Genomic DNA, 56,692 nt, shown 5'->3' on the forward strand with positions numbered 1-56,692 from the left:
TGAGCCATGATCAAACTCTTCAGTTCAGAAAAGCTTTTTAAGTGCCTACGCACTTAGTACATGCTCAGCTCGAAACAAATTCAACTAGGTTGACTTGTTCGAAGCCGATATCTTTTTGAGATACCTGCTCCAAACAGGTCCCACACGTTTGCTTGCCTGATTGTTAAAGAGCTGCGGGGTCGGCGTTGTTGTCGTCGCCCCGTCGAGGAATGCGCATTCTACGGATCGGGCCTTTCCTGTCAAACCTTTTTTGGCGGATTCCTCGAAATTCTTTGCGGTCGGCCAATTTTCATTCAAATCCAGGCCTTAGGGCCCCATTCCTAGCGAATCGTGACCCGCGCGATCTTCTTCTTGCCCGCCTGGATCACCGCGCTTTCGCCACGGGCGAAGGTGCGCTCCTCGGTGAGCTGCTGGCCGTCCACGTAGACCGCGCCCCGCCCGAATACGTCCTTGGCGGCTTTACCATTCTGGGCCAGACCGGCAAGGCGGAGCAACGGCACCACGTGCACCTCGTCGCCCTCCTCCAGGACCACCTCCACTTCCGGGACGTTGTCGGGTATCGCCCCCAGGGAGGTCAGGTTGCCCGCCGAGGAAGGCGCCGCCTGGGCGGCCGCCTCACCGTGGAAGCGGGTGACCATCTCCAGTGCGAACGCTTTTTTGGCCTCCTGCGGGCTGCCCAGCCGGTCCGCTTCCGCCTTGCGCTCTTCCAGAGCCTCATTGGAGAGACCACTGAGCAGTTCGTAGTAGCGCCAGGTCATATCGTCGGGGATCGACAGCAGCTTGCGGTACATCTCCCCGGGGGCGTCGTTAACGCCGACATAGTTCTTCAGCGACTTGGACATCTTCTGGACCCCGTCCAGCCCCTCCAGAATCGGCATGGTCAGGCAGATCTGTGGCGCCTGCCCATAGGCCTTCTGCAGGGTACGCCCCATCAGCAGATTGAACTTCTGATCGGTACCACCCAGCTCCACGTCCGCCTCCATGGCCACCGAATCGTAGCCCTGCACCAGCGGATACAGGAATTCGTGCACCGCGATCGGCTGATTGGCCCGGTAGCGCTTGTCGAAATCGTCGCGCTCGAGCATGCGCGCCACCGTGTACTGGCTGGCCAGCTTGATCATGCCGGCGGCGCCCACCTGATTCATCCAGGTGGAGTTGAACACCACCTCGGTCTTTTCCGGGTCCAGTATCTTGAACACCTGCTCTTTATAGGTTTCCGCGTTGCGCTCGATCTCTTCGGGGGTGAGCGGCGGGCGCGTGGCGCTCTTGCCGGTGGGGTCACCGATCATGCCGGTGAAATCGCCGATCAGGAACATCACATGGTGGCCCAGCTCCTGGAACTGCCGCAGCTTATTGATCAGAACCGTATGGCCCAGGTGCAGATCCGGGGCGGTGGGGTCAAAGCCCGCCTTGACTCTCAAAGGGCGGCCGCTGGCGATGCGCTCGCGCAATTCGTCTTCCTGAATGATCTCATCCGCGCCACGGCGCAGCAGCGCCAGCTGTTCGTCCACCTTGATCATCGTCACCTCATTCACGGCCCGGGAATGGCCGGACCCAGCCTGTTTTAGGAACTTGCCCCGGCGGCACCGGTCTCAAACGCCAACCCGCCGACCACATCTCACCCTGAAAAGCACGCCATTGTAGCACTTGAAGCGGGTTGTAGAAGGCGGGTATCTTTGCTGCAACTAAATGAACGCCCTCGGCGGCGCACCTCAGAGCGTAGTAAAAGCATGAGTATTAAATTATCCGCCCTCGGCCGTGCCGCGCGCCGTTTCCCCCGCACCCATCTGATCCTCTCCGGGGCGCTGGTGATCACGGTGGGGCTGATCGCCCTGACCCCGGAATCCGGAGAGTCCCGCCCGGAACGTCTGCAAACGCTGGACCTGCCCAAGCCGTCGGCCAGCGAGGAACTGGTCCGCCAGGAAAGCGCTCAGCCGGTCGCCGACGTCCGCGCGCCGGCGGAGACGCCCGACGAGGAGCAATGGATCAAGATCACCGTAGCGTCCGGCGACACCCTGTCCGGGCTGCTGCAGTCGCGCGGCGTCAGCGCGGCGCAGGTGCACCGCCTGGTTACCGGTGACGAGCGCCTGGCCGAGCTGGCCACCATCCGCCCCGGCGACTCCCTGAATATTTCCGTGGACGAAGCCGGCGAGCTGACCTCGCTGCGCTACAGCCCGTCCCGGGTGGAAACCGTGGAAGCCACCCTGGAAGACGGCAACTGGCGGGTGGAGAACGTGGTGCGCGAATATCAGCGCCGCACCCGCTTCGCCGAGGCCACCATCGACAACTCCCTGTTCCTGGCCGGCCACGCCGCGGGCATGAGCGACAACCTGACCATGCAGCTGGCCAACATCTTCGGCTGGGACATCGACTTCGTGCTCGACATCCGCAACGGCGACCGCTTCCGGGTGCTCTACGAGGAGCTGTATCTGGACGGCGAGAAGGTCGGCGAAGGCGAAATCATCGCCGCGGAATTCTGGAACCAGGGCCGCCACCTCACCGCCTACCGTTACCAGACCCGCGACGGCGACGTGTCCTACTTCGACAGCGACGGCAACTCCATGCGCAAGGAGTTCATCCGCACCCCGGTGGCCTTCTCGCGCATCAGCTCGCGCTTCAGCACCGGCCGCAAGCATCCGATTCTGAACAAAGTACGCGCCCACAACGGCATCGACTACGCCGCCCCCAGCGGCACCCCGATCAAAGCCGCCGGCAAGGGCAAGGTGATCTTCGCCGGCGTCAAAGGCGGCTATGGCAACGTGCTGATTCTCAAGCACGGCCAGCGCTACTCCACGCTGTACGCCCACATGCGCGGCTTCGCCAAGGGCATTCGCGTCGGCAGCCGGGTGAATCAAAGCCAGACCATCGGCTATGTGGGCGCCTCCGGCCTGGCCACCGGCCCGCACCTGCATTACGAGTTCCGCATCGACGGCGTGCACCGCAATCCGCAGACCGTACCGCTGCCCAAGGCCAGCGGCATCGCCAGCAGCGAGAAGCCCCAGTTCCGTCTTCAGAGCAGCCGTCTGGCGGCGCAAATGACCATGTTCGCCGAGGCCGCCACCCTGGCCAGCAGCAATGTCTTCTGAATCGCTGTTCGTCGGTCTGATGACCGGCACCAGCCTGGACGGCGTGGACGCCGTCCTGGCCAGCGTCACCCACGCCGGCACCCGGGTGCTGGCCCACCACGGCAGCGACCTTCCCAGCGCCCTTCGCGCGGACCTGCAGCGGCTGTGCCGCCCCGGCGACGATGAAATCGACCGGGCCGGCGCCTGCCACCGGGCCCTGGGCGCTCACTATGCGGACGCCGTGGCCGCCCTGCTCAGCAAAGCGAACGTGCCGGCGGGCGCCGTCACCGCCATCGGCTGCCACGGCCAGACCGTGCGCCACCGCCCCGGCGATGCCGGGTTCAGCGTGCAGCTCGGATGCCCGGATACCCTGGCGGTCCGATCCGGCCTGCCGGTGGTCAGCAATTTCCGCAACAAGGACATGGTGCTCGGTGGCCAGGGCGCGCCCCTGGCGCCGCGCTTCCACGAGCACGCCTTCGGTGATCCGCGCGAGCGCCGGGTGGTGCTCAATCTGGGCGGCATCGCCAACGTCTCGCTGCTGGACAAAGGCGCATTGATCGGCGGTTTCGACACCGGCCCCGCCAATACCCTGCTGGACCAGTGGCACCAGCGGCACCAGGGCGGCGACTACGACCCGCGGGGCGACTGGGCCGCCGGCGGCGAGGTGATTCCGGCCCTGCTCGACAGCCTGCTGGGCGACCCCTACTTCCACCTTCCGCCGCCCAAAAGCACCGGCCGGGAGTACTTCCATCAGGACTGGCTCGCCCCCCATCTGGGTGCCGACATGGCACCGCGCGACGTGCAGGCCACCCTCGCGGAGCTGACCGCCCGCACCGTCGCCGAGGCGATCAGCGGGTTCCACGCCGACCGCCTGCTGGTCTGCGGCGGCGGTGTGCATAACCGGGATCTTCTCAACCGGCTCGCCCGGCATTGCGGGCTGCCGGCGGGCAGCACCGAAGACGCCGGTGTCGCACCGGAATGGGTGGAAGCGGCCGCCTTCGCCTGGCTGGCCTGGGCCTTCTGGGAACGGGTGCCGGGCAACGCACCGCAAGTGACCGGCGCCGGCCGGTCGGCGGTGCTCGGCCATCTGAGCCTGCCCTGAATCGCGGGAATTATACGAAGAGCGAGCCGATCATCGCGCAGCTGGTGCCGAGCAAGGCGCCGGCGGCGATATCCGACGGGTAGTGCACGCCGAGCAGCACCCGCGACAACCCCACCAACAGCGCGAACGCCAGCGCCAGCGTCGCCACCACCGGATAGAAGATACCCAGCAGCGTCGCCATCACGAAGGCCGCGGCGGTGTGGCCGGAAGGGAAGCTGAAACGGCCCGCGGGCTTGATGAAGGCGCACAGCGCCATCTCGGAATCGGCGGGTCTGGGGCGTTTGATCAGGTTCTTGAGCACCATGAAGGCCGGCACTTCCAGGCCGTAGGCCACCGCCGCCGCCAGGGCGAAGCGGGTGCCGTCCTCGGGGTCGACCAGCCAGAGCATCGCGACCAGCGCCGCGTAGAAGGGGCCGTCACCGAACCGGGAGATGGCCCTGGCCATGCGGGCGCGGCTGGCGGCGCGGGGTTGGGCCAGCAACCAGCACATGGCGCGGGTATCCGCGGCCGTCATTTTCTGGATGGAAGGTCTCTGTATCGTCATGCCTACAGCCTCCATGCTGCTCAAGACAATATTCTGATACTTTAATGACCGTTAAATGACAGTGCCGGGCCGGCTCACACCGAGAACGACGAACCGCAGCCGCAGGTGGTGGCCGCGTTGGGGTTATTGACGATAAACCGCGAGCCCATCAGGCCCTGCTCGTAGTCCACCTGGGAGCCGTCCAGATATTGGATGCTCATGGCGTCCACCAGCAGCGTCACGTCTTCACGGGCCACCGCCGTATCGTCCTCGTTCACCGCTTCATCAAAGGTGAAGCCGTAGGAAAACCCCGCGCAGCCGCCGCCGGTGATGTACACCCGCAGTTTCAGCTCGGGGTTGCCTTCGTCGTCACGGAGCTCGCGCACCTTGGCGGCGGCCCGTTCGGTCAGGATTATGGGTCCGGATTCGCTCATGTCACTCAATGCCGTTATCACATCGCCATAGTCCAGTACCCGACTATTACAGTCAAGTATTCTCGGGCCGGGCGTCCGCCTCCGCGGGGTCCGCATCCGGCCGGCCACCGGGCTTCTCGGGCGCCGGCAGGTTGCGGCGCTCTTCGTCCAGACGCACCAGCTTGCCGTTCACCCGCGCGCCCATCAGCATCTCGATCATCACGTAGAAGACATTGCCCTCCACCTGGGCCTTGCTGGCCAGTTCCAGATGCTCGGTGGCGTTCACGTCGCCTTCCACCCGGCCGTTGATGGTGATTCTCGGCACGCGGATCTCGCCACGCACCACGCCGCTCTCGCCGATCACCAGCTGGCCACCGTCTTCACCGACGGTGATATTGCCGTCCACTTCGCCCTGAACGTGCAATCCCCCGTTGAACTCAATATCGCCCACGATGCGGGCACTGGGAGCGATCAGGGTGTGATCGCGGAAATTTTGCTGACCACCCGTGCTCTTCTTGTCTCGCCCAATCACCTGTCGTCTCCTGCTTGATTATTCGATACGCCATCACCAAGGAAGGCTCTGAACCACCTCCGCGCGACGCGGCGCGGTGGCTGTCGCGGTCATCTCCAAAGCGTCGATGCGCGTGCCCTCGGGCACCGTCAGCGTACCGGAAAGCTCCTGGAAGTACCGGAAACGGAATCGCAAATCGCTGTTTTCCCCCAACAGCTCACCGCCATCCAGCGTCACCGGCTCGCCGTCACGGGAGCCTTTCAGCGCGAAGCTCACCGTGCCCGACAAGTATCCCCGGTTATCACCGGACTGAACCAGTATCAAACGGTAACGGAAGCGCCGTTCCCCGTTCTCCGGGCTCACCTCGAATTTCTCCACCTGCATGGGCGCGTCGGACGCCCCCGGGGACATCACGTTCTTGTAGAACGCCACCGCCTCTTCCAGTTCCGCGCTCTGATCACGCAGGCCGCGAATCTCCTGGCGCAACTGCTCGCGGGCCTGATCGGCCACCTCCACCTCCGCCCGGTAGCGGGCCAGATCGTGGCGCACGGTGCGTAATTCCTGGCGGGCGTCGCGTAATTCCGCGCGCAGCTCGCTGTTTTTCATGTTGCTGTCCAGGGCACCGCTCTGCCCCAGCCAGGAGCCCGCCAGAAACGCCACGATCACCGCCGCCAGCGCGGTCACTGTCAGCAGCACGCGGGTGCGCCGGCGGTGCGACGGACTCACCGGAACCAGAATGACATCGTCAACGCCCGCTCTGGGCCGGCTTCCCGTCGCCATCAGGGCAGCAACGCGGGGAGATCAATGCCGGCCGTCTCTTCCAGGCCGAACATGAGGTTCATGCATTGGATCGCCTGGCCGGACGCGCCCTTGACCAGGTTATCGATCACCGACAACACCACCAGGACGTCGCCGCCCCCGGGCCGGTGGATCGCCAGCCGGCAATGGTTGGAGCCTTTCACGAAACGGGTCTCCGGATGGCTGCCCTGGGGCATCACGTCGACGAAGGGTTCGTCGGCGTAGCGCGCCTCGAAGGCCGCCTGCACCTGATCCAGCGCCGGGGTGTCGCCGTTGACGGTGGCATACAGGCTGGCATGGATGCCCCGCACCATCGGCACCAGATGCGGCACGAAGGTGACCGACACCGGCCCGCCGGCGATGTCACCCAGGCCCTGCTCGATTTCCGGCAGATGCCGGTGCCCGCCGGCGCCGTAGGCCTTGAAGCTCTCCGACGCCTCCGCCAGCAACATCGGCACCTTGGCGCCGCGTCCGGCGCCGCTGGCGCCGCTGGCGGCACTGGCGATCAGTTGTTCCGGGCGCACCCAGCCGCGCTCCAGCAACGGCAGGTAGCCGAGCTGAATCGAGGTGGGGTAACAGCCGGCGCAGGCCACCAGCCGGGCACCGCGAATGCGTTCGCGGTTCACTTCCGGCAGGCCGTAGACCGCCTGATCCAGCAGTTCCGGGCAGGCATGGGGCTCGCCGTACCACTGGCTCCAGACACCGGCGTCGCGAAGCCGGAAATCCGCCGACAGGTCCACCACCCGGGTGCCGGCGGCCAGCAACTCCGGCACCAGCCGCATGGCGACATTGTGCGGCGTGGCGAAGAACACCACGTCACAAGCCGCCAGCGCGGCCACGTCCGGCTCCTCGAACTTGAGGTCGGTGTAGCCGCGCAGGGTCGGGTACAGATCACTGACCTTCAGGCCCTGCTCGCTGCGCGAGGTAATGGTTTCCAGGCGCACCAGCGGATGCCGCACCAGCAGGCGCAGCAACTCCACACCGGTGTACCCGGTGCCGCCGACAATGCCGACTTTCAAAGGGTTCGCCGCGTCGACCTGGGTCATACCATTACTCCCGTTACTACTTTCCACTAAAGGACCCGCATGATAGGCACCACCGCCATGGGCGGCAACTTCATTGGCCGCCGCCGCGGCCCCGCTCGTCCGCCGGGCCGCTTTCGGTGCTCACCACCCGCGCCCGGTCCAGGGCCATGCCCTCGCCTTCCTGTAGCCGTTCCGCCAGGGAGTCGTAAAGCGGGCGCACCCAGACCAGCTTGGCCACCGCCGCCGCCACGAACGCGCCGGCCATCAGCGGCAACAGAATGTCGTGGCGGTTGCCGGTGAGTTCCATGACGATCACGAAGGAGGTGATCGGCCGCTGGATCACCCCGGCCAGAAAGGCCGCCATCGCCACCAGGGTAACGCCCACCACCGAGGAGTCGGGAAACAGCCCGCCGATCACATTGCCGACGCCAGCGCCGGCGGCCAGGCTGGGGGAAAACAGCCCGCCGGGAATGCCGGTGAAATAGGACACCAGGGTGGCCGCCATCTTGGCGAGCGGGAAACTCCAGTCGCCGTCGGCATCGCCGCTGAGCAGGTGGCGGGCCTGTTCATAGCCGCTGCCGTAGGTCATGCCGCCGGTGACCAGCCCCAGCAGCACCAGCACCAGCGCGCACAGCAACACCACCCGGTAGGGGTGCTTGCGGCCATAGGGCGCCAGAAAACGGCTGCCGGTGATCAGCAGACGGCTGAAAGCCCCGCCCAGCAAGCCGCACACCAGACCGGTGACGCCGATGGCGAGCCAGTCCTGGGTGATGTCCAGCGCCCCCTGGGGATGGCCGAAAAAGCTGTAATGCCCGGCGATCGCCAGCACCACCACGCCGGACAGGATAATCGCCAGAATCAGGGTGCCGCTGGTGCGCTGTTCGAACGAGCCGGACAGCTCCTCGATCGCGAACACGATGCCCGCCAGCGGCGCGTTGAAGGCCGCCGACACCCCGGCGGCGCCGCCGGCCACGATCAGGGCGTTGTCCACGTACTTCTGGTGAAGGCGGCCGACCTGCCCCACCGAGTACATCATCGCCGCGCCCATATGAACGCTGGGCCCCTCGCGGCCGATGCTGGCGCCGCACAGCAGCCCCATGCAGGTGAGCGCGAACTTCATGACGATAACGCGGAACGACAGAAAGGTGGGCCGCAGCCAGTGGTAGCGCTGCTTGAGCACCACCAGTACCTGGGGAATACCGCTGCCCTGGGACTCGGCGCCGGTGCGGCGCATCACGAACACGGTCGCCAGCATCCCCAGCGGGGTGATCAGCACCGGCCACAACGACGAGTGCCGCTCCATCTCGGCGAACGCCTCGGCGCACAGTTCCGCCACCCAGGCGAACCCCACGGTGACCAGACCGACCATCAGCGCGCCGATCCAGAACACCACCCGCATCTTCCAGTCCTGGAGGGTGCCCAGCTGCCGACGGGACAGACGCCGGGTGCGAAACAGATAGTATCGCAGCAGGCGGCTGGCGCGCGGTGGCTTGGTCACGGCATCCTCTTTTGTGTCAGATCGGCGTCAGCGGCTGGCACCGGGAGTGGCGGAACAGGGTCCGGAAGCGGCCCGCGGCCTCGGCGGCGCGGGACGATACAAGCAAGGCGCTGTAGTATACAGCGGCTAGCGGGTGACACTCCAACGCGGTGCACCCCCGACCACCCTGCGTACCGGGAGAACCCTACAATGCTCTGGCTGAAAGCGTTCCATCTTATTGCCGTGATTTGCTGGTTCGCGGCGATCTTTTATCTGCCCCGCCTGTTCGTCTACCACGCCATGGCCGAGGACCAGACCAGCCGCGACCGCTTCAAGATCATGGAGCGCAAGCTCTACCGGGGCATCATGAACCCGTCCATGATCGCCACCCTGGTGCTGGGCATCTGGATGCTGGCGCTGAACTGGGACTACTACAAAACCCAGGGCTGGCTGCACGCCAAGATCACCCTGGTGGTGCTGCTGATCGGCTACCATCACGTCTGTCTGGCCTACCTGAAGAAGTTCGCCGCCGACGCCAACACCAAGAGCGACAAGTTCTACCGTATCTTTAACGAAGTGCCGGTGTTACTGCTGGTGGCGATTGTTATCCTGGCGGTGGTGAAACCGTTTTGAGCGTATTCAATGAGACCTAATATTCTTGTCATCGCGGGCCACGACCCGTCCGGTGGCGCCGGCATCCACGCCGACATCGAGGCGATCCAAAGCACCGGCGGCTTCGCCAGCACGCTGATCACCGCGCTGACGGTACAAAACAGCCGCAAGGTCAGCAGCTTTCAACTGACCCCGCTGGAGCTTCTTGAACAGCAGGCGAACGCCCTGCTCGCCGATTATGAGTTCCAGGCGGTGAAGATCGGCATGACCGGCTCGGTGGCCACGGTGGAATGGATCGCCCGCCTGCTGGCCCGCCTGCCCGGCGTGCCCGTGGTCCTGGACCCGGTGCTCGCCGCCGAGTCCGGCGGCAGCCTGGCGCAGGGCGATCTCAACGAGGCCCTGATGGACCGGGTCGCCCCCCAGGCCACCGTGCTCACGCCCAACCTCCCCGAAGCCGGCCAACTGAGCGGCGAAACAGGGGTAGCCGAGGCGGGCGCCGCGCTCACCCGGCGCTGCGGCCGCGCGGTGCTGGTGACCGGGACCCACGACGACACCGACCAGGTCGCCAACCACCTGTTCCAGGGCGAGCACCACCGCCAATGGGAATGGCCGCGCCTGCCGGAGGTGTACCATGGCTCCGGCTGCTCGCTGGCCTCGGCGATCGCCAGCCTGCTGGCCCGCGGCCTGCCCCTGGAAGACGCCGTCGGCGACGCCCAGGCGTGGCTGCACCGCACCCTGCAGCACGCCTGGCAGCCCGGCGGCGGCCAGTTCGTACCGGACCGGAGCCTGACACCATGAGCCAGCCCCTGCAGGGCCTCTACGCCATCACCGATCCGCAGCTGACGCCCGGCGACCGCGTGCTCAGCGCCGCCGAAGCGGCCCTGCGCGGCGGCGCCACGCTGCTGCAGTACCGCGACAAACCTGCCGACGCCGACACCCGCCGCCACCGGGCCGCGCGGCTGGCGCTGCTGTGCAAGGACTACGGCGCGCGCTTTATCGTCAACGACGACGCCGCCCTGGCGGCGGAAGTGGAAGCCGACGGCGTGCACCTGGGCCAGAGCGACGGCGCGGTCGGCCGCGCGCGCATGCTGCTCGGCGACGACAAGCTGATCGGCGTGTCCTGCCATGGTCGTCTTGATCTGGCGCAAAAAGCCGCCGACGAGGGCGCCGACTATCTCGCCCTGGGCCGCTTTTTCGAATCGCGCACCAAGCCGGGCGCGCCGCCCGCGTCCCTGGACACCCTGCGCGAAGCACGCCGCCGCTTCTCCCTGCCGCTGGTGGCGATCGGCGGAGTGAATCCGCATAATGCCCGGCAACTGATCGAGGCCGGCGCCGACCTGGTGGCCGTTATCCACGCCCTGTTCGGCCACGCCGACGACGCCGACGTGGAAGCCGCCGCCCGGCGGCTGCACGCCGCCTTCCCGGCGCCCCCCTTCAAGGAGTCCCAATGAGTCGCAAGCATTCCGAACAACTGTTCCGCCGTGCCCAGAAACACATCCCCGGTGGCGTTAATTCCCCGGTCCGCGCCTTTAAGGGCGTGGGCGGCACACCGGTGTTCTTCCGCCACGCGGAAGGCCCCTATCTGTTCGACGAGGACGACAACCGCTACGTGGATTACGTCGGCTCCTGGGGGCCGATGATCCTCGGCCACAACAACCAGGAAGTGCGCGAAGCGGTGCTCAAGGCGGTGGCCGACGGCCTCAGCTTCGGCGCCCCCACCGCCGCCGAGGTGGACATGGCCGACCTGGTCTGCGAGATGGTGCCGTCCATGGACATGGTGCGCATGGTCAACTCCGGCACCGAAGCGGTGATGAGCGCGCTGCGCCTGGCGCGCGGCCACACCGGCCGCGACAAGGTGATCAAATTCGAGGGTTGCTACCACGGCCACGTGGACAGCCTGCTGGTGAAAGCCGGCTCCGGCGCGCTGACCCTGGGCACCCCCAGCTCACCGGGCGTGCCCAAGGCAGTCACCGACGACACCCTGACCCTCAACTTCAACGACGCCGGCGGCCTGGCCGAAGTGTTCAAGGCCCAGGGCGACCAGATCGCCGCCGTGATCGTCGAGCCGGTGGCCGGCAACATGAACTGCGTGCCGCCCACCCAGGGCTTTCTGGAAGCCCTGCGCGAGCAGTGCGACCAGTACGGCGCGGTGCTGATTTTCGACGAAGTGATGACCGGCTTCCGGGTCGCCCGGGGCGGCGCCCAGGCCCGCTACGGCGTGACCCCGGACCTCACCACCCTGGGCAAGATCATCGGCGGCGGCATGCCGGTGGGCGCGCTGGGTGGCAAACGGGAAATCATGGAAAAGCTGTCACCGCTGGGCCCGGTCTATCAGGCCGGCACCCTGTCCGGTAACCCGGTGGCCATGGCGGCCGGCCTGGCGACGCTGAAACAGCTGCGCCGCGACGGCTTCTACGAAGAGCTGGAAGCGAAAACCGAACGGCTCACCGCGGGCCTGGCCGAAGCCGCCCGGGGCGCCGGCGTCGGCTTCCACACCACGCAGGCGGGCGGCATGTTCGGCCTGTTCTTCACCGACCAGACCCGCATCAGCCGCTTCGACGAGGTCATGGCCTGCGACCAGCCGCGCTTCAACGGCTTCTTCCACGCCATGCTGGACCGCGGTGTCTATCTGGCGCCCAGCGCCTTCGAAGCCGGCTTCGTGTCGATCACCCACAGCGACGACGACATCGACACCACCATCCAGGCCGCCCGGGACGCCTTCAACACGCTTTAATGGGGCTCAGCGGGCTAGCATGGTGGTAGCTTGTGGGAGCGGGCCCTGCCCGCGAAAGGGAGCGAAGCTCCCGGCAGGATGCCAGAGTCCCCTCTAACGGCAGCTCAAACAAGGTCTCTGGAATCCTGCCGGCCGGCAAAGCCGGCCTTTCGCTTGCAAGGCAAGCTCCCACAAACCGAGCTTCGTAGCAGCCCTGGCGATGAATCTTCCAAGGAGCTCCGGGTCAACGAGCCAGAACAGCACACTGGCCCGCGGTCAGCGCCAGCAGATCCACCGCCGCCATCTCGATTTCCAATCCACGCCGGCCGGCGCTCATGTACAGGGTATCGAAACTCAGAGCGCTCTGATCCAGCCACAGCGGCAGGCGTCGTTTTTGCCCCAGCGGACTGATGCCACCCAGCACATAGCCGGTGACCCGTTGCGCCAGATCGGCGTCGGCCATCTGCGCCTTCTTGCCGCCGGCCGCCTTGGCCAGCGCTTTCAGATCAAGGCTCAGGTGCACCGGCACCATGGCCACCTGGGGCTGATCGTCGACCACCGCCAGCAGCGTCTTGAACACGCGGCGCGGGTCCAGATCCAGAAGCTCCGCGGCCTCCAGGCCGTAGCTTTCGGCACCGGGGTCGTGCTGGTAGCGGTGCAGCCGGAAATCGACGCCGGCGTCCTCCGCCATTTTTACCGCCGGGGTCATGCGCGGTCCGGCTGCCGCAGGGCCTGGGCCCGCGCGCGCGCTTCATCGGCGCCGCTGCGGTCGCCCTGCTCGGCGCGGGCGGCGGCCACCAGCTCCCACAGCTCGGCGCGGTAGTCGTCGTTATCCGGCGCCAGGCGCAGGGCGCGCTGGGCAAAGCCTTCGGCGGCATGGCCATCGCCCTCTTCCAGCCGCAGCAGCGCCAGCTCGCGGTACAGCCACGAGGAGTTGGGCGCCATGGTCAGCGCCCGTTCCAGGTAGCGGCTGGCCGCGCCGGTCTCTCCCTGGGCACGGGCCTGCTCGGCGCGGCTCAGCAGCGCCATCGCCGGAGACCCTTGCAACTCGGTGTCGGCGGTGACCGGCTCCGCTTTCTCCGCCGGCGGCGTCACCGCGCAGCCGGACAGCAACAGCACCGCCAGCAGCGTTAGTCGAACCAGCCCTTGAACCATTCCACCACTCCTTCCTTAACCTGGGTCGCGCTACCGCAACCGTCGCTTTGCTCCGGGATGGAGGCCTCCAGCATCGGGTATTCCCGCGCCCCGGAACAGCCTTTGCCACTGGTTTTCTCCCCGGAGGGATCCATCCACACCTCTTCCACGCCCGGCGGCGGCACCTGGGACAGGCTGGTCTGCGGCAGGCCGGCCATCAGCCGGCTCCACACCGGGAGCGCGCCGGACGAGCCGGTCACACGGGCGTTTTCGTTGTTGTCACGGCCCACCCAGACCACCGACAGGTGGTTGCCGGAGAAGCCGGCGAACCAGGCGTCCCGGTATTCATCACTGGTGCCGGTCTTGCCGGCCACTTTCAGGTCCGCGGGCAGCACCGAGCGGGCGGAACGGGCGGTGCCCTTCTCCACCACCTGCTGCATGCCCCACTGAATCAGATAGGCCGGCCCGGAATCGATCACCTCTTCGGTGTCCACCGGATAGCGGGCCAGCGGCTCGCCGTCCTTATCGAGCACATCGGTGATCGAACGCAACGGCGTGGCGAAGCCGCCGGTGGCGAGCGGCTGGTACAGCATCGCCACCTCGAAGGGCGTCATGCCGATGCTGCCGAGCAGAATACTGGGGTAGGCCGGAACGGTCTTTTTCACGCCCAGCTGGGACAGAGTCCGGACCACCGCGTCCGGCCCCACGTCCATGCCCAGGCGCACGGTGGCCTGGTTGCGTGAATAGGCCAACGCGTCGACCAGCGGGATGGGGCCCTTGGATTCGCCGTCGAAGTTCTGCGGGGTCCACTTCTTGCCGGTGGTCAGCGGCACGGTGATCGGCTCGTCCGCCACCGGGGTGGCCAGGCTGTAGCGCTTGGGCCGCTGCAGCGCGGTGAGCATCACCACCGGCTTGACCAGCGAGCCCATCGGCCGGGTGGCGTCCAGGGCGCGGTTGAAACCCTGGGCGCGGGACTCGCGGCTGCCCACCAGCGCCAGCACGTCGCCCTGGGCCGGCGCCACCACCACCACCGCGCCGTTGAGCGCGTCGCCGGAGGCGTCCAGGCTGTTGAGGTGCTCACTGAGCGCCTTCTCGGAGGCCAGCTGCGCCAGCACGTCCAGGGTGGAGTGAATCCGCAGGCCCTCCTCGCCCAGCACGTCGGCCGGATAATCCCGGGCCAGCTGACGGCGCACCAGATCAATGAACGCCGGGAAGGCGTACAGCGGCGACGCGCCGCGCGGCACCACTTCCAGATCCCGTTCGCGGAAACGCCGGTACTCCTGATCGCTCAGCGCGCCCTCTTCCAGGGCCACTTTGAGCACCGTGTTGCGACGCGCCAGGGAACGCTCCGGATTACGGCGCGGGTCGTAGTAGCTGGGGCCCTTCAACAGGGCCACCAGGGTGGCGAGCTGGTGGGGCTCCAGCTCTTCCAGCGGTCGCCCGAAATAGAACTGGGCGCCCAGCCCCATGCCGTGGATGGCGCGCTTGCCGTCCTGGCCCAGGTACACCTCGTTAAGATAGGCCTCGAGGATCTGCTCTTTGCTGTAGTGCAGCTCCAGCAACACCGCCATCGGCATTTCCACCAGCTTGCGGGCGAGAGTGCGGTCCTGCGTGAGCCAGAAATTCTTCACCAGCTGCTGGGTCAGGGTGCTGCCGCCCTGCACCAGGCCGCCGGCTTTGACGTTGGCCACCATGGCGCGCGCCAGCCCCCGCGGCGAGACCCCGTGGTGCTCATAGAAATCACGGTCCTCGGTGGCCAGCAGCATCTGCACCAGCAGCGGCGGCACCCGGTCCAGGGGCACGAACACCCGGTCCTCGGTGTGGCCGGGGTGGATGCTGCCGATTTGCAGCGGCTCCAGCCGGGCCAGTGAATCGCCGTCGTTGCTGTCCAGCGCGCTGATCTGTCCGCCGCCGAGCGTGACGCGGATGCGCTGGGCCGGCTCGCCGCCGTCGCTGTCGCGGAAACCACGGGTATGGATCACCAGGGTGTTGCCGTCGGTGGTGTAGCTGCCCGGGGTGGGCGCGCCACCGGCGCGACGGTAGCGCATCAACTCCAGCATCTTGAGCATGTCGTTGCGCGCCAGGACCCGGCCGGGATACAACTCCACCGGACGCGCGTAAACGCGCGCCGGCAACTGCCAGACGTGGCTGTCGAACCGGTCGCGCACATAGGCGTCCAGATAGGCCAGCCCGGCGGCCGCCAGCACCAGCAGCACCACCGAGACCTTGGCGATGAACCGCCAGCTGAACCAGCGCCGACCCGCGGACCGGTTGTTTCGTTTGTTTCCCGACTTAGCGGGGCGGCGCGCGGACCCTTTACGGGCGGACGCCGGCTTTTTCGCATTCTTCGCCATGGTCGCGAGTATAGTGAGACGGTGGCCGGGAGCCTACGCAAGAAAACCCGGTTTTACACTGTTATCGGTGTCTTTATGAGTGGCGTCACAGTCACCGGGCGGGCAAACCCGGTTTGGCATGGGAGGTCGGCGCCACCATAATGGCCTCTTTTGTTAACCGGCCCGGAGTCCGCATGGAAAAGAAATACCACGTTTACGCCCTCGGCAATGCCCTGGTGGATACCGAAGTGGAAGTAACCGATGAATTCCTGACCCGTCTGGATTTGAGCAAGGGCCTGATGACGCTCGTCGATGAGGCGCGCCAGCAGGAGCTGGTGGCGGCGCTGGCCGGCGAAGCCGAACCCCACAAGCACACCTGCGGCGGCTCCGCCTGCAATACGGTGGTGGCGGCACGCCACTTCGGCGGCCGAGGCTACTACGCCTGCAAGGTGGCCGCCGACGACACCGGTGACTTTTTCGTGCGCGACCTGCAGGCCGCCGGCGTCGACACCAACATGACCGGCACCCGCGAGGACGGTGTGTCCGGCAAATGCCTGGTGATGATCACACCGGACGCGGAACGCACCATGCACACCTTTCTGGGCATCTCCCAGTCGGTCGGCGAACAGGAACTGGACGAAGACGCCATCGCCGCCTCCGAGTTCGTCTACCTGGAAGGCTATCTGGTGAGCTCCGACAGCGCCCGCGCCGCCGCCGTCCGTCTACGCCAGCTGGCGGAAAAGCACGGCGTGCGCACTTCGCTGACGTTCTCCGATCCGGCGATGGTGCAGTTCTTCCGCGACGGCCTGGCGGAAATGCTGGGCGACGGCGTCGACCTGTTGTTCTGCAATGAGGCGGAAGCCCTCGGCTACACCGACACCGACAGCCCGCAGGCCGCGCTGGAGGCGCTGAAGCCGCTGTGCCGCGCCCTGGTGATGACGCGCGGCGCGGAAGGCGCGCTGATCTGGGACGGCGAGCGGGTCCACCAGGTCGACGCGACGCCGGTTAAAGCCATCGACACCAACGGCGCCGGCGACATGTTCGCCGGCGCGTATCTGTACGCCCTCACCCACGGCCATGACCACGCCACCGCCGGCCGGCTGGCGGCCGCCGCCAGCTCGCGGCTGGTCACCGAATTCGGCCCGCGCCTCCCCGCCGAGGCGCATCTGGAAGTGCGCAAGCAGGTACTGGGCGAATAAAAAAGGGGGAGCCATGCAAGCAGTCTGCAAAACCGAGGACATCGGCGAGGAAAGCGCCCGGGAATTCATGGTCGGCGAGCAGTCGGTGATCGTGGTCAAATTCGACGGCCAGTTCCATGCGTACCTGAACTGGTGTCCGCACCTGGGCATTGAACTGAACTTCATACCCGACCAGTTCATGGACGACGACGGCCGCTTTCTGGTGTGCGCCAACCACGGCGCCCTGTTTGAACCGGAAAACGGCGCCTGTCTGTCCGGCCCCTGCAGCGGCGACAGCCTCACCGCGGTACCGCTGGACGTCCGCGACGGGGAAATCTGGGTGGGCAACGCCGAAGCCACCGCTTAACCGAGCATTCGTCATGACCGACCAGGAAGGCTCCACCCATCCGTTCGACGCCCTCACCCCGGACGTGATTCTCGACGCCGTGGACAGCGCCGGCTTCGTCACCGACGGCCGACTGATGGGGCTCAACAGCTTCGAAAACCGGGTCTATCAGGTCGGTTTGGAAGACACCACGCCGGTGGTGGTGAAGTTCTACCGGCCGCAGCGCTGGAGCGACGCCCAAATTCTCGAGGAGCACGCCTTCAGCCGCTTCCTGCGCGAGCAGGAACTGCCGGTGGTGGCGCCCCTGGCCAACGACCGCGGCGAGACCCTGTTCTACCACGCCGGCTTCCGTTTCACGGTGTTCCCGCGCCAGGGCGGCCATGCCCCGGAACTGGACAACGCCGACCACCTGCTGGTGCTGGGCCGCACCCTGGCCCGCTGGCACGCGGCCGGCAACGACCGCCCCTTCCAGACCCGCCCGGCCATCGACATCATCGCCGACTGCCGGGCCGCCGTGGACTACGTCAATCAGGGCGTGGTCGACCCCAACTTCTCGGGGCGCTACCGGGACCTGGGCGGGGCACTGATCGAGGCCATGGAGCGGCGGCTGGACGGGATCACCTGGCAGGCCATCAACGTGCACGGCGACTGCCACACCGGCAATATTCTGTGGCGCGACGACCTGCCCCACTTCGTGGATCTGGACGACAGCGTGCGCGGCCCCGCCATGCAGGATCTGTGGATGCTGCTCTCCGGCGACGCGGAGGAGAACAGCCAGCAACTGCGCACCCTGTCCGAGGGCTATGAAACCTTCCTGCCGTTTCCCTGGGAGCAGCGCCGCCTGATCGAGCCGCTACGGGCCCGGCGCATGCTGCGCCACAGCGCCTGGCTGGCGCAGCGCTGGGACGACCCGGCGTTCCCGCTGGCGTTTCCCTGGTTCGACTCGCCGCGCTACTGGCAAGACCACATCAATGATCTCGAGCAGGAGCTGGCCACCATGCAGCGCCTGCTCGAACCCTGACACCGTCAGGGCAGCACCACCGGCACCGGCGCATCCAGCACGAATTCGCCGGTGCTCATCCGCGTGCGCCAGGCCAGGATCTCCACCCCGGCGCCCGCCGCCTCCCGCAGCAGCTGCCCGTACACCGGGTCCACATCGTCGGCGGGCCCGGCGGAACGGGCGCCGCCGTGCTGCACACAGAAGAACAGCACCGCCCGGTACCCCTCCCGCGCGGCGGCCGTCAAGGTACGCAAATGCTTCTGGCCGCGCTCGGTCACCGAGTCCGGGAAACGAATCTCGCCACTGTCCACCTCGCCCGGGGCCGGCCCCAGGGTCACGTTCTTGACCTCGATAAAGGTGTGCGGCGCGGCGCGCTCGCCCAGGGCCAGATCGAAGCGGCTCTCCGCGAACGTCACTTCGCGCTCCACGCCGTCCGCCGGGGACAGGCCGTCGATGCGGCCGGCGCTCAGCGCCTCGGCCACCAGAGCGTTGGTGCGGCCAGTGTTCACCCCCGCCCAGTAACCGTGCGCCACCCGCACCGCTTCCAGGGTGTGGCGGTATTTGCGCTTGGGGTTGCCGCTGTCGGAGATCAGCGCCGCCTGTTCCTGGCCGGGCAGCACGCAGTTTTTCATCGAGCCGGTGTTGGGGCAGTGCACCGTGGTCTCGCTGCCGTCGGGCAGACGTACATCGGCGAGAAAGCGCTTGTAGCGGCGCAGCAGCGTCACCTCGCGCAGAGGGGGATCAAAATTCACGGTCTCTCCAGATAGGCGCGCAGCCGCTCAAGGGCTTCGTGCAGGCGGCTTTCCTCGCAGGTATAGGCGAGTCGCAGATAGCGTTCGGGATGATGGTGGGCGCCGAAATCCAGCCCCGGCGTGAGCGCCACCCCGGTGCGTTCCAGCAGGTCCCGGCAGAACGCGAAGCTGTCGTCGGTGTGCGCACTCACATCCAGATACAGGTAGAAGGCGCCCTCGGCGCCGCCCACCACCGGCAGGCCCATGCCGGGCAGGGCCTCCATCAGCAGGGTGCGGCGCCGGTCGAGAAGCTGGCGCCTCTGCTCGGCGATCGCCAGGCTCTCCTCGCCGAAAGCGGCCATGGCGGCGTGCTGGGCCACCGTGGACGGCGCCAGAAACCAGTTCTGCGCCAGCCGCTCGATGGCCGGCACCCAGGCTTGCGGCGCCACCAGCCAGCCCAGCCGCCAGCCGGTCATGCCGAAGTACTTACTGAAGCTGTTGATCACCACCGCCTCGTCGCCGTGGCGCAGGACCGTATCCGCCGGCGCCCCGTAACAGAGCCCCTGATAGATCTCGTCCACCACCAGGGTGCCGCCGCGCGCTCTGCAGTCGCGGGCCAGGCGCGCCAGCCCCGCACCGTCGGTGCGGTTGCCGGTGGGGTTGTCCGGGCTGGCCACCATTGCCACCCGGGTGCGCTCGGTCCAGGCCGCCTCGAGGGTGTCGGCGGTCAGCCGGAAGCCGTCTTCGGGCCTCAACGGCAGGGGGCGGGGCACGCCGCCGAACAGGGTCACGAACTGGCGGTTGCAGGGGTAGCCCGGGTCACACAGCAGCACCTCGTCGCCGGCGTTCAACAGGGCGCCCATAATCAATTGCAGCGCTCCCGAAGCGCCCGGCGTCACCACCACCTGGGCCGGGCTCACCGAGGCGCCGAGCCGATCACGGTAGTCCCGGGCAATGGCTTCGCGCAGCGCGGGCAGGCCGGCGGCGGGCGTGTAACGCGTCTGGCCGCGGTCCAGGGCGCGCCGCGCCGCGTCCATGATCGGGGCGGCGCAGGGAAAATCCGGCTCGCCCACTTCCAGGTGCAGGATGTCGTGGCCGGCGGCTTCCAGGGCCTGGGCCCGCTCCAGCAACGCCATGACATGAAACGGCGGCGCCTGTTCGGCAAGATGAGACAAGATGGGACGGTTCAAGAAAAACCCCTTTCCTGTGGCCTGGGTGTCGTTATAATCCCGTGGTTTCGCCACGCAATGCGTGCGCGGGCAAGGGAACGCCCCCGCTTCGCAAGCCGCGCCAACAGCGAATCTCGCCGGAAAAACCGCGACTGTGCTGAATAGTGACAAGGCTTGCAATAAAGCGGTAAGGTCGAAGGTTACACTATTATCTGTCCTGGATTGGGCGGCCCTGTGCAAGGGCGGCTGTCGCCTGCAGGGATCTGGGCTCTTAGGTAGCGAGTCGTGACTATGTTAAGGGAGTTGATCAAAATGGCCACCGGTAGCAAGAGCAAGAAGAAAACGGCCAGCAAGGCGGGCAGCGCGGCTTCCAAAAAAGCCACCACGAAAACGACGACGGCTAAAAAAGCGGTCGCCAAGAAAGCGGCCGTAAAGAAGGCCCCGGCTAAAAAAGCCGCCGCCAAGACCACCCCGAAACGCGCCACGGCCGCCCCCACCAGGAAAACCACCGCTACCCAAGCGGCCGCCAAAAAGGCGACCGCGAAAAAAGCCGCGGTAAAGAAACCGGCGGCGAAGAAGACCACGGTGAAAAAAGCCGCAACCGCTCCGGCCAAGAAAGCCGCCAGCAAAAAGCCGGCGAGCAAACCGGCGGCCAAAAAGGCCGCAGTGAAGAAGGCCGCAGTGAAGAAGACCGCCGCGAAAAAGCCCACGGCGAAGAAAGCCGCCGTGAAGAAAGCCGCGACCGCTAAATCCGCGACAACGCCGAAAGCACCGGCCAAACAGAGCGCGGCCCAAAAGGCGCCGGCAAAAACCGCCGCCGGCAAAGCCGCCAAACCCGTCGCAAAAAAGGCGGCGGCGAAGAAAAGCACCGCTCGGAAGACTAGCGCCGCGCCGGCCACGAACCCCAATCGTCCGGCCTCCGCCCAACCGAGCCGCACGCGTTCCCCGGGGACCGCCAGGAGGGCTACCGGCAGCATGGACAGGCCGCCGTCCCGTTCTCCATCTTCCAATCAGGTGACATCCAAGGTGAAGAAATCCGCATCCTCCGCCACCAAGGCGGAAACGCTCATTCATGGTTTTACGCCTTACACGCCCAACCAAGGCGAGGAGTACATGAACGAAGCACAGCGCGCCCATTTCCGTCAGATTCTGCTGGCCTGGCGCCAGGAACTGATGGAGGAAGCCGACCGCACCATGCACCACCTCCAGGACGAAGTGGCCAACCTGCCGGACCCGGCCGACCGGGCCACCCAGGAAGAAGAATTCGCTCTGGAGCTGCGCACCCGCGACCGCGAGCGCAAGCTTCTCAAGAAGATCGAAAAAGCGCTCGACCAGATCGACAAGGACGATTACGGCTTCTGTGATGCCTGCGGCATCGAAATCGGCATCCGCCGCCTGGAAGCCCGCCCCACCGCCGAGCTCTGCATCGACTGCAAGGAACTGGCGGAAATCAAGGAAAAACAGCTGGCCGGGTGAACCGGCCGTACCGGGGGCGCTTCGCCCCCACGCCATCGGGGCCGCTGCATTTCGGCTCGCTGGTAACGGCGCTGGCCGGCTGGCTGGACGCCCGTTACCACGGCGGCCAGTGGCTGCTGCGCATCGACGATCTGGATCCACCCCGCCAGCAACCGGGGGCAGTGGACACCATCCTGCGGCAACTGGACGCCTTTCAACTGCACTGGGACGGCGAGCCTGTCTATCAAAGCCGGCGCAGCGATCGCTATCAGCGGGCGGTGGACACCCTGCTGGCGGGGGGCAAGGCGTTTTACTGCACCCTGTCGCGCAAACAACTGAAAGCCCTGGATCACATTCACCCCGGCCCCGCCGTGGCCCAGCCGCCGGGGCCGGACCGCGCGGTGCGTCTGGCGGTGCCCGACACGCCGCGGTGGCTTGACGACCGGCTGCAGGGCCGGGTGCACGCCGATCTGGCCCTGGAGGGCGGCGCCTTCGTGATACGTCGCCGCGACGGGCTGTTCGGCTACCAGCTGGCGTGCGCGCTGGACGACGCGGAAATGGCGATCACCGACGTGGTCCGCGGCAGCGACCTGCTGTCTTCCACCCTGCGCCAGCAGTGGGTGCTGGAGTGCCTGGGCAAGGCCGCGCCATGCTACGCTCATCTGCCGGTGGTGATGGATCCGGCCGGAGGCAAGATGAGCAAGTCCGCCGGCGCCGCCGCCCTCGACAGTGAACGGCCCGGCGGCTTCCTGTTCACCGCTCTCGGCTATGTCGGGCTGACACCGCCGTCGACACTGCGCGACGCCGGCGTGGCGGAGCAACTGGCCTGGGCCCGCGCGAACTGGACGCCGGCCCATCAGCCCGGCGGGCGCCGGCTGCCGCCGCCCTCGATTTAGGAAGCGACCATGTACACCGACCGGCTGCTGATCATTTTCATTCTCGGCACCTATCTGTTGTCACCGTCCCTGATCGACTGGTGGAGCGAAGGCGGCCGCGCCTGGTACCGCCCCTATCTGGTCTGGCTGGGGCTGATCGCATTGAGCTACTGGATCGCCAGGAGTCGGGATGTCGATGGCCTATAGTGTCAGCGATCTGATTCTGATCGCCGGCGCCTACCTGCTGTTTCTGTTCCTGGTGGCGTGGATCACCGAGAAGGGGTGGATCCCGGCGCGTCTGGTACGCCATCCGGCGGTCTATGTGTTTTCCCTGGGCGTCTACGCCAGTGCCTGGGCGATCTACGGCTCGGTGGGCTACGCCCACGACTACGGCTACAACTTTCTCGCCTACTTCCTGGGTATCTCCGGTGTGTTCCTGCTGGCGCCGATACTACTGGCGCCGATACTGCGGCTCACCACCACCTATCAGCTCAGCTCCCTGGCCGATCTGTTCGCGTTCCGCTACCGCAGCCGCCTGGCCGGCGCACTGACCACCGTGATGATGGTGGTCGGCATGCTGCCGCTGCTGTCGATGCAGATTAAAGCGGTGGCCGAGTCGATCCAGATTCTCACCGGCGAGCCGGACCCGGCCTGGGTGGCGTTCTGGTTCTGCCTGCTGATCACACTGTTCGCGATTCTGTTCGGCGCCCGCCATGCCACCGCCCGCGAACGCCACGAAGGCCTGGTGGTGGCTATCGCCACCGAGTCCCTGATCAAGGTGGCGGCGTTCGCGGCGGTGGCGCTGATCGGCCTGTTCGGCGTGTTCGACGGGCCCAGCGGCCTGGGCGTGTGGCTGGATCAGCACCCGGAGATGCTCTCGCGTCTCTACGCGCCGCTGCAGGACAACACCTGGCACAGCCTGATCATGGCGTTTTTCGTGTCCGCCGTGGTGATGCCGCACATGTTCCACATGGCGTTCACGGAAAACCTTAACCCGCGCGCCCTGGTGTCGGCGAGCTGGGGGCTGCCGCTCCTGTTTCTGGTGATGGCGCTGTGCGTGCCGATCATTCTGTGGGCGGCGCTGGCCAGCAACGCCACCACCTCGCCGGACTACTTCACGCTCGGCGTGGGCCTGGCCAATGGTGGCGGCGGCGCCGTGCTGGGGTATCTGGCCGGGCTGGCCGGCGCCAGCGGCATGCTGATCGTCGCCATCCTGTCGTTGTCGGGCATGTGCCTGAACCATCTGATCCTGCCCGCCAGCCCGCTCAATTCCGCCCAGGACCTGTACCGGAATCTGCTCTGGACCCGGCGCGTGCTGATCGCCGCGATTCTCGCCCTGGCCTATGTGTTCTACCGCCTGGCCGGGCCCAATCATTCGGCGGTGGAACTGGGTGTGTTGTCGTTCGTGGCCGCGCTGCAATTCGTGCCCGGCCTGATCGGCACCCTGTTCTGGCCGTCCGGCAACCGCAACGGCCTGTACGCGGGGCTGTGCGCCGGCTTCGCGGTGTGGCTGGCGGCGCTGCTGCTGCCCATGGTGTACCCGGACTGGCACGCCCAGCACCTGGTGGAAATGTTCGGCCTGCGCCGGGCCGAAGGCGCCGACCACTGGAACCAGGTGGCGATCGTGTCGGTGGCCCTCAACGGCGTGGTGTACGCGATCATCTCCATCGTCACGCCCATGTCCCGGTCGGAGCGCACCGCCGCCGAAGCCTGCGCGGTGGACAGCCTGCGCCGCCCCTACCGCTGGGATCTCAGCGCGCAGACCGTGGACGAGTTCGTCACCGCGCTGAGCGGGCCGCTGGGGCCCGGCACCGCCGCCCGGGAAGTGGACATGGCCCTCGGCGACCTGCAACTGAATGCCAACGAAACACGGCCCTACGCGCTGCGGCGTCTGCGTGACCAGCTGGAGACCAACCTCTCCGGCCTGCTGGGGCCGTCCGTGGCCCATCAACTGATGGACGACAACCTGCCCTACAAGCCCCAGGACGGCGAATCCAGCGAGGACATCCAGTTCATCGAATCGCGCCTGGAGCAGTACCGCGACCGCCTCTCCGGACTGGCCGCGGAGCTGGACAGCCTGCGCCGCTTCCACCGCCAGACCCTGCTGGAGCTGCCCATGGGCGTGATTTCCCTGGGCGGCGACGGCGAGATCATCGGCTGGAACCGGGCGGTGGAGGACCTCACCGGCATCGACGCCGAGCACACCATCGGCTCGCGGCTGGCGCATCTGCCGGCGCCCTGGGGCGACCTGCTCTCGGAGTTCGGGCGCGGCGAAGCCATGCACGAGCCGCAGCGCCATCTGGAGGTGGACGGCCAGTCCCGCTGGATCAGCCTGCACAAATCGCTGATCCAGAGCCCGGGCCCCAGCGAGCAGGCCGGCGGCCTGGTGCTGGTGCTGGAGGACATCACCGAACTGCGGCAGATGGAATCCCACCTGGCCCACAACGAGCGCCTGGCGTCCATCGGCCGGCTGGCGGCGGGCGTGGCCCACGAGATCGGCAACCCGGTGACCGCCATCGCCTGTCTGGCACAGAACCTGGACGGCGAATGCGACCGCGAGGAGCAGACTCTCAGCGCCAGCCAGATCATGGAGCAGACCCGCCGCATCACCCGTATCGTCGAATCCCTGGTCACGTTCAGCCACTCCGGCGGCCTGCGCGATACCATCCAGGGTCCGGTGAACGTGGCCGCCACCGCCGCCGAGGCCATTGCGCTGCTACTGCTCGACCCGGACCATCGGGCACAGCGCTTTGAGAACCACTGCGCGCCGGATCTGGAAGTGATCGGCGACCCCCAGCGCCTGCTGCAGGTGTTCGTCAACCTGCTCGGCAACGCGGCGGACGCCAGCGACCCGGACGACGCGATCCGCGTGCTCAGTGAAGAGCACGGCGACAAGGTACGCATCCAGGTGGAGGATCGCGGCCACGGCATTCCCGAGGAATTGCGTGCCGCCCTGTTCGAGCCGTTTGTTACCAGCAAACCGCCCGGCAGAGGCACGGGGCTGGGTCTGGCGCTGGTTTACAGTATTATCGAGGACCACCACGGCACGGTATGGGTGGAAAGCCCCATCGACGGCGACCGTGGAACCCGCTTTATCATCGAGCTGCCGCGCTTCAGCGCCGGCGACTTGAGCACGCATTAAAAAAGGAACGGCACCATGAGCCATATCCTGATCGTTGAAGACGAGCCGGTGATTCGCGGCGCCCTGCGCAAACTACTGGAACGGCACGATCACTCCGTGGCTGAGGCGGAATCCGTGGAACAGGCCCGCGAGAACGGCCTCACCCAGTGCGACCTGATCATCAGCGACCTGCGCCTGCCCGGCGAGCCCGGCACCGCGCTGATCGAGCTGGCGGCCCCGGTGCCGGTGCTGATCATGACCAGCTACGCCAGTCTGCGCTCGGCGGTGGACGCCATGCGCGAAGGCGCCGTGGATTACATCCCCAAGCCGTTCGACCACGATGAAATGCTGATGTCGGTGCAGCGGGTGCTCAAGGAAGGCCGCATCAACCGGGGCAACCAGGCGCTGCGCCAGGACATGGAGCGCACTTACCCGGTTCGCTCCATGATCGGTGACTGCGAGCCGATGCGCGATCTCAAGCACCGCATCAGCCGCGTCGGCCCCACCGACACCCCGGTGCTGATTCTCGGCGAGGCCGGCACCGGCAAGGAGCTCACCGCGCGCGCCCTGCACGAACACAGCGAGCGCGCCGCCGCGCCGCTGGTAACGGTGCACTGCGCCGCTCTGCCCAAGACCCTGCAACTGGAGGAACTGTTCGGCAGCGACAGCCAACCCGGCCGCATCGAGAACGCCGACGGCGGCACCTTCTTTCTTGACGAAGTGGGCGAGCTGTCCAACGAGGCGCAAAGCCGCCTGCTGACCCTGCTGGAACAAGGGGAGATCCACCGCCAGGGCTCGCTGTCGCCGCGCCGGGTGGACGTGCGCGTGATCGCCAGCAGCCAGATGGATTTGCCGGCCCGGGTCACCGACGGTCGCTTCCGCGAGGACCTGTATTACCGCCTCAACGTGATGGAGCTGGAGCTGCCGCCCCTGCGCGAGCGCGAGGACGATATTGAGCAACTGGCCGCCACCCTGCTGACGCGCAGCTGCGAAAAGCTCAGCCGTGGGGTGCTGTACTTCACCGACGCCGCGCTCGCCGCCATGCGCGCCTACAGCTGGCCGGGCAACGTGCGAGAGCTGGAAAACGTGATCGAGCGGGCGGTGATTCTCACCGAAGAGGACGGCATCGGCCCCGCGCAACTGGGCCTCAACCCCAACCGCACCCCGCAGCGGGTCAGCCGGGCCAGCCTGGACCCCTCCGAGGATCTGTCCCTGGAGGACTATTTCACCCGTTTCGTGTTGGAAAACCAGGACAGCATGACCGAGACCGAGCTGGCCCAGAAGCTGGGGATCAGCCGGAAAAGCCTGTGGGAACGCCGGCAACGCCTGGGCATTCCACGCCGCAAGAGCACCCGCCGGTGAATTTCAGTGCTTGCCTTTGCGGTTTCAATCAGTGCGGAACGGGGCCGGGAGGGGTGTTACCCCAGAAGTGTTACCTTACTACACAGGGCGGTAACAGGTGTGCTACCGCGCCGGAGCTTATAACTGTTCACATTTCTTCATTTTTTTATAAGTGCTTGATTTGAAAGGGTTTAACAACTTGTTGCAATGGAAAAACCATCCATGCACTATGAATCCCACGCCACATAAGGAAAACAACAACGGCGTTAAGGCTCATAATAAGAACAAGAAAAGAAGAAGAATAAACTTGGAGCCAAAACAAGATGCCGTAACAAAAATTGGTTATGGCGCAAGGCAGAAAAAAACACAAACAATAACAACAACAGAATCAGCGCATAGGGGATCACAACCGAGGTTGTGGTCCCTTTTTACTTTCCAGGCCCGCCATATCGCTCACGCCCGGCGGACCGCCCGCCCTTTCTCCAGATCGAATAACCAGCCCGTGGCAAAAAGTGCTACCATGCCGCCTTTCATTCCGTCAGGACGTTTTTTGCTCAATGGCACGTAACCTTTCACCGAGGCTTAAAAGCGCCCTTACCTGGCTTGTCATGCCCGTGGTCTGGGCCGACGCAATTCTTACCTGGGCCCTGGCCCGGCTCGCCGGCATCGTTACCTACCCGCTGCGCCTGCTTGGCCGCCCTCTGAGAACATTGACCGCCGTGGCGAGCAAAGGTTCCAGCGGCGGCACTGCCCTGCCCGAGGCGCGGATCATACCCCGGGACCAGCATCCGATCTCCCGCAAGCAGATCTCCAGAGCGGCGCTGAATGTGCTGTATGGGTTGCACGAGCAGGGATTTCAAGCCTTTCTGGTGGGCGGCTGCCTGCGCGACCTGCTGTGCGGCCGCGAGCCCAAGGACTTCGACGTGGTCACCGACGCCACGCCGGAGCAGGTCCAGCGCCTGTTCAAGCGCAGCCGTATCATCGGCCGCCGCTTCCAGATCGTGCATGTGCGTTTCGGCCGCGAAGTGATCGAAGTCTCCACGTTCCGCGCCTTTCAACGGGACGACCAGGAACTCGACCGCGACCAGCACTCCGCCCACGAAGAGACCGGGCTGGTGCTGCGCGACAACACCTGGGGCAGCATCGAGGAAGACGCCCTGCGCCGCGACTTCACCATCAATGCGCTCTACTACAATATCGCCGACTTCGCGCTGTACGACTTCGTCGGCAGCCGGCGCGCCATCGAGCGCGGCGAGATCAGCCTGATCGGCGATCCCGAACAGCGCTACCGGGAAGACCCGGTGCGCATGCTGCGCGCCGCCCGCTTCGCCGCCAAGCTGGGCTTCCGGCTGGACCAGAAGGCAAGCCGCAAGATTCCCGAACTGGCCGAGCTGCTGCTGCAGGTGCCGCCGGCGCGGCTGTTCGACGAGGTGCTGAAACTGTTCCTCAGCGGCCACGCCCGCGCCTCCATGCAGCAACTGCAGGACCTGGGCCTGTTCCATTTCCTGTTCCCGGAAACCGACCGCAGCCTGAAGGGCCCCCAGGGCAAGGTCTGGGAGAAGCTGATCCTGGCCGCCATGGACAACACCGACCGGCGGCTGGCGCAGGATAAACCGGTGACGCCGGCGTTCATCTTCGCCGTACTGTTGTGGCCGGTGACCGTGGCGCGCCTGGAAAAGCTGCGCGCCGACGGCATGCCGCCGGCCCCGGCCCTGCACAAGGCCGCCGGCTGGGCCCTGAACCAGCAAGTTCAGCACACCGCCATTCCGCGCCGCTTCTCCACCGTGATGCGGGAAATGTGGGACCTGCAGGACCGGCTGCCGCGCCGTGGCGGCCGCCGCGCCGAGGCACTGGTGCAGCACCCCCGTTTCCGGGCCGCCTACGATTTCCTGCTGCTGCGCGAGCAGGCCGGTGAACTGCCCGCCGGCCTGGGTGACTGGTGGACACGCTACCAGGACGCCGACGAGGACCAGCGGGAAGCGATGGTGCAGGCGCTCGGCCCCAACCAGGGCGCCAGCGGCGGTGGCAAGCGCCGCCGGCGCCGGCGCAAACCCGCCAACAGCCAGGGCTGAACACGCATGGTGGTGATCGGGCTGGGCGGCAATCTGGCGGATCCCCGCCGGCGACTGTGCCGGACCCTGGAGGCGCTGGCCGCCTTGCCTGACACCCGGCTGGTGGGCCATTCCGACCTCTACGCCAGCGCCCCGGTGGGGCCCCAGGACCAGCCCGACTTCATCAACGCGGTGGCGGCCCTGGAAACCACGCTGACCCCGCTGGCCCTGCTGGACGCCTTGCAGCAGCTGGAAAACGCCGCCGGCCGCGAGCGGCACCGGCATTGGGGCGAGCGCACCCTGGATCTGGACATCGTGCTGTGGGGCGACCGGACCCTCGACCTGCCCCGCCTCACCGTCCCCCACCCCGAGCTCACGCGCCGCGCGTTCGTAATCGGCCCGCTGCTGGATCTGCTGCCCGATTGCCGCTTGCCGGACGGCACCCCGGTGGCCGACTATTGGCCTGCGGTCGCCGCCCAGCCACTGCAGCGCCTGCACTGCCTGGAGGAGAATCACTTTGCTGACCGAACGCATTAACCGTCTGCGCGACAGCGGCGAACTGCCCCGTTTCATCGCCGTGGAAGGCCCCATCGGCGCCGGCAAAACCACCCTGGCGCAGCGTCTGGCGGACACCTTCGGCTTCGACACCCTGTTCGAGCGTGCCGACGACAACCCGTTTCTGACCCGTTTCTATCAGGACCCGGCTCGCTTCGCCCTGCAGACGGAGCTGTTTTTCCTGTTTCAGCGCGCCGACCAGCTGCGCGGGCTGCGCCAGCAGGACCTGTTTTCCGGCCCGCGGGTGGCGGACTTCCTGGTCGACAAGAACCGCCTGTTCGCCGAGGTCAATCTCGACGAGGACGAGTTCGCCCTCTACGACAACGTCTACCAGCACATGCTGATCGACGCGCCGGCGCCGGACCTGGTGATCTACCTGCAGGCACCCACGCCGGTTCTGCGCCAGCGGGTGCTGAAACGGGGCCACGCCTTCGAGCAACGCATCGACCCGGACTACCTGGACCGCCTCAACGACGCCTATACCCGCTTCTTCCACTTCTACGACCGGGCCCCGCTGCTGATCGTCAACGCGGCGGAAATCGATCTGGCCAGCGGTGACGCGGACTACCAGCAACTGGTGGCCGAGTTGCTGGACATCCGCACCGGGCGCCACTATTTTAACCCCCGGCCGCTGGTCTAAACGCAGTTTCCCGGGGGAAGACACCCATGCCCGTTACCATCCGCACTCTCAACAAACGCAAGCAGGACGGCGAGAAGTTCTCCATGCTCACCGCCTACGACGCCACCTTCGCGCGTCTGGTCAGCGAAGCGGGCGTGGACGCCGTCCTGATCGGCGACTCCCTGGGCAACGTGATCCAGGGCCGTGACAGCACCGTGCCGGTGACCCTGGACGACATGGTCTACCACACCCGGTGCGTGGCCCGCGGCAACCAGGGCAGCCTGGTGCTGGCCGATGTGCCCTTCCTGGGCGCCGCCACGCTGGAGCGCATTCTCGAGGCCAGCGGCGCGCTGATGCAGGCCGGCGCCAACATGGTCAAGCTGGAAGGCGGCGCCTGGCTGGCCGAAGCGGTCACCGTGCTCAAGCGCAACGGCGTCCCGGCCTGCGTGCATCTGGGCCTGACCCCGCAGGCGGTCAACGCCTTCGGCGGCTACCGGGTCCAGGGCAAGGACGAGCAGGGCGCCCGCGAGCTGCTGGAGGCCGCCGTCGCCCTGGAAAAGGCCGGCGCCGCCATGCTGCTGCTGGAGTGCGTGCCGCGCGCCCTGAGCGCGGAGATCACCGCCGCCGTGAACATCCCGGTGACCGGCATCGGCGCCGCCCCGGAGTGCGACGGCCAGGTGCTGGTGATGCACGACATGCTCGGTCTCAATGCCAGCCCGGCGCGCTTCGTGAAGGACTTCATGGCGGAGGCCGGCGGCGATGTGGCCGCGGCGTTCCGCGCCTACGACCGGGCCGTCAAGGACGGCCAGTTCCCCGCCGAACAGCACTGCTTCTGACCACCATGGAATTGCTGCATACCGTCGCCGAGGTGCGCGAGCGCGTGCGCCAGTGGCGCCAGGCCGGAAAACGGGTGGGCTTCGTGCCCACCATGGGCAACCTGCACGAGGGCCACCTGAGCCTGGTGCGCGAGGCCCGGCGCCACAGCGATGAGGTGGTGGTGTCGATTTTCGTCAACCCCACTCAGTTCGGCCCCAATGAGGACTTCGACGCCTACCCGCGCACCCTGGACGCGGACTGCGCCCAGCTGCGCGACGCCGGGGTGGCCATGGCGTTCGCCCCGCCGGTGGAGGAAATCTACCCGCTGGGGACCAACCAGACCTGGGTGGACGTGGACGCCCTGGGCGATTATCTGTGCGGCGCCGACCGGCCCGGTCATTTCCGGGGCGTGACCACGGTGGTAAGCAAATTATTCAATATTGTTCAGCCTGATCTGGCGGTGTTCGGAGAGAAGGATTTCCAGCAACTGGCGGTGATCCGCCGCATGGTGGCGGAATTGCTGATGCCGGTGCGCGTGATCGGCGCCGCCACCGACCGGGAGCCGGACGGCCTGGCGCGCAGCTCCCGGAACGGCTTCCTCACCGCCGAGGAGCGCACCAGAGCACCGCTGCTCCAGCAGCACCTGCAGGAGGCGCGACGCGCCATCGAGGCGGGCGAGCGCGACTACCGGGCCCTGGAACAGCGCCTGGCGGCGTCGCTCGCCGGGCACGGCTTTGATGTCGATTACGTGACCGTGGCCAACGCCGACAGCCTGGTCCCCGCCGGCCCCGGCGACCGCTCTTTGGTGGTCGCGGCGGCGGCGCGCCTGGGGCGTCCCAGATTGATCGACAATGTGACCGTGAAATTGGCTGAGACTGCCCTATAATGCCGCTCTCAGCGTCGGCTCAGGGCACGGGGTGCCCCCCACCGGTTTATTGTATGTGACCGGTGATTCATGCATACTGCCGCCCCCCTGTCAGCGGCCGTTATTCAGTGCCCGTGCAAGGGTTGTTTAGAGAGGTACCAACATGCAGTGCACCATGCTGAAAGCCAAGTTGCACCAGGCCCGCGTCACCCATGCGGAACTTGAGTACGAAGGCTCCTGCGCCATCGACGGCCGTCTTATGGACATGGCCGGCATCCTTGAATACGAGCAGATCCAGATTTACAACCTGGACAATGGCGAGCGCTTCGAAACCTACGCGATCCGCGGCGAAGAGGGTTCGAAGATGATTTCCGTGAACGGCGCCGCCGCCCACAAGGCGCAGCCCGGGCACCGCGTGATCATCTGCGCCTACGCCAACTATTCCAGCTCCGAGCTGATCAATTATAAGCCCCGTCTGATTTACATGGACGAAGGCAACGAGGTTAAAGGGACCAGCAACGCTATCCCGGTGCAGGTGGCCTGAGCCGCCTGTACCACCTCGCCCTGAACGCCGGCCTCGAGCCGGCGTTTTTGTATCCAGTCCCCCGATGCTACCGCCTCCCCGCGTGCGCATCTCTTCGCCTTTGGTAGTAGACGTCCCTTTCCCACCGCCGCTAGCGGTACACTGTCCTCAATGGCATTTGATAAGCCGGTCTTTAGACAATAGTTTAATTCCAGGCGTATCGCCGTTGGCACGATAATACGGCGCCGTATTACCCCCGTGGCTTCAGGGCGGGGCGGCCAGACAATAAACATCAGCGGGCAGTACGAAGGAGGCTGACATGTCCGAGCAAAAGACCTACCCGGTTCCGGAGGCGTTTAAACGCCAGACACTGATGGATCGGCAAACCTATGATCGCTGGTATCAGCAATCCATCGACGATCCCGATACGTTCTGGGCCGAGCGCGCGGACCAACTGCTCGACTGGCAGACCCGCTGGGACACGGTCAGCGACTGGGACTTCAAGGAAGGCCGCGCGGCCTGGTTCCAGGGCGGCAAGCTCAACGCCTGCTATAACTGCGTCGACCGCCACCTGCCCGAGCGCGCCCAGCAGACCGCGATCATCTGGGAGGGCGACGAGCCCGACCAGGAAAAGCACATCACCTACCAGGAACTGTTCGAGCAGGTGTCGCGCTTCGCCAACGCCCTGAAGGACCGCGGCGTGAAAAAAGGCGACCGGGTGGTGATCTACATGCCGATGATCCCGGAAGCGGCCTACGCCATGCTCGCCTGCGCCCGCATCGGCGCGATCCACTCGGTGGTGTTCGGCGGCTTCTCGCCGGAGGCCCTCAAGGACCGCATCCAGAACGCCGGCGCCTGCGCGCTGATCACCGCCGACGAAGGCGTGCGCGGCGGCAAGGTGGTGGCACTGAAAGCCAACGCCGACAAGGCCCTGAGCGGCTGCGATTCAGTCCACACCTGCCTGGTGGTGGAACGCACCGGCGGCGATATTGACTGGGACGACCAGCGCGATATCTGGTACCACGACGCGCTCGCCAAGGCGGACGCGAACTGCGAACCGGAATGGGTCGACAGCGAGGACCCGCTGTTCACCCTGTACACCTCCGGCTCCACCGGCAAGCCCAAGGGCGTGGTGCACACCACCGCCGGCTACCTGCTGCAGAGCGCCCTGACCCACAAGTACGTGTTCGACTATCAGGACGGCGACATCTACTGGTGCACCGCCGACGTGGGCTGGATCACCGGCCACAGCTACATCGTCTACGGACCGCTGGCCAACGGCGCCACCACCCTGATGTTCGAGGGCGTGCCCACCTACCCGGACGCCTCCCGTCACTGGCAGGTGGTGGACAAGCACAAGGTCAACATCTACTACACCGCGCCCACCGCCATCCGTGCCCTGATGGGCCAGGGCGACGAGCCGGTGACCAAAACCGACCGCTCCAGCCTGAAACTGCTGGGCACCGTGGGCGAGCCGATCAACCCGGAAGCCTGGCAGTGGTACCACAAGGTGGTGGGCGAGGAACGCTGCCCGATCGTCGACACCTGGTGGCAGACCGAGACCGGCGCCATCATGATCGCGCCGCTGCCCGGCGCGGTGGACCTGAAGCCCGGCTCCGCCACCCTGCCCATGTTCGGCGTGCAGCCCGGCCTGATGGACCCGGACGGCAAGGAACTGGAAGGCGCCACCTCCGGCAACCTGGTGATCAAGGCCAGCTGGCCGAGCCAGATCCGCACCGTGTACGGCGACCACCAGCGCATGATCGACACCTACTTCAGCGCCTACCCCGGCTATTACTTCACCGGCGACGGCGCGCGCCGCGACGAGGACGGCTACTGGTGGATCACCGGCCGGGTGGACGACGTGCTTAACGTCTCCGGCCACCGGCTGGGCACCGCCGAGATCGAGTCGGCGCTGGTGCTGCACAAGAGCATCTCCGAGGCCGCCGTGGTGGGTTACCAGCACGACGTCAAGGGCCAGGGCATCTACGCCTATGTGTCGCTGATGCGCGGCGCCGAGGGCAGCGATGAGCTGATCAAGGAGCTGCGCGATCTGGTCACCCAGGAGATCGGCCCGATCGCCAAGCCGGACCTGATTCACTTCGCCCCCGGCCTGCCCAAGACCCGCTCCGGCAAGATCATGCGGCGCATTCTGCGCAAGATCGCCGCCGACGAGCTGGACAGCCTGGGCGACACCTCCACCCTGGCGGACCCGGGCGTGGTCGACGAGCTGATCAAGACCCGCAAGAACAACGGCGACAGCTAAGCCGCTCAGGGGTCAGGTCTTGTCTTTTGCCCCGACGGGGCAAAAGGCAAGACCTGACCCCGCTATACCCGCCGCTGGTGGCGCAGCAGGAACACCAGCGGGATGGCGGCCATGTTGATCCACATCAGCAGGCGGAAATCGTTCATGTAGCTGATTTCCGCCGCCTGGCTCAACAGCGTCTGGTAGACCGCCGCCGGCACGCTCCCCACCATCTCCTTCATCGGCAGCCCCTGGCTCAGCCAGGGGCCCAGCTGCAGGTGCTCACCGAGCTGCTGCTGGTTGATCCACAGATTGCGCGACAACATGGCGGTCATGATCGAGATGCCGACGCTGGAGCCCAGATTGCGCGACAACGAAAACAGCGAGGCGCCCTCGGTGCGCAGTGACGGGTTGAGCGTGGCGTAGGTGAGCGCGCTGGCCGGCACGAACACCAGCCCCAGCCCCAGACCCTGCAGCACCCCGGTCCAGATCAGCGTATTGCGGCTGACCTCCAGCGTGAAACCGGCCATCTCGTGCAACGAGAAGGTGATGAACAGCAGCCCGGTGATCACCAGCACCCGCGGGTCCAGCCGGGTACGCATCAGGCGCCCCACCAGCATCATCGAGAACATGGAGCCGAGCCCGCGCGGCGCCAGCACCAGGCCAGTGGTCACCGCCGGATAGTCCTTCCACTGCTGCAGGAAGGGCGGCAGCAACGCCATGGTCGCCAGCAGAATGATCCCCACTACGAAGATGAATACCAGCCCGGTGACGAAATTACGGTCCTTGAACAGCGCCGGATCGATAAAGGGGTCCTTGCGGGTCAGCGAATGGACCACGAACAGATACAAGCCGAGCAGAGCCAGAACGGCTTCCAGCTGAATCTCAAAGCTTTCGAACCACTGCACCTGTTCGCCGCGATCCAGCATCAGCTGGAAGGCACCGATGGCCAGGCCCAGGTAGGCGAACCCCATGACGTCGAAGCGCACCTTGCGGGTTTCGGTTTCACTGACGCTCAGCCAGATGCCGGCGAACGCCAGCAAGCCGAACGGCAGGTTGATGTAGAAGACCCAGCGCCAGCTGTACCACTCGGTGAGCCAGCCGCCCAGCGTGGGCCCCAGGATCGGCCCCACCATCACGCCCATGCCCCAGATCGCCATGGCCTGGCCGTGTTTTTCCACCGGGTAAGCGTCCAGCAGCACCGATTGGGACAGCGGCACCAGCGCGGCGCCGAACACCCCCTGCAGGATGCGGAACATGACCATCTGATCCAGCGAGGCGGACAACCCGCACAGCCCGGACGCCACAGTGAACCCGGCCACCGACCAGAGGAACAGCCGGCGCCGCCCCAGGCGGCTGGCCATGAACCCCACCGTCGGCGTCATGATGGCGGCGGCCACGATGTAGGAGGTCAGCACCCAGGTGATCTGGTCGGTACTGGCGGACAGGCTGCCCTGCATGTGCGGCAGGGCCACATTGGCGATGGTGGTGTCGAGCACCTGCATCACCGTGGCCAGCATGATGCTGACGGTGACCAGGCGCTGGTCGTTAAGGCGTGCCATGGTCGCCGCTGGCGGCCACCGGTGTGCCGGCCACCGGCGTGCCGGCCACCGGTTTGTCGGCGAGCGGCGACGCCTGCGTATCAATGGTGATTTCCGCGCTCATGCCCGAGCGCAGCGGCGGCTTGCCGTCGACATCCAGCAACTGCAGCCGCACCGGCACCCGCTGCACCACCTTGACCCAGTTGCCGCTGGCGTTCTGCGGCGGGATCAGCGCGTACTCGGAGCCGGTGGCCGGGCTCAGGCTACGCACCCGGGCCCGCCAGGTGACCCCCGGATAGGTATCCACCACCACCTCCACGGTCTGCCCCTCACGCACGTTGGTGAGCTGGGTTTCCTTCAGGTTGGCTTCCACCCAGGCGGAGCGGTCGCGGGCCAGGGTGAGCACCGGCACGCCCGCGTTGACGCGCTCACCGACCATCGGCGTAGCACCGCCGAGAATACCGTCGGCGGGGGCCACGATGCGGGTGTGGGCCAGGTCGTATTCGGCCTGGTCCAGCTTGGCGGTCGCCGCCTGATAGTCCGGATGCTCCTCCACCGCCACATCGGGCCCGCCGCCGAGTTTGGCACGCAGGCTGGCGAGTTGCTGGTCAATGACCTCCGCGTCCGCCCGGGCCTTGTCGCGCTTCTGCCGCGCCGCCTCCAACTGGGATTGCGATACCGCCACCTTGTCGAGCCCCTGGAAGCGCTGCAATTCCCGCTGGTAGTAGCTCAGGTCACGGCGCGCCTGGGCCCGCTGGGCCTGCAGCCGGGCATAGTCGGCACGCTCGGAAAGAATGCGGTTACGCACCGCGCGCTGATCGGCGCGCGCCTCCGCCAGGGCAATGCGGTAAGGCTGGGGGTCGACCTCGGCGAGCACCTGGCCGCGCCGGACCGGCTGGTTGCGCTCCACGTTGACCGCCACCAGAGGGCCGCTGACGTCGGCGGTCAGCGAGATCATGTCGATCTTGATGTAGGCGTTTTCGGTGGTCACGTAGCGGTGGCCGCCGAATACCAGCCATAGCACCACGGCCAGGGCGATCAACAGGCCCAGCCCCATCCCCAGCCGCCGGTTGCGTTGCGTTGTGGTCACTGTGCGTCCCCCTGGTCCGGTCGATCACAGAGGTTGGCGCGCATCGCCTCCAGCACCTCTCTGAACGTATCGATTTGCTCGCTGGTCAGCCCGTCGAAGGCCCGCTCGCGGGTTAGCGCCGCCAGTTGGCGTAGCCGCTCCAACGCCGGCGTGGCGGCTTCGGTGAGATAAAGCCGACGCCGGCGCCGGTCGGAAGGGTCCCCCCGACGCTCCACCAGGCCTTCCTGCTCCAGCCGTTCCAGTTGCCGCGTCAGCGAAATCGGCGCCACATCGAGGATCTCGGCCAGCGCCGCCTGGTGCACGCCCTCGTGGCGGGCGAGATGCCAGAGCACCTGCCAGCGGGCGCGGGTCAGTCCCTGTTCGCGGGCGCGCCGGTCGAAGTCGCGGCGGATCATACGCGCCACGTCATGGACGTTGAGCCCGACCATGGTGTCTTTGGTCATCGCGAGGTCTCCCGGCTGCCTATCCGCGCTTTAGTAAGCGCACTTATCGTAAGCAAGCTTATGATATTGATCCAACTATGGCAACCTGGTTGTCTTTTTCGACGGAGCATAAAAAAACCCGCCTAAGCGGGTCTTTTTAGTACTGACGGAGCCAGGGAAAATCAGCTTTCCTTGGCTTCCTTCATGGACAGCTTGATGCGGCCACGCTGGTCCACGTCGAGGACTTTCACCTTGATGATGTCGCCCTCGTTGACGTAGTCGGACACCTTCTCCACGCGCTCTTCGGCGATCTGGGAGATGTGCAGCAGGCCTTCGGTGCCGGGCATGATCTGCACGAAGGCACCGAAGTCCACCACGCGCATGACCTTGCCTTCGTAGATCTTGTCGATCTCCGCCTCGGCGGTGAGCTCTTCCACGCGACGCTTGGCTTCCAGGGCCGCCTCACGGGTTTCGCCGTAGATCTTCACGCTGCCGTCGTCTTCCAGGTCGATGGTGCACCCGGTTTCGTCGGTGAGGCCGCGGATGGTGGCGCCGCCCTTGCCGATCACGTCGCGGATTTTCTCCGGGTTGATCTTCAGGGTGAGCAGGGTGGGCGCGTTGTCGGACACCTGGGAGCGGGACTCGGAAATCGCCTTGGCCATCTCGCCGAGAATGTGCAGCCGGCCTTCCTGGGCCTGCTCCAGCGCCTTCTCCATGATCTCCTCGGTGATGCCCTCGATCTTGATGTCCATCTGCAGGGCGGTCACGCCGCGCGCGGTACCGGCCACCTTGAAGTCCATATCGCCGAGGTGATCCTCGTCACCGAGGATGTCGGACAGTACCGCGAAGCGGCCGTCTTCTTCCTTGACCAGACCCATGGCGATGCCGGCCACCGGGGCGGTCAGCGGTACGCCGGCGTCCATCAGCGCCATGGAGGTGCCGCACACCGACGCCATGGAGGAGGAGCCGTTGGATTCGGTGATTTCGGACACCACGCGGATTGAGTACGGGAACTGCTTCTCATCGGGCACCACCGCTTCGACGCCACGGCGGGCGAGACGGCCGTGGCCGATTTCGCGGCGCTTGGGGCTGCCGATCATGCCGGTTTCACCGACGCAGTACGGGGGGAAGTTGTACTGCAGCATGAAGTGGTCCTGGCGGGAGCCTTCCAGGGCGTCGATGAACTGGGCATCGCGCATGCCACCCAGGGTGGCGGTGACGATCGCCTGGGTTTCGCCGCGGGTGAACAGCGCGGAGCCGTGGGTTTTCTTGAGCATGCCCACCTTGCATTCGATCGGGCGCACCGCGTTCAGGGCACGGCCGTCGATACGCGGCTTGCCGGAGACCACCGCCTCGCGCACCACGTTCTTTTCCACCTTGCCGAACAGGTCCTTCACTTCACCGGCTTCCGGCGCGCCTTCCTCTTCGGTGGCGAACTCGGCCACACAGGCGTCGCGCAGCTCGCCGACTTTCTGCTGGCGGGCCATCTTGTCGGTGATGGTGTAGGCGTCCGCCAGAGCGGCTTCGTACTTGCCCTTGATGGCGTTCTTCAGCTCGGTGTTCTCTTCAGCCGGCTGCCACTCCCAGGCGGGGGTGCCCACTTCGGAGGCGAACTCGTTGATCGCCTGGATCAGGCCCTGCATTTCCTGGTGGCCGAACAGCACCGCGCCCAGCATCTGGTCTTCGCTGAGCTCCTGGGCTTCGGATTCCACCATCAGCACGGCGGCTTCGGTACCGGCGACCACCAGGTTGAGGGCGGACTCTTCCAGCTCGGAATAGGTCGGGTTGAGCAGGTACAGGCCGTCCTTGAAGCCCACGCGCGCGGCGCCGATGGGGCCGCTGAACGGAATGCCCGAGATCGCCAGGGCGGCGGAGGTGCCGATCATGGCGGCGATATCCGGATCCTGGTTCTTGTCCGAGGACATGACCGTGGCCACGATCTGGACTTCGTTCATGAAGCCCTTGGGAAACAGCGGGCGAATCGGCCGGTCGATCAGACGGCAGGTCAGAGTTTCTTTCTCGCTGGGACGACCTTCACGCTTGAAGAAGCCGCCGGGAATGCGGCCGGTGGCGTAGGTCTTTTCCTGGTAGTTCACGGTGAGCGGGAAGAACGGCTTGTTGGGATCGGCTTCTTTTTTGCCGACCACGGTGACCAGCACCTGGGTGTCACCGATGGTGACCATCACGGCGGCGGTGGCCTGGCGGGCGATCTGCCCGGTTTCCAGGATAACGGTGTCGCCGCCGTATTGAATCTCTTTACGCACTATATTGAACATATCGCTTCTCGTCTCTCGTCTCGTCTTTCGTCTCTTCGCTTTTTCATCGCGTGCCGGGGCATCATAACCCTGCCCCCAAAACAACAGAAGCCCGGCACCGGGCCGAGCTTCCGTTTCAATCACCGGTCACACCGGGGCCTGCTTAGCGGCGCAGGCCCAGACGTTCGATCAACTTCAGATAGCGGTCGCGGTTCTTGCCGGCCAGGTAGTCCAGCAGCTTACGGCGCTGGTTAACCATGCGGATCAGGCCGCGACGGCTGTGGTGATCCTTGTGGTGATCCTTGAAGTGACCCTGAAGCTGGTTGATGTTCTCGGACAGCAGGGCAACCTGCACTTCCGGGGAACCGGTATCACCTTCCTTCTGGGCAAAATCCTTCAGGATTTGTGCTTTTTGCTCGGTGGTCAAAGCCATTTTTTCGCTCCAATATGCGGTTAAGTCGCGGTCGGCCGCGCATATTTACAGCCGCCGCCCTCGTTGAAGGCCGACCCTCGGTCAGCCGGATACCAGACGACGCGGCGCGATGCGCCCGTCTTCCAGCACTTCACCGACGCCCATGAAGGTGTCGGTGGAAGCTTCATAAATACTTACCCAGCCGTCCAGGGGACGGTCACTGGTCATCACCGGCTGGCCCTGGCGCAGGTAGTGCGCGGCGCTCTCGGCCAGCTGGACGCGCGGCCAGTCTGCCACGCTGGTCGACAAAGGCAAGAGCAATTCGTCCAGGGCCTCGAAACCGCCCTCCGCCTTGATCTCGCCAAGCTGCTCCAGGGTCAGCATGCGCTCCGCCGGGTAGGGCCCCGCGGAAAGCCGGCGCAGCGCGGCCACATGGCCGCCGCAGCCCAGCGCTTCGCCGAGATCCTCGACCAGCGAGCGCACATAGGTGCCTTTCGAGCAGGCTACCTCGAAATCCACCCGGTCGCCCTCTTCCAGGCGCACGTCCTTGATTTCGTGGATGGTCACCGGGCGCGGCTGGCGCTCCACGGTGATGCCCTCACGGGCCAGCTTGTAGAGCGGCGTGCCCTGGTGCTTGATCGCCGAATACATGCTGGGGATCTGCTCGATGTCGCCGAGAAACCGCTCCAAAGCTTCGGCCACCTGCCCTTCGGTCACGTTCACCGAGCGGGTTTCACGCACCTCGCCGTCCGCGTCGCCGGTTTCCGTGGCCACGCCCAGCTGGGCGGTGACCCGGTAGCGCTTGTCCGCGTCCAGCAGAAACTGGCTGAACTTGGTCGCCTCGCCGAAACAGATCGGCAGCATGCCGGTGGCCAGCGGGTCCAGGCTGCCGGTGTGCCCGGCCTTGGCCGCGGCGAACATTTTCTTGGCCATTTGCAGGGCCCCGTTGCTGGTCACGCCCTGGGACTTGTCCAGCAACAGAATGCCATTCAGATCACGACCTCCACGGCGCCGTTTTCCCACTGTCTTCGCTCCGTGATCAATCGTTCTTGGTGTCGTCGTCGTCCTGATCGGGACGCAATTCCCGATCCTCGGCGCGCGCCTCGTCGATCAGCTGCGACAGCTCCGAGGCGCGCTCCGGTGTTTCGTCATAGTGAAAACGCAATTTCGGCGTGGTGCGGGTGTTGAGGGTCTGCGCCAGCGAGCTGCGCAGGAAGCCGGCGGCGCCGGTGAGCACCTTCTCGGCCTCGTAGCCCGCTTCGGCCCCTTCACCCAACAGGGTGAAATAGACGTCGGAGTAGGACAGATCCCGGGATACGGTCACGTCCTGCACCGTCACCAGCCCCACGCGTGGATCCTTCAGCTGAAACTGAAGCAACCGCGACAGCTCACGCTGAATCTGATCCGCGATGCGGTCGGTGCGCTGAAAACCACTGGGGCGGCGATGACGGCTCATAACGAGGGCGCACTCAGAGAGAGCGCGCCACCTCCTTCACTTCGAACACTTCGATCTTGTCGCCGGCCTTGACGTCGTTGTAGCTCTTCACGGCGATACCACACTCGACGCCGTTGCGGACTTCCTGGACGTCGTCCTTGAAGCGGCGCAGGGATTCCAGCTCGCCCTCGAACACCACCACGTCGTCGCGCAGCACGCGGATCGGGCGGTTCCGGTACAGGGTGCCTTCCACCACCATACAGCCGGCCACGGCGCCGAACTTGGAGGAGCGGAACACGTCGCGGACTTCCGCCACGCCGAGGATCTCCTCGCGCTTCTCCGGTGCCAGCAAGCCGCTCATGGCCTGCTTGACGTCATCGATCAGCTCGTAGATGACGCTGTAGTAACGCAGGTCGATGCCTTCCTGCTCGCACAGACGCTTGGCCTTGGAATCGGCACGCACGTTGAAGCCCAGCAGTACCGCCTCGCTGGTGATCGCCAGGTTGACGTCGGATTCGTTGATCGCGCCAACGCCGGAGGACACCAGGCTCACCTTCACTTCGTCGGTGGACAGGTCGTGCAGGGCGCCGACCAGGGCTTCCAGAGAACCGCGCACGTCGGTCTTGAGCACGATGTTGACCTGGCTGGCTTCCTTGCTGCCCATGTTCTCGAACAGGTTTTCCAGCTTGGAGGCCTGCTGACGCTTGAGCTTGAGATCGCGGTCGCGGTCCTGGCGGAATTCCGCCACTTCGCGGGCCTTCTTCTCGTCGGGCACCACCTGGATCTGCTCGCCGGCTTCCGGTGCGCCGTCCAGGCCCAGCACTTCCACCGGAATCGACGGACCGGCCTTCTTGACCTGCTGCCCGGTCTCGTCGACCAGGGCGCGGACGCGGCCGTAGTGGGCGCCGGCCAGCAGCATGTCGCCGACCTGCAGCTCACCGGACTGCACCAGCACCGAGGCCACGGTACCGCGACCCTTCTCGATGCGGGATTCGATCACCACACCGCCGGCCGGGCCGGTGGCGGGGGCACGCAGTTCCAGCAGTTCGGACTGCAGCAGCACCGCGTCCAGCAGCTCGTCGATACCCTGACCGGAGTGCGCGGACACGTTCACGAACTGGTACTCGCCGCCCCACTCTTCCGGGATCACGTCCTTGCCGGCCAGCTCGGTTTTAACCCGATCCAGGTCGGCGTTTTCCTTATCGATCTTGTTGACCGCGATGATCAGCGGGATACCCGCCGCCTTGGCGTGGTTGATCGCTTCCTCGGTCTGCGGCATCACGCCGTCGTCCGCGGCCACCACGATGATCGCGATGTCCGTCGCCTGGGCACCGCGCGCCCGCATGGCGGTGAACGCCGCGTGGCCCGGGGTATCCAGGAAGGTGATCATGCCTTTCTCGTGCTGCACGTGGTAGGCGCCGATGTGCTGGGTAATGCCGCCGGCTTCACCGGCCGCCACCTTGGCCTTGCGGATATAGTCCAGCAGCGAGGTCTTGCCGTGGTCGACGTGGCCCATGATGGTCACGACCGGCGCACGCGGTCCTTCCTCGATGCCGGTGTAATCCACCAGATCCGCCAGATCGTCTTCCAGCGCCTCTTCCTCGCCTTTCACCAGCTTGGGCGTGTGGCCCATTTCCTCGGTGAGCAGTACCGCCGTTTCCTGGTCGATGTACTGATTGACGGTGGCCATTTCACCCATCTTCATCATTGCCTTGATGAGTTCCTTGGCCTTGATGTTCATCCGCTGGGCCAGCTCAGCCACGGTGATGGTCTCGGGAATCTCTACGTCGTATACCATTTTCTCCGTGGGGCTCTTGAACCCGTGCTGTTTGTTCATGGAGCTGCGCATCTGGCCATGGGCCACGCCGACCGAACCCTTCTTGCGACGGCGGCGGCGGGACTGACGCTCCTCGGTGCGATAACCGGCTTCAACGGCATCACGGACGATGGAGGACCCTTTGTCGTCCTCCTCTTCTGTTTTCGCCGGCTCGGGCTCGCCGCCGCGCTTCTCCAGCTCCTCGGCGATGCGCTGAGCTTCCTCGGCGGTGCGGCGGGCGGCCTCTTCCTCGGCTTTCTTGCGGGTTTCGGCCTCCTGCTTGCGGCGCGCCTCTTCGGCTTCACGCTGCTTGCGCTCTTCCTCTTCGCGCTGGGCACGCTGCTCGGGGGTTTCTTCCTTCGCCACCTTCTTGGTGGACGCCTTGGGCACGGAGGTCCGCTTGGTCTTCTCCTGGCTGGCTTTCTCTTCGCCGGCCTGGCGCTCCTGCTCGGCGCGGGCCTTGGCTTCCTGCTCGCGGCGAAGGGCGTCTTCCTCTTCCGCCTTGCGCTTGGCTTCCTCTTCCTCGGCCTTGCGCTTGGCGGCTTCCTCGGCTTCGATGCGTGCCTGCTCTTCGGCGGCCAGGCGCTCCTGCTCCAGGCGCTCCTCTTCTTCCACCGCGGCGCGCTTCACGTAGGTGCGCTTCTTGCGCACTTCCACGTTTACCGTTTTCGCCTTGCCCGCGGCACCGGTGGTCTTGATGGTGCTGGTGGAGCGCCGCTTCAGGGTAATCTTCTTGGGCTCCGCATCCTGGGCACCATGGGACTTGCGCAGGTGCGCGAGCAGCTGCTGCTTTTGTTCGTCCGAGACGCCTTCACCGGCGTCCGTGTGTGGCAATCCGGCTTCCTTCATCTGCGTGAGCAGTGTATCCACCGGGATGCCAACCACGTCGGCCAGTTTCTTTACGGTCGTTTCTGCCATGTCAGCAACACTCTCCTGTCCGCGTCTTGGTGGCGCCCTGCTTCAAATTCCGGCGTGCTACTTATTCGCCGGCTTCCTCGCCTTCGAACCAGGGGGCACGGGCGGTCATAATCAATTGGGCCGCGCGCTCTTCCTCCAGCCCTTCAATGTCGAGCAGGTCGTCCACCGCTTGTTCGGCAAGGTCTTCCATGGTGACGATGCCTCGGGAGGCCAATTCCACCGCCAGATCACGGTCCATGCCTTCCATTGCCAGAAGGTCGTCGGCGGGTTCGGCCTGATCAAATTTCTCTTCGGATACCAGCGCCCGGGTCAGCAGCGCGTCCTTGGCCCGCTGGCGCAGCGCCTCGACGATGTCCTCGTCGAAGCCTTCGATGGCGAGCATTTCCTCGGTGGGCACGTAGGCCACTTCCTCGAGGGTGGAGAAGCCTTCATCCACCAGCACGCCGGCCACGTCCTCATCCACGTCGAGGAACGCCATAAAGGTTTCCAGCGCTTTTTCCGCTTCTTCCTGCTGCTTGTTCTCGGCGTCATCGGTGGTCATCACGTTCAGCTCCCAGCCGGTCAGCTCGGAGGCGAGACGAATGTTCTGACCACTGCGGCCGATCGCCTGGGCCAGCGCGGATTCGTCTTCCACCGCGATGTCCATGGTGTGGCTTTCCTCGTCGACGACGATGGAAGCGACTTCCGCCGGCTGCATGGCGTTGATCACCAGCTGCGCCGGGTTGTCGTCCCACAGCACGATGTCGATGCGCTCGCCGGCCAGCTCGTTGGAAACGGCCTGTACCCGCGCGCCGCGCATGCCGACGCAGGCGCCCACCGGGTCGATACGCTGATCGTTGGTCTTCACCGCGATCTTGGCGCGCGAACCCGGGTCACGGGCCGCGCCCTTGATCTCGATCAGCTCTTCGCCGATCTCCGGCACTTCGATCTTGAACAGCTCGACGAGCATTTCCGGGCAGGCGCGGCTGGCGAACAGCTGCGGGCCCCGGTTTTCCTCGTTGACGCCCAGCAGATACGCACGCAGGCGGTCATTCTGGCGCACGCTCTCGCGGGTGATCATGTGCTCGCGGGTGATCAGCGCCTCGGCGTTGGCCCCCAGATCGAGCACGATGGAATCACGGCTGGCCTTCTTGACCACGCCGCTGATCAGCTCGCCGATGCGGTCGCGGTACTCTTCGACGATCTGACGCCGCTCCGCTTCGCGCACCTTCTGCACGATCACCTGTTTCGCCGTTTGCGCCGCGATGCGACCGAAGCTTTCCGACGCCACCTCTTCTTCATAGGTGTCGCCGATCTGCAGCTTCTCGTCGTGCTCGTGGGCTTCATCCAGCGTCAGCTGACGGCCGAATTCATAGAGCTCTTCATCGGGCACCACGTGCCAGACGCGGAAGGTGCGTGAGTCGCCGCTGACGCGGTCGATCTCGACACGAATCTCCACATCTTCTTCCTTGAAGCGCTTTTTGGTCGCCGCCGCCAGGGCCGATTCAATGGCCTCGAAGATCACGTCGCGGCTGACGCCTTTCTCGTTGGAAACTGTTTCCGCTACCAGCAGGATTTCTTTGTTCATGGCCAGGCCTTTACAAAATTCTCCAGGGCACGCTCAATCAAAGCGAGGCTGTAATCGGGCGCGATCCACCTGACTGTAAGGAACGCGCAGGCTTTCGCCATCAAGCTCCATTACCAGCGTGTCGCCGTCCACGGCCACCAGGGTCGCCGTCATTTTACGCTTGCCCGCCACCGGGGCCAGCAGCGTGAGCTGCACGGATTCGCCCTGGTAGCGTTCAAAGTGGGAAAGCTCGAAGAGAGGGCGATCCAGACCCGGGGAGGACACTTCCAGGTTGTAATCACCGGGAATCGGATCTTCCACGTCCAGTACGCCACTCACCTCGTGGCTCACCAGGGCACAATCGTCGACGTTAATGCCGTCATCGTGGTCGATAAAAAGACGCAATACCGCACCGCGGCCCTGGAGATATTGCACACCCCAGAGCGTATAACCCAGGTCTTCCACCACGGGAGCCAGCAGCTCCTTGAGTTGTTCCGCGCGTTTCGACATTGCCTCTCTTTTCCGGTGCCACAAACAAAAAATGGGCATAACGCCCATTCCCACTTGCGACCCCGGTTGTGTATAGCAAAAAGCCCCTTCTAGAGGGGCTTTTTGTTCGTCAGAACCGGGAGTCGGCCCTGATAAGTGGTAGCGGGGGCAGGATTTGAACCTACGACCTTCGGGTTATGAGCCCGACGAGCTACCAGACTGCTCCACCCCGCACTTGAAATCGAGCGCAAATACTAAATATTCACGCCGGTTTTGTCAAACCTAATCCTGAAAAAAACGTTTATTTTTCCAGGATTTATACTCATCTTCCGGCGGTTGCTTCCAGCCCTGCCCCGCCCCGGGGACCAGGCTGAAAAAACCGCGGGCTTCCTTGGAAGCCGCGGAAGGCTCCAAACGGAACCTGTCCTGATTTTGGTGCCGAAGGCCGGACTTGAACCGGCACGACCGTAAGGTCACTACCCCCTCAAGATAGCGTGTCTACCAATTCCACCACTTCGGCGAAGAACTGATTTACTGCTTCCCGGAATCGGACGTCGTCTCATCCGGGGCCGGGGATTCTAACCCAGCCGACGGCACATCTGAAGTCTCTTTTTCAGATTTCCCGGAATCCATCCCGGGCGCCTCGGCGGGAACGTCCGCGCCCTGGGCCGGGCCGGTGGACGGTACGTCGCCGGAGACCGGCTCGTCGGCGTCGTCCAGCGCCGGCACGTCCTGATCGTCCACGGATTCCAGGGCCGGCAGGAAGCTGCCCGCGCCTTCCGCTTCCTGGCGCGCCATCCAGGCCAGGCCCAGGCTGGTGACGAAAAACACCACCGCCAGAACCGCCGTGAAACGGGTCAGAAAATTGGCGGACCCGGCGCTGCCGAATACGGTCTGCGAACCGCCGCCACCGAAAGAGGCGCCGGCGTCGGCCCCCTTGCCATGCTGGATCAGGATCAGGCCGATAAGACCGAGGGCCGCCAGCACGTGCACCACATGAAGCACAATATCCATAAGTTAAATCAACCTGCCGCCCGACAAATGGCGATAAATTCTTTTTCGTTCAGTGAGGCCCCGCCGATCAGTCCACCATCGATGTCCGGCTGGGCAAACAGAGGGGCGGCATTATCCGCCTTTACGCTGCCGCCGTAAAGGAGGCGTAGGCCGGCGGCCACATCCGGGTCGCGGGCGGCCAGGGCGGCACGCAGGTCGGCGTGCACCGCCTGGGCCTGTTCCGGCGAAGCGGTGAGGCCGGTTCCGATCGCCCAGACCGGCTCATAGGCCAGCACCGCGCGGTCGAAAGCGACGCTGCCGGCGGCTTCCACCACCGCCATCAGCTGCCGGACCACCACATGCTCGGTGTCGCCGGCTTCTCGCTGGCGCAGGGTTTCGCCGACACACAGAATCGGTATCAGCCCGGCCTTTTGCGCGCGCAGAAACTTGCTGGCCACCAGGTCGTCGTCCTCGCCGAAGTGCTCGCGGCGCTCCGAGTGGCCGACGATCACGTAGCGGCAGCCCATATCCACCAGCATTTCCGCCGATACTTCCCCGGTGAAGGCGCCGTCCTCGTGGTCACACAGGGTCTGCGCGCCCAGCCCTATGCCGCTGTCCTTCAGTTCGGCGCCGAGCGCCTGCAGGTACGGGAACGGCGGGCACACCGCCACTTCCGCGCGGCCCAGATCCGCCGCCGCCAGCGCGGCGCCCAGTTCGGCGACCAGGCCGTACCGGCCGTTCATCTTCCAGTTCGCCGCCACTAACGGTGTTCTTGTCATTCGAGCGTTGCTCCTGTCATGCGATCGCCGTTTCCACGGCCTCCGCCAGATGGCGGCAGAGCCGCTCCACCTGGTCGGCGTCTTTGCCTTCCACCATCACCCGCACCAGCGGCTCCGTGCCGGAGGGGCGCAACAATAAACGGCCGTTACGGCCCAGTTCCTGCTCCACCTTATCGATGGCGGCGCGCACGCCGTCCTCTTCCATGAACCCGTCCCGCCGGCTGCCGCGCACGTTGATCAGCGTCTGCGGCAACAGCGGCGCGGCGAGGGCCGCCTCGCGCAGGGACAGGCCCTCGCGGCGCAGCGCGTCCAGCACCTGCAGCGCCGCCACGGTGCCGTCGCCGGTGGAGGTGCGGTCGAGGCAGACCAGATGCCCAGACGACTCGCCGCCCAGCAGCCAGCCACGCTGATCGAGCTGCTCCATCACGTAACGGTCGCCGACCTTGGCGCGGGCGAAGGGAATATCCAGATCCTGGAGCGCCAACTCCAGGCCCAGGTTGGACATCAGGGTGCCGACCACGCCGCCATTGAGCCGGCCCCGGCGCTGGCGGTCGCGGGCGATCAGATAGAGCAGCTGGTCGCCGTCCACCAGGGTGCCCTGATCGTCCACCATGATCAGGCGGTCGGCGTCGCCGTCCAGGGCCAGCCCGAGATCGGCGCCCTCGGCGACCACCCGCCGGCACAGCGCCTCGGGTTTGGTGGAGCCGCACTCCAGATTGATGTTGAAGCCGTCCGGCTGGTTGGCGATCGCCACCACCTCGGCGCCCAGCTCCTCCAGAACGTCCGGGGTAATGTGATAGGCCGCGCCGTTGGCGGTGTCCACCACGATTTTCAGACCGTGCAGATTGAGCCCCGGCGTGGTGCTTTTGCAGAATTCGATGTAGCGGCCGCGGGCGTCGTCGATGCGGCGCACCTTGCCGAGACGGTCGGTGGCGACCACCGAGATCGGCTCATCCAGCATGCGTTCGATTTCCGCTTCGATCTTATCGCTGAGCTTGCGGCCGTTGTCGCCGAAAAACTTGATGCCGTTGTCGGTGTAGGCGTTGTGCGACGCGGAAATCACGATGCCCGCCTGGGCGTGCAGGGTGCGGGTCAAATAGGCGATCGCCGGTGTGGGCATGGGCCCGAGCAGCCTGACGTCCACGCCGGCGGCGGAAATGCCCGCTTCCAGGGCCGACTCGAACATGTACCCGGAAATGCGGGTGTCCTTGCCGATCAGGATCTTGCTGCCACCGTGGGCGGCCAGCACCCGGCCGGCGGCCCAGCCCAGCTTGAGCACGAAATCCGGCGTGATCGGCGGTTCCCCGACGGTGCCGCGAATGCCATCGGTGCCGAAATATTTGCGACTCATCCTTAGCCTCCCTGAAGCAGCACCGTCATCGTTTACAGGCTGCGGTGCACGGCGTGGGCGAAACGCACACCGTCCACGGTTTCTTTTACGTCGTGGGCGCGCACGATACGCGCGCCCCGCTCCACACACATCACCGCCGCCGCCAGGCTGCCCGCCAGGCGCTGTTCCACCGGGCGGTCCAGAACCTTGCCGAACAGGGACTTGCGCGACAGGCCCACCAGCAGGGGCAGTTCCAGCCGCGCCAGCTGCGACAGCTCCGCCAGCAAACGCAGATTATGCTGCACCGTCTTGGCAAAACCAAAACCCGGATCCACCAGCAGCTTGTCGCGGGGGATACCGGCGTCCACGCAGGCGGCGACGCGCTGCTCCAGGAACGCGATCACCTCGGCGGTGACGTCTTCGTAGAAGGGGTCGTTCTGCATGGTGCCGGGCTCGCCCTGCATGTGCATCACGCACACCGGCAAACCGGTACCGGCGGCGGCCTCGAGGGCGCCCGGACGGCGCAATGAGCGCACGTCGTTGATCATGCCGGCGCCGGCGTCGGCGCAGGCGCGAATCACCGCCGGCGTGCTGGTGTCCACGGAAACCAGGGCGTCCAGCTCCCGGTGCAGGGCCTCCACCACCGGGATCACCCGGTCCAGCTCCTGCTGCTCGGAGACCGGCGCGGCGCCCGGCCGGGTGGACTCGCCGCCCACGTCGATGATCGCGGCGCCGTCGGCGAGCATCTGCTCGGCCTGGCGCAGCGCGGCATCCAGGGAGGTGTAGCGGCCACCGTCGGAAAACGAATCGGGGGTCACATTCAGGACCCCCATAACGACGGGCGCGGACAAATCCAGTGTCCGCGCCCCACAGCTCAGCGTGTTGGTGTTCATCGAACCATCATCAATGGGTATTGGCGGGCCCGCCTATGGCGTCGTCGCCGGTCTGACCGTCGCCGGACTCGTCCGAAGAGGCGGAGGCGCCGGGGCCGGGGCCCTGGTCGCGCCAGTCCTTCGGCGGACGGGGCTTGTGGCCGGACATGATGTCGCTGATCTGGTCCGCGTCGATGGTTTCGTACTGCATCAGGGCTTCCGCCATCAGATCCAGCTTTTCGCGGTTGCTTTCCAGCAGGTCTTTGGCCCGGTGGTAACAGCTGTCGATGATGGCGCGCACTTCCCGGTCGATCTCCTCGGAGGTCTGCTCGGAAACGTGCTTGCGCTGGGACATCTGCTTGCCGAGGAACACTTCGCCCTCGTCTTCCTCGTAGGCCAGCGGGCCCATCTTTTCACTCAGGCCCCACTTGGTGACCATCGCCCGGGCCATTTTGGTGGCCCGCTCGATGTCGTTGGAGGCCCCGGTGGTGACACCGTCGAAGCCAAGCGTCATCTCCTCGGCGATACGGCCGCCGAACAGCGAGCAGATGGAGGATTCCAGCGCCCGCTTGGACACCGAGTACTTGTCTTCCTCGGGCAGGTACATGGTCACACCCAGGGCGCGGCCACGGGGGATGATGCTGACCTTGTAGACCGGATCGTGATCCGGCACCAGCCGGCCGACAATGGCGTGGCCGGACTCGTGGTAAGCGGTGTTCAGCTTCTCTTTCTCGCTCATCACCATGGAGCGGCGTTCGGCGCCCATCAGGATCTTGTCCTTGGCTTTCTCGAAGTCCTCCATGGAGACCACGCGCTTGTTGGCGCGGGCCGCGAACAGCGCCGCCTCATTGACCAGGTTGGCCAGGTCCGCGCCGGAGAAGCCCGGCGTGCCGCGGGCGATCAGCGAGGCGTCCACGTCCTCGGACATGGGCACCGGGCGCATGTGCACCTTGAGCACCTGCTCGCGGCCACGGATGTCCGGCAGCGGCACCGTCACCTGACGGTCGAAGCGGCCCGGGCGCAGCAGCGCCGGGTCCAGCACGTCGGGACGGTTGGTGGCGGCGATCACGATCACGCCGTCGTTGTCGTCGAAACCGTCCATCTCCACCAGCAGCTGGTTCAGGGTCTGCTCGCGTTCGTCATGACCGCCGCCCAGGCCGGCGCCACGGCTGCGGCCGACGGCGTCGATCTCGTCGATAAAGATGATGCAGGGGGCGTGCTTCTTGGCCTGATCGAACATGTCACGGACCCGGGACGCGCCCACGCCGACGAACATTTCCACGAAATCGGAGCCGGAAATGCTGAAGAACGGCACCTTGGCTTCGCCGGCGATGGCCTTGGCGAGCAGGGTCTTACCGGTACCCGGCGAGCCGACCATCAGCACACCACGGGGAATCTTGCCGCCAAGACGCTGGAATTTGGCGGGATCACGCAGGAACTCGACCAGTTCCTGCACTTCGTCCTTGGCCTCTTCCACGCCGGCCACGTCGGCGAAGGTGGTCTTGATCTGGTCTTCGCCCATCAGGCGGGCCTTGGACTTGCCGAACGTCATCGGCCCGCCGCCGCCTTTACCGCCGCCCTGCATCTGGCGCATGAAGAAGATGAAGATCGCCAGGATCAGCAGAATCGGCAGCACGGACAGGAACAGTTGGGTCAGGAAGCCCTGACGCTCGGGTTCCTTACCGGTCACTTCCACTTCGTTCTGGATCAGCGTGGGAATCAGGTTGGTGTCCATCGCCGGCGGCTTGACGGTCTCGAAGCGGGTGCCGTCGTTCATCTGGCCGGAAATACGGGTGTCACCGATGGTGACCTGATCCACATTGCCGTTCTCCACGTTATCGATGAACGCGGAGTAGTTCAGCATTTGCTGAGTCGGCTGGGTGTTGATGCTGGAGGCCACTACATAGAGGACCCCGGCGATCCCCAGCCACAGCACAATATTCTTGGTCATGTCGTTCAAGGGAGACCTCGCCTTACTGGGCGCATTCGCGCGTACTGACAGACTTTCAACTCTACACTACTTCAGGTGCGACCCCAATTGGTACACCTCGGTAGAGCGCGGTCGGCTGGCCGCCGGTTTGCGACTGACCACCCGCTGGAAATGGCCTTGCAGGGCCTTGCGGTACTGATCGAACCCTTCGCCGTGGAACACCTTGACCAGAAAGGCGCCCCGGGGTTCCAGAACATTCAGCGCCATGTCCAGGGCCAGTTCGGCCAGGTACATGGAGCGCGGCAGATCCACCGCCTTGTTCCCACTCATATTGGGGGCCATGTCGGACAATACAAGGTCGACTTTCCGCCCATTGAGATGGGCCACGATTTGCTCATAGACCGCCTGCTCCCGGAAATCGCCCTGTACGAAGGTGACGTCGGGGATCGCATCCATGGCGAGAATATCGCTGGCCACGACAGTGCCCCGTGAACCAACCAGGCGGCCGGCCACCTGGGACCAGCCGCCCGGCGCCGCGCCCAGGTCGAGCACCGTCATGCCGGGGCGGAACAGCTTGTCCTTTTCGTGGATTTCCAGCAGTTTGAAGCTGGCCCGGGAGCGGTAGCCCTCGGCCCGGGCGCGGGTCACCCAGTGGTCGTCGAAGTGCTCTTTGAGCCAGCGCTGGCTGCTTTTCGATTTCGCCATAATAGCCTTGGGTAGTCGCGCCTGGATTGCCGGCGCCGGAGACGGCGCAAGGCGGTGATTGCGGGGGACCGCCCCGGTTCCCTAGAATAGCGCTCCGTTTTTGGAGAACACCATGCCTTTGAGCCAACAGGACAAGAAACGCCTGCGCCGTATCGGCCACCATCTGAAGCCGGTACTGATTTCCGGTGACAAGGGTCTCACTGAAACCTTCCTGGAAGAGCTGGAGGGCCGCCTTGAGGACCACGAACTGATCAAAGTGAAGATCAATGCGTCCACCCGGGAGCAGCGCGCCGGCATGGTGGAAAGCCTGTGCGAAAGCACCGGCGCCGACCTGGTACAGCGTATCGGTAATATCGCGCTGATCTACCGGGCCGCCGCCAAGCCGGATCCGAAACTCTCGAACGTACTGCGCGCCGACGTCTGAAGGCGCCGGCGCCTTACAAGTGTTCGACCTTGTCGACCTCGTATTCCTTGGTGCCACCGGGGGTGTCGATCTGCACCGTATCCCCCTCTTCCCGGCCGATCAGGCCGCGGGCGATGGGTGAGTTGACACTCAGCTTGCCGCTTTTGATGTCCGCCTCGTCGTCGCCGACGATCTGATAGACCTTCTCTTCATCGGAGTCCACGTCGACGATGGTCACGGTGACGCCGAAGATCACCTTGCCGGTGTTCTGAATGCTGGTGATGTCGATGATCTGCGCGTTGGACAGCTTGCTCTCGATGTCCTGGATCCGGCCTTCACAGAACCCCTGCTGCTCGCGCGCCGCGTGGTACTCGGCGTTCTCCTTGAGGTCGCCGTGCTCACGGGCTTCGGCGATGGCGGCGGAAATGCGCGGACGGTCCACTTTTTTAAGCTGATCGAGTTCCTTGCGCAGGGCCTCGGCGCCCGCGGTGGTCATGGGAACACGTTGCATAGTATTAACCTCTTAATGTCTTCCTTGGGCCCGCCCCGGGGACGGCCCCGAGGCGACTTACGGTTAATGCATTTCGGCGTGCAGGTCCTGCAGCCGGCGAACTTCGGGTTCGCCGCTGATGGCCATCGCCTGACAAACCGCGTGGGCCGCCGTAATGGTGGTGGTGTAGAACACCTTGTGCTGCAGGGCGGAGCGGCGAATCGCGAAGGAATCGCGGATCGCCTGCTTGCCCTCGGTGGTGTTGACGATCAGGTCCACCTCGTCGTTCTTGATCATGTCGACGATATGCGGACGCCCTTCCAGTACTTTATTGACCGGCTTCACGTCCAGCCCGGCCTCGGAGAGCATGCGCGCGGTGCCGCGCGTGGCCACCAGCCGGAAACCATGGCGGATCAGTGAACGGGCCACGTCCACGGCGGCGTTCTTGTCCGCGTCGCGCACCGAAATAAAGGCGGTGCCGCCGTCGGGCAGCCGTTCGCCGGCGCCCAGGGACGCCTTGCCGAAAGCTTCCGCGAAGGTGGCGCCAATGCCCATCACCTCGCCGGTGGACTTCATTTCCGGGCCGAGAATCGGGTCCACCTTGGGGAACTTGGCGAACGGGAACACCGCTTCCTTGACGAAGTAGTGGCGCGGCGTCACTTCCTCGGTGAAGCCCTGCGCCTTGAGCGAGGTGCCGGCCATGCAGCGCGCCGCCACCTTGGCCAGGGACACGCCGATGCACTTGGACACGTAGGGGACCGTGCGCGAGGCGCGCGGGTTCACTTCCAGCACATAGACTTCCTCGCCCTTGACCGCGAACTGCACGTTCATCAGGCCCACCACGCCCAGCTCCAGGGCCATGGCGGCGGACTGCTCGCGCATTACGTCCTGCACTTCCTTGCCCAGGGAGTACGGCGGCAGGGAGCAGGCGGAGTCACCGGAGTGCACGCCGGCCTGTTCAATGTGCTGCATGATGCCGCCGATCACCACGTCGGTGCCGTCGCAGATGGCGTCCACGTCCACTTCGATGGCGTCATCCAGGAAGCGGTCGAGCAGCACCGGCGAGTCGTTGGACACGCTCACCGCGTTGTTCATGTAGCTGCGCAGTTCCGCCTCGTTGTAGACGATCTCCATGGCCCGGCCGCCGAGCACGTAGGAGGGACGCACCACCAGCGGGTAGCCGATCTCCTCGGCCAGCTTGATGCCTTCGTCCATGGAACGGGCGGTGCGGTTGGGCGGCTGCTTGAGACCCAGCTTATTGACCATGTGCTGGAAGCGTTCACGGTCTTCCGCCTCGTCGATGGCGTCCGGGCTGGTGCCGATGATCGGCACGCCGGCGGCCTGCAGGTCACGGGCCAGCTTCAGCGGCGTCTGGCCGCCGTACTGAACGATCACGCCCTTGGGCTTTTCCATATCGACGATGGCGAGCACGTCTTCCAGGGTCACCGGCTCGAAGTACAAGCGGTCGGAAGTGTCGTAATCCGTGGATACGGTCTCCGGGTTGCAGTTGACCATGATGGTCTCGTAGCCGTCGTCCTTCATGGCGAAGGCGGCGTGCACACAGCAGTAATCGAACTCAATGCCCTGGCCGATACGGTTGGGGCCGCCACCGATCACCATGATCTTGTCACGGTCGGAGGGGTTCGATTCGCACTCCTCGTCGTAGCTGGAGTACATGTACGCGGTGCTGGTGGCGAACTCGGCGGCGCAGGTATCGACCCGTTTGAAGATCGGCTGCACGCCCATTTCGCGGCGCTTGGCGCGCACGTCCGCTTCCTTGACGCCAAGCAGCTGCGCCAGGCGCGCGTCGGAGAAGCCCTTGCGCTTCAGCGCGTACAAACGCGCCTTGTCCAGGTCGCTGAAGCTGCCCGGCTCGAGCCGTTGCTCTTCGGCGATCAGGTCGGCGATCTGCACCAGGAACCAGCGGTCGATCTGGGTGATGTGGAAGACATCGTCCACGCTCAGGCCGCTGCGGAAGGCGTCGCCGACAATCCAGATACGCTCCGGGCCCGGCGTCGACAGAAGCTGAGCGATGCGCTCGGAGGCGTCCGGCGCGTTCAGGTCGATCTTGGGATCGAAGCCCACGGAATCGGTTTCCAGCCCGCGCATCGCCTTCTGCAGGGACTCCTGCAGGTTGCGGCCGATGGCCATCACCTCGCCCACGGATTTCATCTGCGTGGTGAGCACCGGATCGGCGGCGGCGAACTTTTCAAAGTTGAACCGCGGAATCTTGGTGACCACGTAATCGATGGACGGCTCGAAGGAGGCCGGCGTGGCACCGCCGGTGATCTCGTTCTGCAGCTCGTCGAGGGTGTAGCCCACCGCCAGCTTGGCGGCCACCTTGGCGATCGGGAAACCGGTGGCCTTGGAGGCCAGCGCCGAGGAGCGTGACACCCGCGGGTTCATTTCGATCACCACCATGCGGCCGGTGTCCGGGCACATGCCGAACTGCACGTTGGAGCCGCCGGTTTCCACGCCGATCTCGCGCAGCACCGCCAGGGAGGCGTCGCGCATCACCTGGAATTCCTTGTCGGTGAGCGTCTGCGCCGGCGCCACGGTGATCGAATCACCGGTGTGCACGCCCATCGGGTCGAAGTTCTCGATGGTACACACGATGATGCAGTTGTCGTTCTTATCGCGGACAACCTCCATCTCGTATTCTTTCCAGCC

53 protein-coding genes and 2 tRNA genes (1 of these 55 cut by a window edge) are annotated in these 56,692 nt (G+C 65.6%); 22 read left to right on the plus strand and 33 right to left on the minus strand.

Going from position 1 to position 56,692, the window contains the following annotated elements; genetic code table 11:
* Positions 1–320 precede the first annotated feature (320 nt).
* Positions 321–1,520, minus strand: coding sequence for a tyrosine--tRNA ligase (gene tyrS, locus ISO4_RS01240; protein WP_194854880.1), 1,200 nt, complete (start codon positions 1,518–1,520; stop codon positions 321–323).
* Positions 1,521–1,730: 210 nt separating this feature from the next.
* Here tyrS and ISO4_RS01245 point away from each other — a divergent pair, with 210 nt between their 5' ends.
* Complete coding sequence (locus ISO4_RS01245) at positions 1,731–3,086, plus strand: OapA family protein (RefSeq protein ID WP_194854881.1); 1,356 nt, start codon at positions 1,731–1,733, stop codon at positions 3,084–3,086.
* Positions 3,076–4,167, plus strand: a complete 1,092-nt coding sequence (locus ISO4_RS01250; RefSeq protein ID WP_194854882.1) for an anhydro-N-acetylmuramic acid kinase — start codon at positions 3,076–3,078, stop codon at positions 4,165–4,167. Before ISO4_RS01245 ends, ISO4_RS01250 begins: the two co-directional genes overlap by 11 nt.
* A gap of 10 nt (positions 4,168–4,177) precedes the next feature.
* Here the strand turns inward: ISO4_RS01250 and ISO4_RS01255 are convergent, their stop codons facing one another.
* The 6 genes from ISO4_RS01255 to ISO4_RS01280 form a co-directional block, all read right to left on the minus strand.
* The gene (locus ISO4_RS01255; RefSeq protein WP_228547828.1) at positions 4,178–4,711 is read right to left on the minus strand and encodes a phosphatase PAP2 family protein; all 534 of its coding nucleotides are present in this window, start codon (positions 4,709–4,711) and stop codon (positions 4,178–4,180) included.
* 74 nt (positions 4,712–4,785) lie between these two features.
* Positions 4,786–5,124, minus strand: coding sequence for an iron-sulfur cluster insertion protein ErpA (gene erpA / locus ISO4_RS01260; RefSeq protein WP_067604808.1), 339 nt, complete (start codon positions 5,122–5,124; stop codon positions 4,786–4,788).
* Positions 5,125–5,176: 52 nt separating this feature from the next.
* A complete protein-coding gene (locus ISO4_RS01265) occupies positions 5,177–5,635 on the minus strand; it encodes a bactofilin family protein (protein ID WP_142948339.1) in 459 nt (152 codons plus the stop codon).
* 33 nt (positions 5,636–5,668) lie between these two features.
* A complete protein-coding gene (locus tag ISO4_RS01270; protein ID WP_194854883.1) occupies positions 5,669–6,310 on the minus strand; it encodes a DUF6776 family protein in 642 nt (213 codons plus the stop codon).
* An 83-nt stretch (positions 6,311–6,393) separates the two neighbouring features.
* The gene (gene argC, locus ISO4_RS01275) at positions 6,394–7,458 is read right to left on the minus strand and encodes an N-acetyl-gamma-glutamyl-phosphate reductase (RefSeq protein ID WP_142948337.1); all 1,065 of its coding nucleotides are present in this window, start codon (positions 7,456–7,458) and stop codon (positions 6,394–6,396) included.
* A gap of 70 nt (positions 7,459–7,528) precedes the next feature.
* Positions 7,529–8,935, minus strand: a complete 1,407-nt coding sequence (locus ISO4_RS01280; RefSeq protein WP_194854884.1) for a chloride channel protein — start codon at positions 8,933–8,935, stop codon at positions 7,529–7,531.
* A 189-nt stretch (positions 8,936–9,124) separates the two neighbouring features.
* Here ISO4_RS01280 and hemJ point away from each other — a divergent pair, with 189 nt between their 5' ends.
* From hemJ to hemL, 4 genes are read left to right on the plus strand one after another with little or no spacing between them, the layout of a single operon-like run.
* Positions 9,125–9,547, plus strand: a complete 423-nt coding sequence (hemJ, locus tag ISO4_RS01285) for a protoporphyrinogen oxidase HemJ (RefSeq protein WP_142948335.1) — start codon at positions 9,125–9,127, stop codon at positions 9,545–9,547.
* A 9-nt stretch (positions 9,548–9,556) separates the two neighbouring features.
* Positions 9,557–10,324, plus strand: a complete 768-nt coding sequence (gene thiD / locus ISO4_RS01290) for a bifunctional hydroxymethylpyrimidine kinase/phosphomethylpyrimidine kinase (protein ID WP_194854885.1) — start codon at positions 9,557–9,559, stop codon at positions 10,322–10,324.
* Positions 10,321–10,977, plus strand: a complete 657-nt coding sequence (gene thiE / locus ISO4_RS01295; protein ID WP_194854886.1) for a thiamine phosphate synthase — start codon at positions 10,321–10,323, stop codon at positions 10,975–10,977. The genes thiD and thiE overlap by 4 nt, the downstream gene beginning before the upstream one ends.
* Positions 10,974–12,260, plus strand: coding sequence for a glutamate-1-semialdehyde 2,1-aminomutase (hemL, locus tag ISO4_RS01300; protein ID WP_194854887.1), 1,287 nt, complete (start codon positions 10,974–10,976; stop codon positions 12,258–12,260). The genes thiE and hemL overlap by 4 nt, the downstream gene beginning before the upstream one ends.
* Positions 12,261–12,483: 223 nt before the next feature.
* Here hemL and ybaK read toward each other — a convergent pair whose 3' ends face one another.
* From ybaK to mrcB, 3 genes are read right to left on the minus strand one after another with little or no spacing between them, the layout of a single operon-like run.
* A complete protein-coding gene (gene ybaK / locus ISO4_RS01305; RefSeq protein WP_194854888.1) occupies positions 12,484–12,948 on the minus strand; it encodes a Cys-tRNA(Pro) deacylase in 465 nt (154 codons plus the stop codon).
* Positions 12,945–13,394 carry a tetratricopeptide repeat protein gene (locus tag ISO4_RS01310; RefSeq protein ID WP_194854889.1) on the minus strand — a complete coding sequence of 150 codons (450 nt, stop codon included), beginning with the start codon at positions 13,392–13,394 and terminating at the stop codon, positions 12,945–12,947. Before ISO4_RS01310 ends, ybaK begins: the two co-directional genes overlap by 4 nt.
* On the minus strand, positions 13,370–15,727 hold the full coding sequence (mrcB, locus tag ISO4_RS01315) for a penicillin-binding protein 1B (RefSeq protein ID WP_194854890.1): 2,358 nt from the start codon (positions 15,725–15,727) through the stop codon (positions 13,370–13,372). The genes ISO4_RS01310 and mrcB overlap by 25 nt, the downstream gene beginning before the upstream one ends.
* Positions 15,728–15,900: 173 nt before the next feature.
* Here mrcB and ISO4_RS01320 point away from each other — a divergent pair, with 173 nt between their 5' ends.
* The 3 genes from ISO4_RS01320 to ISO4_RS01330 are packed head-to-tail and all read left to right on the plus strand — an operon-like array spanning position 15,901 to position 18,251.
* A complete protein-coding gene (locus ISO4_RS01320; protein WP_194854891.1) occupies positions 15,901–16,905 on the plus strand; it encodes an adenosine kinase in 1,005 nt (334 codons plus the stop codon).
* Between the two features lie 13 nt (positions 16,906–16,918).
* A complete protein-coding gene (locus ISO4_RS01325; protein WP_194854892.1) occupies positions 16,919–17,251 on the plus strand; it encodes a Rieske (2Fe-2S) protein in 333 nt (110 codons plus the stop codon).
* 13 nt (positions 17,252–17,264) lie between these two features.
* The gene (locus ISO4_RS01330; protein WP_194854893.1) at positions 17,265–18,251 is read left to right on the plus strand and encodes a serine/threonine protein kinase; all 987 of its coding nucleotides are present in this window, start codon (positions 17,265–17,267) and stop codon (positions 18,249–18,251) included.
* Between the two features lie 5 nt (positions 18,252–18,256).
* Here ISO4_RS01330 and sfsA read toward each other — a convergent pair whose 3' ends face one another.
* From sfsA to ISO4_RS01345, 3 genes are all read right to left on the minus strand, one after another.
* Positions 18,257–18,982, minus strand: a complete 726-nt coding sequence (sfsA, locus tag ISO4_RS01335; RefSeq protein WP_194854894.1) for a DNA/RNA nuclease SfsA — start codon at positions 18,980–18,982, stop codon at positions 18,257–18,259.
* Positions 18,979–20,097: an aminotransferase class I/II-fold pyridoxal phosphate-dependent enzyme gene (locus ISO4_RS01340; protein WP_194855009.1), complete on the minus strand. Its 1,119-nt coding sequence runs from the start codon at positions 20,095–20,097 to the stop codon at positions 18,979–18,981. The genes sfsA and ISO4_RS01340 overlap by 4 nt, the downstream gene beginning before the upstream one ends.
* A gap of 233 nt (positions 20,098–20,330) precedes the next feature.
* Positions 20,331–21,107: a hypothetical protein gene (locus ISO4_RS01345; RefSeq protein ID WP_194855015.1), complete on the minus strand. Its 777-nt coding sequence runs from the start codon at positions 21,105–21,107 to the stop codon at positions 20,331–20,333.
* A 136-nt stretch (positions 21,108–21,243) separates the two neighbouring features.
* Between ISO4_RS01345 and dksA the strand changes: the two genes are divergently transcribed.
* The 12 genes from dksA to acs all read left to right on the plus strand — a co-directional run bounded on the left by dksA (position 21,244) and on the right by acs (position 34,617).
* A complete protein-coding gene (gene dksA, locus ISO4_RS01350) occupies positions 21,244–21,606 on the plus strand; it encodes an RNA polymerase-binding protein DksA (RefSeq protein ID WP_228547840.1) in 363 nt (120 codons plus the stop codon).
* A complete protein-coding gene (gene gluQRS / locus ISO4_RS01355; protein WP_194854895.1) occupies positions 21,603–22,481 on the plus strand; it encodes a tRNA glutamyl-Q(34) synthetase GluQRS in 879 nt (292 codons plus the stop codon). Before dksA ends, gluQRS begins: the two co-directional genes overlap by 4 nt.
* 9 nt (positions 22,482–22,490) lie before the next feature.
* The gene (locus ISO4_RS01360) at positions 22,491–22,667 is read left to right on the plus strand and encodes a hypothetical protein (RefSeq protein ID WP_185956885.1); all 177 of its coding nucleotides are present in this window, start codon (positions 22,491–22,493) and stop codon (positions 22,665–22,667) included.
* Complete coding sequence (locus ISO4_RS01365) at positions 22,657–25,602, plus strand: sensor histidine kinase (RefSeq protein WP_323745320.1); 2,946 nt, start codon at positions 22,657–22,659, stop codon at positions 25,600–25,602. The genes ISO4_RS01360 and ISO4_RS01365 overlap by 11 nt, the downstream gene beginning before the upstream one ends.
* Positions 25,603–25,617: 15 nt before the next feature.
* Positions 25,618–26,943, plus strand: coding sequence for a sigma-54-dependent transcriptional regulator (locus ISO4_RS01370; RefSeq protein ID WP_194854897.1), 1,326 nt, complete (start codon positions 25,618–25,620; stop codon positions 26,941–26,943).
* Positions 26,944–27,530: 587 nt separating this feature from the next.
* A complete protein-coding gene (gene pcnB, locus ISO4_RS01375; RefSeq protein WP_142948320.1) occupies positions 27,531–28,994 on the plus strand; it encodes a polynucleotide adenylyltransferase PcnB in 1,464 nt (487 codons plus the stop codon).
* A 6-nt stretch (positions 28,995–29,000) separates the two neighbouring features.
* Positions 29,001–29,510 (plus strand): 2-amino-4-hydroxy-6-hydroxymethyldihydropteridine diphosphokinase, encoded by a 510-nt coding sequence (gene folK / locus ISO4_RS01380; RefSeq protein ID WP_194854898.1) that lies wholly within the window; start codon positions 29,001–29,003, stop codon positions 29,508–29,510.
* On the plus strand, positions 29,491–30,168 hold the full coding sequence (locus ISO4_RS01385; protein ID WP_370212317.1) for a deoxynucleoside kinase: 678 nt from the start codon (positions 29,491–29,493) through the stop codon (positions 30,166–30,168). The genes folK and ISO4_RS01385 overlap by 20 nt, the downstream gene beginning before the upstream one ends.
* A gap of 26 nt (positions 30,169–30,194) precedes the next feature.
* A complete protein-coding gene (gene panB / locus ISO4_RS01390) occupies positions 30,195–30,983 on the plus strand; it encodes a 3-methyl-2-oxobutanoate hydroxymethyltransferase (RefSeq protein WP_194854899.1) in 789 nt (262 codons plus the stop codon).
* Positions 30,984–30,988: 5 nt separating this feature from the next.
* The gene (gene panC, locus ISO4_RS01395) at positions 30,989–31,849 is read left to right on the plus strand and encodes a pantoate--beta-alanine ligase (protein WP_194854900.1); all 861 of its coding nucleotides are present in this window, start codon (positions 30,989–30,991) and stop codon (positions 31,847–31,849) included.
* 142 nt (positions 31,850–31,991) lie between these two features.
* Positions 31,992–32,372: an aspartate 1-decarboxylase gene (gene panD, locus ISO4_RS01400; RefSeq protein ID WP_067612187.1), complete on the plus strand. Its 381-nt coding sequence runs from the start codon at positions 31,992–31,994 to the stop codon at positions 32,370–32,372.
* A gap of 298 nt (positions 32,373–32,670) precedes the next feature.
* Positions 32,671–34,617: an acetate--CoA ligase gene (gene acs, locus ISO4_RS01405; RefSeq protein ID WP_194854901.1), complete on the plus strand. Its 1,947-nt coding sequence runs from the start codon at positions 32,671–32,673 to the stop codon at positions 34,615–34,617.
* A 62-nt stretch (positions 34,618–34,679) separates the two neighbouring features.
* Here the strand turns inward: acs and ISO4_RS01410 are convergent, their stop codons facing one another.
* The 18 genes from ISO4_RS01410 to rlmE form a co-directional block, all read right to left on the minus strand.
* On the minus strand, positions 34,680–36,158 hold the full coding sequence (locus ISO4_RS01410) for a DHA2 family efflux MFS transporter permease subunit (protein WP_194854902.1): 1,479 nt from the start codon (positions 36,156–36,158) through the stop codon (positions 34,680–34,682).
* Positions 36,145–37,227: an HlyD family secretion protein gene (locus ISO4_RS01415; RefSeq protein ID WP_323745316.1), complete on the minus strand. Its 1,083-nt coding sequence runs from the start codon at positions 37,225–37,227 to the stop codon at positions 36,145–36,147. The genes ISO4_RS01410 and ISO4_RS01415 overlap by 14 nt, the downstream gene beginning before the upstream one ends.
* Positions 37,224–37,670, minus strand: coding sequence for a MarR family winged helix-turn-helix transcriptional regulator (locus ISO4_RS01420; protein WP_142948314.1), 447 nt, complete (start codon positions 37,668–37,670; stop codon positions 37,224–37,226). The genes ISO4_RS01415 and ISO4_RS01420 overlap by 4 nt, the downstream gene beginning before the upstream one ends.
* A 161-nt stretch (positions 37,671–37,831) precedes the next feature.
* Positions 37,832–39,925 carry a polyribonucleotide nucleotidyltransferase gene (pnp, locus tag ISO4_RS01425; protein WP_142948313.1) on the minus strand — a complete coding sequence of 698 codons (2,094 nt, stop codon included), beginning with the start codon at positions 39,923–39,925 and terminating at the stop codon, positions 37,832–37,834.
* Between the two features lie 142 nt (positions 39,926–40,067).
* A complete protein-coding gene (rpsO, locus tag ISO4_RS01430; protein WP_067610763.1) occupies positions 40,068–40,337 on the minus strand; it encodes a 30S ribosomal protein S15 in 270 nt (89 codons plus the stop codon).
* 81 nt (positions 40,338–40,418) lie between these two features.
* Positions 40,419–41,339, minus strand: a complete 921-nt coding sequence (gene truB / locus ISO4_RS01435) for a tRNA pseudouridine(55) synthase TruB (protein WP_142948312.1) — start codon at positions 41,337–41,339, stop codon at positions 40,419–40,421.
* A 16-nt stretch (positions 41,340–41,355) separates the two neighbouring features.
* Entirely contained in the window at positions 41,356–41,772 is a 417-nt protein-coding gene (gene rbfA / locus ISO4_RS01440; RefSeq protein WP_067610759.1) for a 30S ribosome-binding factor RbfA, read from the minus strand.
* 13 nt (positions 41,773–41,785) lie between these two features.
* Entirely contained in the window at positions 41,786–44,485 is a 2,700-nt protein-coding gene (gene infB, locus ISO4_RS01445; RefSeq protein WP_142948311.1) for a translation initiation factor IF-2, read from the minus strand.
* A 61-nt stretch (positions 44,486–44,546) separates the two neighbouring features.
* Positions 44,547–46,052, minus strand: coding sequence for a transcription termination factor NusA (nusA, locus tag ISO4_RS01450; RefSeq protein ID WP_142948310.1), 1,506 nt, complete (start codon positions 46,050–46,052; stop codon positions 44,547–44,549).
* 33 nt (positions 46,053–46,085) lie between these two features.
* The gene (rimP, locus tag ISO4_RS01455; RefSeq protein ID WP_067610333.1) at positions 46,086–46,541 is read right to left on the minus strand and encodes a ribosome maturation factor RimP; all 456 of its coding nucleotides are present in this window, start codon (positions 46,539–46,541) and stop codon (positions 46,086–46,088) included.
* A gap of 136 nt (positions 46,542–46,677) precedes the next feature.
* A tRNA-Met gene (locus ISO4_RS01460) sits at positions 46,678–46,754 on the minus strand.
* 199 nt (positions 46,755–46,953) lie between these two features.
* Positions 46,954–47,040: transfer RNA gene (locus ISO4_RS01465), tRNA-Leu, on the minus strand.
* 11 nt (positions 47,041–47,051) lie between these two features.
* A complete protein-coding gene (gene secG, locus ISO4_RS01470; protein ID WP_142948309.1) occupies positions 47,052–47,534 on the minus strand; it encodes a preprotein translocase subunit SecG in 483 nt (160 codons plus the stop codon).
* 8 nt (positions 47,535–47,542) lie between these two features.
* Positions 47,543–48,292: a triose-phosphate isomerase gene (gene tpiA / locus ISO4_RS01475; RefSeq protein ID WP_194854903.1), complete on the minus strand. Its 750-nt coding sequence runs from the start codon at positions 48,290–48,292 to the stop codon at positions 47,543–47,545.
* Positions 48,293–48,308: 16 nt separating this feature from the next.
* Positions 48,309–49,643: a phosphoglucosamine mutase gene (gene glmM, locus ISO4_RS01480; RefSeq protein ID WP_194854904.1), complete on the minus strand. Its 1,335-nt coding sequence runs from the start codon at positions 49,641–49,643 to the stop codon at positions 48,309–48,311.
* 32 nt (positions 49,644–49,675) lie between these two features.
* Positions 49,676–50,515 (minus strand): dihydropteroate synthase, encoded by an 840-nt coding sequence (gene folP, locus ISO4_RS01485; RefSeq protein WP_142948306.1) that lies wholly within the window; start codon positions 50,513–50,515, stop codon positions 49,676–49,678.
* A 10-nt stretch (positions 50,516–50,525) separates the two neighbouring features.
* Positions 50,526–52,445: an ATP-dependent zinc metalloprotease FtsH gene (gene ftsH, locus ISO4_RS01490; protein ID WP_194854905.1), complete on the minus strand. Its 1,920-nt coding sequence runs from the start codon at positions 52,443–52,445 to the stop codon at positions 50,526–50,528.
* A gap of 66 nt (positions 52,446–52,511) precedes the next feature.
* Positions 52,512–53,129 carry a 23S rRNA (uridine(2552)-2'-O)-methyltransferase RlmE gene (gene rlmE / locus ISO4_RS01495; protein ID WP_142948304.1) on the minus strand — a complete coding sequence of 206 codons (618 nt, stop codon included), beginning with the start codon at positions 53,127–53,129 and terminating at the stop codon, positions 52,512–52,514.
* 112 nt (positions 53,130–53,241) lie between these two features.
* Here rlmE and ISO4_RS01500 point away from each other — a divergent pair, with 112 nt between their 5' ends.
* Positions 53,242–53,553 (plus strand): YhbY family RNA-binding protein, encoded by a 312-nt coding sequence (locus ISO4_RS01500; RefSeq protein WP_142948303.1) that lies wholly within the window; start codon positions 53,242–53,244, stop codon positions 53,551–53,553.
* A gap of 13 nt (positions 53,554–53,566) precedes the next feature.
* Here ISO4_RS01500 and greA read toward each other — a convergent pair whose 3' ends face one another.
* Both greA and carB read right to left on the minus strand, forming a co-directional pair.
* Positions 53,567–54,043, minus strand: a complete 477-nt coding sequence (gene greA / locus ISO4_RS01505) for a transcription elongation factor GreA (RefSeq protein WP_194854906.1) — start codon at positions 54,041–54,043, stop codon at positions 53,567–53,569.
* A 63-nt stretch (positions 54,044–54,106) separates the two neighbouring features.
* Positions 54,107–56,692, minus strand: partial view of a carbamoyl-phosphate synthase large subunit gene (gene carB, locus ISO4_RS01510; protein ID WP_194854907.1) — the 3' portion only. 633 nt of this gene lie beyond the right edge of the window; only the last 2,586 of its 3,219 coding nucleotides appear in the window; its start codon lies off the right edge, out of view; its stop codon occupies positions 54,107–54,109.

Origin of the sequence: Alloalcanivorax venustensis ISO4 (assembly GCF_015356855.1) — a bacterium.
GTDB lineage: Bacteria > Pseudomonadota > Gammaproteobacteria > Pseudomonadales > Alcanivoracaceae > Alloalcanivorax > Alloalcanivorax venustensis.

Bases quoted from the DNA above. Each gene is read 5' to 3' on its own strand.
- ybaK (WP_194854888.1), bottom strand. From the start codon at position 12,948: ATGACCCCGGCGGTAAAAATGGCGGAGGACGCCGGCGTCGATTTCCGG.
- ISO4_RS01310 (WP_194854889.1), bottom strand. From the start codon at position 13,394: ATGGTTCAAGGGCTGGTTCGACTAACGCTGCTGGCGGTGCTGTTGCTG.
- nusA (WP_142948310.1), bottom strand. From the start codon at position 46,052: ATGAACAAAGAAATCCTGCTGGTAGCGGAAACAGTTTCCAACGAGAAA.
- thiE (WP_194854886.1), top strand. From the start codon at position 10,321: ATGAGCCAGCCCCTGCAGGGCCTCTACGCCATCACCGATCCGCAGCTG.
- pcnB (WP_142948320.1), top strand. From the start codon at position 27,531: ATGCCCGTGGTCTGGGCCGACGCAATTCTTACCTGGGCCCTGGCCCGG.
- rbfA (WP_067610759.1), bottom strand. From the start codon at position 41,772: ATGAGCCGTCATCGCCGCCCCAGTGGTTTTCAGCGCACCGACCGCATC.
- argC (WP_142948337.1), bottom strand. From the start codon at position 7,458: ATGACCCAGGTCGACGCGGCGAACCCTTTGAAAGTCGGCATTGTCGGC.
- folK (WP_194854898.1), top strand. From the start codon at position 29,001: ATGGTGGTGATCGGGCTGGGCGGCAATCTGGCGGATCCCCGCCGGCGA.
- ISO4_RS01320 (WP_194854891.1), top strand. From the start codon at position 15,901: ATGGAAAAGAAATACCACGTTTACGCCCTCGGCAATGCCCTGGTGGAT.
- ISO4_RS01245 (WP_194854881.1), top strand. From the start codon at position 1,731: ATGAGTATTAAATTATCCGCCCTCGGCCGTGCCGCGCGCCGTTTCCCC.
- ISO4_RS01250 (WP_194854882.1), top strand. From the start codon at position 3,076: ATGTCTTCTGAATCGCTGTTCGTCGGTCTGATGACCGGCACCAGCCTG.
- ISO4_RS01370 (WP_194854897.1), top strand. From the start codon at position 25,618: ATGAGCCATATCCTGATCGTTGAAGACGAGCCGGTGATTCGCGGCGCC.
- ISO4_RS01500 (WP_142948303.1), top strand. From the start codon at position 53,242: ATGCCTTTGAGCCAACAGGACAAGAAACGCCTGCGCCGTATCGGCCAC.
- acs (WP_194854901.1), top strand. From the start codon at position 32,671: ATGTCCGAGCAAAAGACCTACCCGGTTCCGGAGGCGTTTAAACGCCAG.
- ISO4_RS01255 (WP_228547828.1), bottom strand. From the start codon at position 4,711: ATGACGATACAGAGACCTTCCATCCAGAAAATGACGGCCGCGGATACC.
- infB (WP_142948311.1), bottom strand. From the start codon at position 44,485: ATGGCAGAAACGACCGTAAAGAAACTGGCCGACGTGGTTGGCATCCCG.
- ISO4_RS01365 (WP_323745320.1), top strand. From the start codon at position 22,657: ATGGCCTATAGTGTCAGCGATCTGATTCTGATCGCCGGCGCCTACCTG.
- ISO4_RS01360 (WP_185956885.1), top strand. From the start codon at position 22,491: ATGTACACCGACCGGCTGCTGATCATTTTCATTCTCGGCACCTATCTG.
- panC (WP_194854900.1), top strand. From the start codon at position 30,989: ATGGAATTGCTGCATACCGTCGCCGAGGTGCGCGAGCGCGTGCGCCAG.
- erpA (WP_067604808.1), bottom strand. From the start codon at position 5,124: ATGAGCGAATCCGGACCCATAATCCTGACCGAACGGGCCGCCGCCAAG.
- glmM (WP_194854904.1), bottom strand. From the start codon at position 49,643: ATGAGTCGCAAATATTTCGGCACCGATGGCATTCGCGGCACCGTCGGG.
- hemJ (WP_142948335.1), top strand. From the start codon at position 9,125: ATGCTCTGGCTGAAAGCGTTCCATCTTATTGCCGTGATTTGCTGGTTC.
- hemL (WP_194854887.1), top strand. From the start codon at position 10,974: ATGAGTCGCAAGCATTCCGAACAACTGTTCCGCCGTGCCCAGAAACAC.
- ftsH (WP_194854905.1), bottom strand. From the start codon at position 52,445: ATGACCAAGAATATTGTGCTGTGGCTGGGGATCGCCGGGGTCCTCTAT.
- ISO4_RS01325 (WP_194854892.1), top strand. From the start codon at position 16,919: ATGCAAGCAGTCTGCAAAACCGAGGACATCGGCGAGGAAAGCGCCCGG.
- secG (WP_142948309.1), bottom strand. From the start codon at position 47,534: ATGGATATTGTGCTTCATGTGGTGCACGTGCTGGCGGCCCTCGGTCTT.
- greA (WP_194854906.1), bottom strand. From the start codon at position 54,043: ATGCAACGTGTTCCCATGACCACCGCGGGCGCCGAGGCCCTGCGCAAG.
- tyrS (WP_194854880.1), bottom strand. From the start codon at position 1,520: ATGATCAAGGTGGACGAACAGCTGGCGCTGCTGCGCCGTGGCGCGGAT.
- ISO4_RS01345 (WP_194855015.1), bottom strand. From the start codon at position 21,107: ATGCTGCCGGTAGCCCTCCTGGCGGTCCCCGGGGAACGCGTGCGGCTC.
- rlmE (WP_142948304.1), bottom strand. From the start codon at position 53,129: ATGGCGAAATCGAAAAGCAGCCAGCGCTGGCTCAAAGAGCACTTCGAC.
- mrcB (WP_194854890.1), bottom strand. From the start codon at position 15,727: ATGGCGAAGAATGCGAAAAAGCCGGCGTCCGCCCGTAAAGGGTCCGCG.
- dksA (WP_228547840.1), top strand. From the start codon at position 21,244: ATGAACGAAGCACAGCGCGCCCATTTCCGTCAGATTCTGCTGGCCTGG.
- ISO4_RS01330 (WP_194854893.1), top strand. From the start codon at position 17,265: ATGACCGACCAGGAAGGCTCCACCCATCCGTTCGACGCCCTCACCCCG.
- panD (WP_067612187.1), top strand. From the start codon at position 31,992: ATGCAGTGCACCATGCTGAAAGCCAAGTTGCACCAGGCCCGCGTCACC.
- ISO4_RS01410 (WP_194854902.1), bottom strand. From the start codon at position 36,158: ATGGCACGCCTTAACGACCAGCGCCTGGTCACCGTCAGCATCATGCTG.
- tpiA (WP_194854903.1), bottom strand. From the start codon at position 48,292: ATGACAAGAACACCGTTAGTGGCGGCGAACTGGAAGATGAACGGCCGG.
- ISO4_RS01420 (WP_142948314.1), bottom strand. From the start codon at position 37,670: ATGACCAAAGACACCATGGTCGGGCTCAACGTCCATGACGTGGCGCGT.
- pnp (WP_142948313.1), bottom strand. From the start codon at position 39,925: ATGTTCAATATAGTGCGTAAAGAGATTCAATACGGCGGCGACACCGTT.
- folP (WP_142948306.1), bottom strand. From the start codon at position 50,515: ATGAACACCAACACGCTGAGCTGTGGGGCGCGGACACTGGATTTGTCC.
- rimP (WP_067610333.1), bottom strand. From the start codon at position 46,541: ATGTCGAAACGCGCGGAACAACTCAAGGAGCTGCTGGCTCCCGTGGTG.
- thiD (WP_194854885.1), top strand. From the start codon at position 9,557: ATGAGACCTAATATTCTTGTCATCGCGGGCCACGACCCGTCCGGTGGC.
- rpsO (WP_067610763.1), bottom strand. From the start codon at position 40,337: ATGGCTTTGACCACCGAGCAAAAAGCACAAATCCTGAAGGATTTTGCC.
- ISO4_RS01340 (WP_194855009.1), bottom strand. From the start codon at position 20,097: ATGGCGTTGCTGGAGCGGGCCCAGGCCCTGGAAGCCGCCGGCCACGAC.
- panB (WP_194854899.1), top strand. From the start codon at position 30,195: ATGCCCGTTACCATCCGCACTCTCAACAAACGCAAGCAGGACGGCGAG.